Raw genomic sequence first — 56,232 nt, forward strand, 5'->3', positions numbered from 1 at the left:
TTTTTACTACATTTTCGTTTCAGCTTCGTTACAGAAGGCTGCCAATTTTGCAAATGATTGACGATCCGCAGTTTCGCGGAACGCCATATACAAAAACGGCGCCCGGAAAAGGCGCCGCATGCTTGTTGATCTTCCGTCCGCAACTCTCCGTTTTCCGGGTAGTCCGCAAAAACCGGGAAAATCAAAAAAGCGAATATTTTCAGGCGGTTTTGGCAGCGGGCTTACGCTTCAGCATCAGGGCTGCGGCCGCAACGGCCTTCAGTCCGAGCGGGCGGTAGTGGCTGTTGAGGTCGGGCTTCGCCTGCGGCTGTGCCTTCGTCTCGTTCGTCATTTCTCTCTCTCCACAATTCACGCCAATCGCCGTTGCGATGCGTGTGAGCCACTTCTTTCGCGGCTAATCTTGACGGATTCGAGGCGAAAAAAACGAAGCCGGCTTTTCAGGCTGCGACATTTTGCGTCACACCCTGCGCCGGCCTGTAGCGAGAAAAAATAAACCTGCGGTTTTAAATGCCGCGATCGAGGCCGTTGCCGCCGTTCGCGTCGTCATGCGCGTCTTCCTCGATTGTCAGCGTGCCGTAGCGGCGGTGCCAGAGGCGGGCGCTGATGGGGATGAAGACGAGATAGGCGGCGACGGTCAGAACCAGAACTTCCCAGGTGAAGCTCATCAACATCGCCACATAGAGCACGACGACGAGGATCATCGGCAGCACCAGATCGCGGCGGATGCGGCTGGTGCCCGATTTTCCCGACCAGACCGGCAGGCGGCTGATGAGGAGATAACCGATCAGGACCGTATAGGCGGCGGCGACATAGGCAAAGGGCTTGTCCGGCTCGACGCCGAGGAAGCCGAGATAGACAGGCAGAAGCACCAGCAGGGCGCCCATCGGGGCCGGCACGCCCACGAAAAATTCATTCTGCCAAGGCGCCTTTACCGGCCGCTCGATCATGACGTTGAAACGCGCCAGACGCAGGCCGGCGGCGATGACATAGATGAGGGCGGCGATCCAGCCGATGGAACGCGCCTGATCGAGAAGGTAGGCGTAGACCACGAGGGCAGGGGCGACACCAAAATTGACGATATCGGCCAGCGAATCCATCTGTTCGCCGAATTTCGACGTCGCTTTCATCATGCGGGCAATGCGCCCGTCTATGCCGTCGAGAAAGGCGGCCAGCAGTACCATGCCGACGGCCAGCTCGAAGCGGCCTTCAATGGCGAGACGCACGCCGCTGAGGCCCGCACAGATGGCCAGAACGGTGATGAGGTTAGGAACGACGAGGCGGAAGGGAATTTCCCTCAGCCGGGGTCCACGGCCGCTGTCGCTGCGGCCCTCGGGTTTGCCGTTCTGTTGCGGCTCGGCGATCGGCGTTTCCATGCGCATGCCCTTCCTGTTTCCGTCAGCCGCGGCGGCTGACGACCGGACCCTTGGCCGAGCCGAATTCGGCAAGCACGGTTTCACCGGCAATCGCCGTCTGGCCGACCGATACACGCGGCTCGAAACCTACGGGAAGGAAGATATCGAGTCGCGAACCGAAACGGATAAGACCGAAACGCTCACCGGCATCAACAGGTTCATTCGGCTTCACCCAGCAGACGATGCGGCGTGCAACCATGCCGGCGATCTGCACCACGCCGACCTTGCCGTGCGAAGTCTCGATGACGAGGCCGTTGCGTTCATTGTCTTCGGAAGCCTTGTCGACTTCGGCATTGAGGAAGAGGCCGGGACGGTAGGCGACATTGACGATGCGGCCGCGTACCGGCGCGCGATTCACATGGCAGTTGAACACGTTCATGAACACCGAGATGCGCACCAGCGGCTCCTTGCCGAGTTCCAGCTCCAGCGGCGGAACGACGCTCTGCACGGCGGAAACCTTGCCGTCGGCCGGGCTGATGATGAGGTCGTCATCCTGCGGCGTGACACGCTCGGGGTCGCGGAAGAAATAGGCGCACCAGGCCGTCAGGACGAGGCCGACCCAGAACAGCGGTTCGGCGATCCAGCCGAGCACCAGCGATGCGACGAAGAAGGCCGCCACGAAGACATAACCTTCCTTGTGGATCGGTACGATGGTGTTGCGAATGGTGTCGAACAGATTCATGAGATTCCTTGCTCCGGTTTTCGTCTGCCGCGTCTATATGTGGTCGTGATACGACACGCTCCACACGGCAATGCGACAAATTTTGCCTAGCTGGTTACAGCCAAACGCCCCGCGCGGCAATGGCGGGGTTCGTCCGTTGGCCCAGTTACCCCGGGTATAGCCATCAATGGGCGGGTTCGCCGCGGTCGATGACACCCAGATCGTCGGTTTCGCGAACATGGCGCAGCATTTCCTCCGCCCGGATCGCCTCGCGCTGGCGGCTCCACATCGAGGCATAGAGACCGTTCTGCGCCATCAGCGAGCTGTGGGTGCCGCGTTCGGCAATCAGCCCTTCCTTCAGCACGATGATCTCATCCGCGCCGATGACGGTGGAAAGCCGGTGGGCGATAACCAGCGTCGTGCGGTTCTTCGAGACGATATCTAGCGCGCTCTGGATTTCCTGTTCGGTGTGGGTGTCGAGCGCCGAGGTCGCCTCGTCGAGAATGAGGATCGGCGGGGCTTTAAGGATCGTGCGGGCAATCGCCACGCGCTGCTTTTCACCGCCTGAAAGCTTCAGACCGCGTTCTCCCACCATTGTCGCGTAGCCCTCCGGCAGTTTACCTATGAAGGCGCTGATCTGCGCCGCATCCGCCGCCGCCCTCAGTTCCTCGTCGGTTGCCGAGGGGCGACCGTAGCGGATGTTATAGGCAAGCGTGTCGTTGAAGAGCACGGTATCCTGCGGCACCATGCCGATCACCGAGCGCAGGCTCTTCTGCGTCACGTCGCGAATGTCCTGTCCGTCGACGGTGACGGAGCCCTCCTGAATATCGTAGAAGCGATAGAGCAGCCGCGAGATCGTCGATTTTCCCGCACCTGAAGGCCCGACGATCGCCACCGTCTTGCCCGCCGGCACGTCGAAGGAAACGCCCTTCAGGATCGGTCTTTCGGGGTCATAGGCGAAGTGCACATCGCGGAAGGAGATGGCACCTGGGCCGGCCGCGAGCGGTTCTGCATCCGGCCTGTCGGTCACTTCGGCTTCCACCTCCAGAAGGTCGAACATCTGCTCGATGTCGGTCAGGCCCTGGCGGATTTCGCGATAAACGAAACCGATGAAGTTGAGCGGCACCGAAAGCTGCAGCAGAAGCGCGTTGACGAAGACGAAATCGCCGATGGTCTGTTCGCCGCGCTGCACGGCAAGCGCAGACATCACCATCATAACGGTCGAGCCGATGCCGAAGATCACGCCCTGACCGAAGTTCAGCCAGCCGAGCGACGTCCAGATCGAGATCGCCGACTTCTCATAGCGCTCCATGGCGACATCGAAACGTCGCGCCTCCATCTCCTCATTGCCGAAATATTTGACCGTCTCGAAATTCAGGAGCGAGTCGATCGCCTTGGTGTTGGCGTCGGTGTCGCTGTCATTCATGGCGCGGCGAATGCCGATACGCCAGTTGCTGGCCCGCACGGTGAACCAGATATAGGCCCAGACGGTGATGACCGTGACCAGCACATAGGAAAAACCGTAGGAAGCCCAGAAGATGATCGCCGTCAGCAGGAATTCGATGAAGGTCGGCGCTGTGTTGAGGATGGTGAAACGGACAATGGTTTCAATGCCCTTGGTGCCACGCTCGATAACCCGCGAAAGCCCGCCGGTCTTGCGCTCCAGATGGAAACGCAAAGAAAGCCGGTGCATGTGCACGAAGGTTCTGTAGGCGAGCTGGCGCACCGCATGCTGGCCGACGCTCGCAAAGAGGGAATCGCGCAGCTGGTTGAGCCCGACCTGGATCAGCCGCGTCAGATTGTAGGCGATAACAAGTGCGACGGCGCCGAGCAGGAAGGCCGGGACCAGTCCTGCCATATCGAGCTTGCCATTCAGCGCATCCGTTGCCCATTTGAAGAAATAGGGAACGGCGATCAGCACCAGCTTGGCGACGATGAGGAATACGGTCGCCCAGACCACCCGCATCTTCAGGTCCCACCGACCCTCCGGCCACATATAGGGCCAGAGATTGATCAGCGTCTGGGTCGGATTGCTGGAATCCGCCGAAATTGTTTTTTTGGTCGTGGCCATCATTCTCTCCGGTCACTGCCGGAAGCCGACAGCAGGACGGCGGCTCTGGTCAAGCCGCCGCGCGTGTCACAGATAGGGTCGTCACGGGTTCACCGCAACGCTTCAAATGCTCAGGAACCGCTCTTCAGCCGCTTGCGGTGAAGTTCCTCCGCATTCGGCAGGGCTTCCTTTGGCACGCCGAAAATCTGGCCGGGCTCGATCAGGTCGGGGTTTTTGATCTGGTCCTCGTTGGCGAGATAGATGGTCGTATAACGCACGCCCTGTCCGTACGCGCGGCGCGAAATCTGCCACAGCGTATCGCCGCGGCGAATGATGACGCTGTTCTGGCTTTCGGCCAGCGGCGCCTGCTCGAAGGTCTGCGGGCCAGCAGGGGCCTGCGGTGCCGGTGCGGGCGGCGCGGTGATGTGCAGTTCGGAGAGCCGGCTTGCCAGCGAAGCGATGCCCTTGCCGATTGCCGCCACGTCGTTCGGCCATGCCTCGACCGATGTCAGCAGCTGGCGCGCCTTGGCGGTGATATCGCCCGCAAAGGCGGTGAAGGCAGGCTCGGTCGCGGCCGCTGTACGGAATTCCGAAAGCGATTTCAGGCCGATGACGACGGCGGAGCGGCCGGCAATGGCCTGGTCGAGCGCCGGCGTCGCCTGATCCCTGTAGAGATTGGAGAGAATGCCGAAGGCCTTGGCGACATCGGCGCGCAGCTTTTCCAAAGCGGCGCGGTCGCTTGCCGTGCTCTGGTTTTCAGCCGGTGCCGCGGTCGTGGTCGCCGAAGATGAGGTGGATGGCGCCTGCATGGCGACGGTTGCCTGATCGGTCTGCGGCCGCTCGAAGGGAACGCGCACGCGCACTTTCGCGGTGCCGTCGGCATTCAGTTCCTCGACGGTGATGATATGGCTGCCGACGGCAAGATCGACATCGCCTTCGATGACAAAATGACCGGAGGCTTCCGTCGTGATCTTGCCGATTTCCGTGTCGTCGACAAGCGCGCGCACCGTCGAACCGGCGGGCGCGGAACCCGCGACGAAAATCTTCGATCCTTCGAACTCGACGGCAGTGACCTGAACGCTCGACGTTAGCGGAGCCGCGGCGGACGGAGCTGTAGTACCGGCGAGCGGCGCGGCGGCGGTGTTGGCGCTGGTCTCAGATGTGGCCGCAGGCTGTTGCGATGGTGCGGCCTGCGGCTGAAGCGCCGGAGGTGCTGCCTCCGGCATGGCCAGCACGCGGCTCGCCTTGCCAGGCTTGGCAACCATGGCCAGAAGCTCGCCCGCCTTGCCATCAGGCACGGAAACGGTCGCCACTTCCTCGGACTGCGTCGCCTTGCCGTTGGCGTCGGTTGAACGCAGCACGAGCTCGTGATCGCCCGGGGGAAGGGGATTGTCGAAAACGGCAGCGAAATCGCCGGTGCCGTCAATGGTCGTCTGGGCGACCACCTTGCCGTTGCTGAGGATTTCGAGCTTTGCGCCGGGCTGCGCCTTGCCGGCGATCACGGCCGAACCATCGGGCTCGACGCGCAGCACGTCGAAAGTCGGCGCGCCGGAAGAAGACTGTGCCGCATCGGCGGGTGCCGCGGCCGGCTTTGCCGGTTCGGGCGCACCATCGTCGGTGCCGGCGAAGACGCCCGCCAGACGACGCACCTGTGCTGCCGCCGCCGCAGCATTGTCAGGCAGACCGCGCAGGAACGCCGTGGTGCGTTCGGCCGCAGTGCGGGCCGTGGTGATGAGCCGCGACGTCGTTTCATCCAGCGACTCGGGAATTTCGATATTCGTCAGTTCCTTGAGCGAGGTCTCGACCTTCTTGCGCGCCGCCGCGAAATCGGCGTCGGAGGGAACCTTGCTATCGGCGAAAAGAGTGGTCAGATCCTTGATCGACTGGGTTGCGGAAGCCGCCAGACGTCCCACCTTATCGGCGATGTTGGCCGTCTCCTCGGCCGCATCGGAGAGGATGTCGCCCGCCTTGTCACTGCCCATTTCAACGCTGTTCTTCACGGCGTTACCGGCCTCGTTGATGGCGTCGCCGATCGGTTTGCCGTCATTGGAAATCCGCGGCAGGACGAAAAAGATCATGAGCAGGGACGCAATGCCCAGCACGATCAGCGCCAGCAAACCGGCTTTATTGTTTTTCATCCTGGAATCTCCGGGTATTTCAAGCTTTTCACACGAGTTGAGATTGCTAGCGTCTTACCTTGCGACAGACAAGCGGCGAGTGGCCAAAAGGCCATATTTGCAAGGGATTTCCCAAATTTTCTTGACGTGCCGCATCGCACATAGTTCCTTCCCTTCATGACGGACAAAAATACACCGATTCGATCCATCTGCGTTTATTGCGGCTCCCAGCCCGGACGTGATCCGGCCCATATGGAAGCAGGCCGCGCGCTTGGGAAATCCATTGCCGAAAACGGCATTCGCCTCGTTTATGGCGGCGGCACCAAGGGCATCATGGGCGCGGTTGCCAGCGGCGTTCTTTCCAATGGCGGCGAAGTAACCGGCATCATACCGGAATTTCTGGTCGATATGGAGGCAACGCGCCATTCTCTCGGACAATTGAACGAGCTTGTCATCACCAAGGACATGCATGAGCGCAAGCATATGATGTTTGAGCGCTCGGATGCCTTCGTGACGCTGCCGGGCGGTGTCGGCACCCTGGAAGAGATCGTCGAGATCATGACCTGGGCGCAGCTTGGCCGTCACGCCAAGCCGATGGTTTTCGCCAATATCAACGGCTTCTGGAACCCGATGCTGGAGCTGGTGCAGCACATGCGCGACCAGGGCTTCATCCACCGCGCCCACCTTCTCAACCCGCTCGTTATCGACGAGGTGAAGGATATCGTGCCCGCCATCATCGACCGGGCGCTGGCGCAGCAGAACCCGGAAGGCGATCCCTCGGTGATTTCCCGCCTCTAGGCGTGACGATTGTTAACGGCCCCTTGGGGGTTCGTTACAATTTTAAATGTATATTAATACAGATTTAACGGCGGCATCGATCCGCCCGCTCTTTCCATGGCCCCGCGAATGATCTTGTGCCAGCCTCAATAGGGCGTTGGTTGTCGCGGAATTCGTTTTCGCCGCCATGAGGGTGGGTGTCATCAGGAAATGATTGCTTTTGTGGTGCGGCTCAAAAGCCGGGCGCATTTCATTATCAGGAGAAGTCCCGGAGAGGGCAGTGAGGCGATTCTCGGCTCCGCCGCCCGCCGCAGGGGCGATGCGCGAATGAGGCTCGGCATCCTGATTGCCGCCTTTGTCGTCATCTATGGCGTTGTCGCCGCGCGTCTCGTCCAATATGGACTTGCCGAACCGGTGGCGACCGCATGGATCAACACCGGCGTCAATGCCGTCGCTTCCCGGCCGGATATTGTCGATCGCAACGGCATGCTTTTGGCGACGGATCTCAATATGGTCTCGCTTTATGCGGATCCGCGCAGGATCGTCGATCCAGACGAGGTGGTGGAAAAACTCGCAACCGTTATTCCCAACATCGACTGGCGTGAAACGCACCGCAGATTGCGTTCGGATACCGGCTTCCAATGGCTGCGACGTCAGCTGACGCCCCGGCAGCAGGCGGATATTCTCAATCTCGGCATACCGGGCATTGGTTTCCGGCCGGAAAAGCGACGGTTTTATCCGGGTGGCCCCACCGCTTCACATATTATCGGCCACGTCAATGTCGACAATCAGGGGCTTGCCGGCATGGAGCGTTACCTCGACCAGCAGGGGCTTGCCGATCTGCGCGCGGTCGGTCTTGCCAGCGGCGCGCCGCTGGAGCCGGTGCGGCTCTCCATCGATCTCAGGGTACAGAACATCGTCCGCGAAGTGGTCGTGAAGGCGAAAAGCGCCTATCAGGCCGAAGCGGCGGGTTCGGTGATCCTCGATGTGGAGACGGGCGAAGTGCTGGCCATGGCCTCCGTGCCGGATTACGATCCGAACGAACCTTCCCGCACCCTTGCCGATGGCAGCATCGACAGGGAGTATGAAAAGGGCTGGTTCAACCGCATGAGCAACGCCACCTTCGAAATGGGCTCAACCTTCAAGAGTTTCACCCTCGCCATGGGGCTGGATGCGGGGGCGATCACACTCAATTCGGTGGTCGATGCGTCGCGGCCGATCCGCATGGGCGGCTTCACCATCAAGGATTTCAAGGGCCGGAACCGGCCGCTCTCCATTCCGGAGGTGTTTCAATATTCATCGAATATTGGCACAGCGGCGGTGGCCGACAAGGTCGGTGTCGAAGGCCATCAGCAATTCCTGACGAAACTCGGGCTTCTTACCAGAATGGACACGGAAATGCCCGGTGTGGCCACCCCCACCCAGCCGAGAAACTGGAAGAAGATCAATTCCGTCACCATCTCCTTCGGCCATGGCGTCGCCACCACCCCGTTGCAGACGGCGGTGGCTGCAGCAGCCCTCATCAATGGCGGAAGCCTGATTTCGCCGACCTTCCTGCCGCGTTCGAAAGAGGCTGCGGTATCGCTGGCGAGCACCGTCATCAAAGACAAGACCAGTGCGGATATGCGTTACCTGTTCAACTGGAACGGCATCAAGGGCTCCGGCCGTGGCGCGCAGGTGGAGGGATTTCACGTGGGCGGCAAGACCGGAACCGCCGACAAGGTGATCAATGGGCGTTACGCCAAGGATATCAATTTCAACGCCTTCGTGGCCGGTTTTCCCATGCACAAGCCGAAATATGTCGTGCTGACGATGATCGATGCTCCGAGGACTGGCGTGAACGGCGGCCGCACGGCGGCCTCGACAGCAGCCCCCATGACCCGCGAAATCATCGCCCAGACGGCAGGCCTTCTCGGCGTCAAGCCGCGTTTCGGGTATGATGCGAACCCGCAGCTGCTGGTGGATTATTGACCCCACCCCTCATTCCTGTGATGAGCACAGGAATGAGGGAAGCAGCCCGGATTACAGCTTGAGCCGCAGCAGGCTTGAGCCTGTATAGATCGCCAGCGCGACCCAGATCATCGCAAAGGCCGCCATCCGCACCATGTCGAAGGGTTCCTTGAAGACGAAGATGGCGATGAGGAAGATCATCGTCGGTGCGATATATTGCATGATGCCGATGGTCGACAGCCGCAGCAGTTTTGCGCCATTGCCATAGAGGATGAGCGGAACGGCGGTGATGACGCCGCTGGCTGCCAGAAGCCAGGTGTCGGCCGCATTGCCACCCATGAAATGCGCCTGTCCGCTGAACCCCAGCCAGGCCATGACCAGCACGGCAGGGATGGACAGCAGCATGACTTCAAGCAGGAAGCCCTGCGTTGCGCCGATGGGCAGCGTCTTGCGGAAGAAGGCGTAAAAACCCCAGGACACGGTGAGCGCAATGGAAACCCACGGCAGGCTGCCCGCATGCCAGGTGAGGATCGCGACTGCGAGCGCCACCAGAACGATGGCGGCGATCTGCGCCGGATAGAGTTTTTCCTTCAAAAGCACTGCCCCGAGGAAGATGCTGAACAGCGGATTGATGAAATAACCCAAAGCCGCATCGAGCGCGCGACCCGCACCGATCGCCCAGATATAGACACCCCAGTTGATGCTGATCAGAGCGGCCGTAAGGCTCGCCATGGCAAGCATTTTCGGGTTTTTCAGCGCCGCCCTGATTTCCGTCGTCCGCCCGATCGCTATGAGTACGGCAGCGGCGATCGGCACCGACCAGACGACGCGGTGAACGATGACCTCGATCGGCGAAATATGCGCAACCGCCTTCATGTAGAAGGGAAGGAACCCCCACAGCAGATATGCGGAAAGCGCGAAAGCAAAACCGCGCGCGCTATCGCCGCCCTCTTGGGCCGGGAGCGTTTTATCGAGTGCCATGGGAGTACCGCCAATTATTAGGGATGGCCCTTCATACCGGATCGGCGTGGTGCGAGCCAATTCATTTCCGTGAAGCGTCCATGAGAAAAACTGCATGAATAAAAGGCGGTTTGCCCTTGAAACGGGCTGCTGTCGCAATCTGCCGGATGATAGCCGCTGGAAAGCCCGCGTGAATCATTCTCTCATCCGGCCGGGCCAAAGCTCTGAAAAGACTGATTATTTCCCTGCAAAACGGTTGGTTGCGCGGATCAGCTGGTCAAGGATGCCGGGCTCGCTCATCGAGTGTCCGGCCGCCTCGATGATATGGAAATCCGCCTTCGGCCAGGCCTTGGCAAGCTGCCAGGCATATTTCAGCGGGCAGGGCATGTCGTAACGGCCATGCACGATGACACCCGGAATATCCCTGAGCTTGCCGGCATTGCGCAGCAATTGCTCTTCCTCCAGCCAGCAGCCGTTGACGAAGAAGTGGTTCTCGATGCGTGCGAAAGCGATGGCATATTTGTCCTCGCCGAAATCCTCGACCCGTTCCGGATCGGTGACCAGCGAGATGGTCGCGCCTTCCCACTGGCTCCATGCCCTGGCGCATTCCAGCTTCTTGGTTTCGTCCGCGCCGGTGAGATAACGATTATAGGCCTGCATCATCGCACCGCGTTCCGTTTCAGGGATTGGCGCGATGAAGTTTTCCCAGCGATCAGGGTACATTTCGGATACGCCGAACTGATAATACCAGTCCAGCTCCGGCTTGGTGACGGTGTAGATGCCGCGCAGAACCAGTTCGCTGACGCGGTCGGCATGGGTTTCGGCGTAAGCGAGCGCCAGCGTCGAGCCCCAGGAACCGCCGAAAACCAGCCATTTTTCAAAGCCGCACAGTGCGCGCAGTTTTTCCATGTCGGCGACCAGATGCCAGGTGGTGTTGGCTTCCAGTTCCGCATGCGGCGTGGAACGGCCGCAGCCGCGCTGATCGAACAGGATGACGTCGTAAAGTGCCGGATCAAAAACCCGGCGATGCGTCGGGTTCACCCCACCACCCGGACCGCCATGCAGGAAAACCGCCGGCTTTGCACCGCGTGTGCCCACCCTTTCCCAATAGATCGTGTGGCCGTCGCCGACATCGAGCATGCCGGTCTCGAAAGGTTCGATCTCGGGGTAAAAGCCGCACAATTCTTCGGTCATGTCTTAGTTTCCTTCGGGTGGCCATTTGGCCGTGTCGTGATCCGGATGCTGATAGGAGGTGATCTCCGCCTCGTCGACGCCCTGTTCCACTGCCGGCTTGCCGAAGAGCTGTTCGATCCACGGCATGCGCTTGTGGAAATTGACCTGCACCTGCGGTTCGATGCGCTCCGGCTCGTCAAAAGCGCCAATGGCGATCTCCACGCCGCCGGGATAATGATAGGTCAGCGGCGTGCCGCACTTGTTGCAGAAACCGCGATGGATTTTTGCCGAGGAGCGGAAGAGGGATGGCTGGCCGCGCGTCCAGGTCAGGTGCGCCTGATCGGCACTGACCAGCGCGCCGAAGAAATTGCCGAAATGTTTCTGGCACATGCGGCAATGGCAGATGGAAGCGCGGCCGAGCTTGCCCGCATGGAAACGCACGGCGCCGCACTGACAGCCGCCGGAAAATCCCGCTTCGCTCATTATCTGTTCTCCGGTGGCCAGTTTTCTGTGTCGTGGTCGGGGTGCTGATAGGAAACGAGATCGGCGAGATAGTCCACCTGCGTCAGGTCGTCCTCGGTGGCAACGGCAGGCAGTGTGTGAAGGCTGTCGACGAAATCGATCTTGCGTTCCACGCCCCACTGAATGGTCGGCGGCAGCGCGGCGGGATCATCGAAGGCCCCGGCCGCCACCGCTACGCCATCAGGCGCTTCATAGGTTAGCGGCGTACCGCATTCGGGGCAGAAACCGCGCTTGACGACACTGGAGGACTGGAAGCGTTTCGGCTCTCCCCGGGTCCATTCAAACTCCACGCCCCGCACCGAAACCAGCGGCGCGTAATAGGCACCAAAGGCCTTCTGGCACATGCGGCAATGGCATATGGAACTGTCTTTCAGCTCCCCGCTGGCGCGAAAACGGATCGCGCCGCACTGGCATCCGCCGGTATATGTTGTCATGGCCGGTCCTCCTTCACCGTTCGGATAATGTGGAGACAGACATTGTCGATGTCCTTCAGAATATCCTCGTTCCAGAAACGGAGGATTGTCCAGCCAAGTTCCTCAAACGTCCGTGTTCTCTGCTGGTCATAGGCCGCCGCAGCGTCTTCCGCATGTTGAAACCCATCTAACTCGACGATGATCTTATGCGACGGGCAAGCGAAATCAACGATATATCCGGAGACTGGCAGCTGGCGTCTGAAAGACAGGCCGTCAAGGCGGTGAGCGCGGACAGCGTTCCAGAACTTCAGTTCGGCGTCGGTCATAGTCTTTCGCACCTGCCGGGCATACGCGCGATGTTCTAGCTCGACCTTGGCATGGGGCACGGGAATGCTCGCAGCTTGATGGGGTGCCGCGAGATTGGAGTATGGTGTGGGCGAAAGCAAGGGCGTACCGTGGCGCTTAACCCCCCTCTGCCCTGCCGGGCATCTCCCCCTCAAGGGTGGAGATCAGCTAGAAGCACTACCGTTGCTCCACTCTCAAGCTTTGAGATGGGCGAGACCTCGCAGCAGGTCGATCTCCCCCCTTGAGGGGGAGATGCCCGGCAGGGCAGAGGGGGGTAGCCTCGAACGCGGAGCCTACCGCTTCAACTCCCACGTCGTCGTCCGTTCCCCGGTCTCCTTGTCCTTGCCATCCTTCAGCTGAATGCCCTTCTCGGAAAGCTCGTCACGCAAACGATCGGCCTCCGCAAAGTTCTTCGCCTTCAGCATTTCCAGACGCAGCTCAACCAGCGCATCGACGGCGGAAACGATGGCCTCGTCCATTTCCGTCTTCTTCGGCAGGACACCGAGCAGGGCAGCACTCGCCGCAAAGGCGGGCAGCCTGGATGGATCGGTATTGGCGGCATGCGCCAGCGCATGCAGGGCCTGAACGGCGGCAACCGTGTTGAGATCGTCGGCGAGCGCCTCGAGCACGGTTTCGTCCGGGGCGGCATCTGAGGCTTCCGCCGCCGGCCACTTGGCGAGCAGGCGTTCAGCCTCTTCCAGACGCTTCACCGAAAAATCGATCGGCTCGCGATAATGCGTCATCAGCATGGCAAGGCGCAGAACCTCGCCCGGCCATTGCCGACCGCCGAATTTGTCCGTGTGCAGCAATTCGTAGATCGTCACGAAGTTACCCTCGGACTTCGACATCTTGCGGCCTTCCACCTGCACGAAGCCGTTATGCATCCACACATTGGCCATGACATGCGTGCCATTGGCGCAGCGCGATTGCGCGATTTCGTTCTCATGATGCGGGAAGATGAGGTCGAGCCCGCCGCCGTGAATATCGAAGACCTCGCCGAGGTAGCGACCGGCCATGGCCGAGCATTCGATGTGCCAGCCGGGACGGCCACGGCCCCACGGGCTTTCCCAGCCCGGCTCATTATCTGACGACAGTTTCCAAAGCACGAAATCGCCGGGGGTCTTCTTGTGGGCTTCCACCGCCACGCGCGCACCGGCCTGCTGTTCGTCCAGCGGCCGCTTGGAAAGCTGGCCATAATCGGCCATCGAACGGGTGTCGAACAGCACTTCTCCGCCGGCCGTATAGGCATGGCCGCGGGCGATCAGCTTCTCGATGAGGTCGATCATTTCCGCGATGTAGTCGGTGGCGCGCGGTTCGACGGTCGGCGGAAGGCAGCCGAGCGTGGCCACATCCTCATGGAACTGGTCTGCGGTCTTTTTTGTCACCGCATGAATGGCGTCGTTCAGCGGCAGATGCGGATAGTCCCTCAGCGCCCGCGCGTTGATCTTGTCATCGAGATCGGTGATGTTGCGGGCATAGGTCACATGGTCTTCGCCAAAGACGTGGCGCAGCACCCGGTAGAGAACATCGAACACGATGACCGGGCGCGCATTGCCGATATGGGCAAAATCATAAACCGTCGGGCCGCAGACATACATGCGCACATTGTCAGCGTCGATCGGTTCAAATTCCGCTTTTTCGCGTGTGAGTGTATTGTGAAATTTCAGGCGCAAGGACATGCGGCAGTTCCCTAAAGGCAGAATATTATCCTGGCCGGAACGTTTATCTTTCTTGACCTTGCGGGAGACGAAAACGATCTGGCCGGTGGCGAACCAGCAAAAAAAATCTCAGCAGCAGGTGCAGATCATCGTTCTCATATCTTGCTTTATGGCGCGGCGGTGCGGCCCGGTCAAGAGCAACCGTGGTGACCAAATCGCCGCCCCGAGCGGAAAATATTCACTCCGGCTGGCGGTAGTCCACGAATTTTCCCTCGCGCACGAGGAAGAGTTTGCCTGTTTCGGTCAGATCGGGCGAGGCGAGCGGAAGAATGGCCGCGGCCACCTCTGATGGGTGCGGCACGGTTGTCGGATCTTCGCCGGGCATGGCCTGAGCGCGCATGGCGGTGCGGGTGGCGCCGGGATTGATGCTGTTGACGCGAAGCGCGCTCTTTTGCGTCTCCGCTGCCCAGGTGCGGGCCAGTGCTTCGACTGCCGCCTTGGAGGTGGAATAGACACCCCAGAAGGGGCGACAGCTATGGGCGGCGCCCGAAGACAGGATAAGTGCGCGGCCGGCATCCGACTTCAGAAGCAGCGGCTCGACCGAGCGGATCAGCCGCCAGGTGGCGGTAACGTTGATGTTCATGACCCTTTCGAAGACTTTCGCTTCGATATGGCCAACCGGCGAGATGACGCCGAGAACACCGGCATTGGCGACGAGAATATCAAGTTTGCCCCAGCGCTCGAAGATATTGGCGCCCAGCGCATCGATGGCTTTCATGTCGGAGAGATCGAAGGGAACGAGCGTCGCCGTACCGCCGACGGCCTTGATGGCGTCGTCCAGCTCCTCAAGGCCGCCCACCGTGCGGGCGCAGGCGATGACATGCGCGCCGGCCTTGGCAAGTTCCAGCGCCGTGAAATAGCCGATGCCGCGCGAAGCGCCGGTAACGAGAGCGATGCGGCCCTTGAGATCGATAGTCATGGTCTCCCCCGAAATGATTGCGCTTCCTTCTACGAAGCGCCGCTGGCCTTTCGCAAGCGATCATATCGTCGCATGCGCTTGCCTGAACAAAAGGCAAGAAAAAAGCGGCCCCGGAAGCCGGTGGCCGCTTGTTGATCTGGAAAATCAGCCGTTGCTGGCCAGCATGGAAATCTTGCTGCCCATGGCCTCGCCGTTCTGGTCGAGAAGGCGGGTCGGATAATCGCCTGTAAAATAATGGTCCGTGAACTGCGGACGCGCCGGGTTGCGGTTTTCGCCGCCAACGGCGCGGTAAAGACCATCGATCGACAGGAAGGCGAGCGAATCGGCGCCAATGAACTTCGCCATCGCTTCGACATCGGCATATTGGTTGGCCAGCAGCTTGTCGGCGTCAGGCGTGTCGATGCCGTAGAAATCCGGATGGAAGATCATCGGGCTGGCGACGCGGATATGCACTTCCTTGGCGCCGGCCTCGCGGATCATCTGCACGATCTTGACCGAGGTCGTGCCGCGCACGATGGAATCATCCACCAGCACCACGCGCTTGCCTTCAATCATCGCCCGGTTGGCGGAATGCTTGAGCTTGACGCCAAAAGCGCGAATCTGCTGCGTCGGCTCGATGAAGGTACGGCCGACATAGTGGTTGCGGATGATTCCGTATTCGAACGGAATACCGCTTTCCTGTGCAAAACCGAGCGCTGCCGGCGTGCCGCCATCGGGAACCGGAACCACAACGTCAGCTTCCAGCGGCGCTTCCTTGGCAAGGTTCATGCCCATGTTCTTGCGCGTCGTATAGACGTTGCGGCCGCCGACGACGGAATCGGGGCGGGCGAAATAGACATATTCGAACAGGCAGAGACGCTCCGGCTGCGGCTTCGAAGGCTTGCGCGCATCGATGGTGATCGAACCATCCGGCTGAATTTCACAGATGATGACTTCGCCGTTTTCGACGTCACGCACGAATTTCGCGCCGATGATATCGAGAGCGCAGGTCTCCGAGCAGAAGATCGGCTTGCCGTCCAGCTCACCCATGACGAGTGGGCGGATGCCGATCGGGTCGCGGGCTGCGATCAGCTTGGTGCGGGTCATCGCCAGCATCGAATAGCCGCCTTCCATCTGGCGGATGGCGTCGATGAAACGGTCGGCGGTGGAGCTGTGACGCGAACGGGCGATGAGGTGCAGCACGACTTCGGTATCCGATGTCGACTGACAGATGGCGCCGGTGGCGATGATCTGGCGGCGAAGCGTCAGGCCATTGGTGAAGTTGCCGTTATGGGCAATCGAAATGCCGCCTTCTTCCAGTTCGGCAAACAGCGGCTGCACGTTGCGCATCGCCACTTCGCCTGTCGTGGAATAGCGGGTGTGGCCAATCGCGATGGAGCCGGGCAGGCGGGCAAGGGTTGCTGGATCGGTATAATGATCGCCGACGAGGCCCATATGGCGTTCCTGATGGAAGCGCTTGCCATCGAAGGAGACGATGCCGGCTGCTTCCTGGCCGCGATGCTGAAGCGCATGCAGGCCGAGAGCGGTCAGCGCCGAGGCATCGGCATGGCCGAGAATGCCGAAAACGCCGCACTCTTCATGCAGCGTATCGCCGTCGATCTCTTCATTGAAAGTGGAATGCGAAAGCGGCTCAATCATCCGGCTTGCCCTTGCTCTCTACCGAGAAAAACGAAAGACCTCTCCGGTGAGCTTGTCTCCCGGTCGGCCAGTCTGTGTCGTGCTTGATATTTAGCACAAATAGCGCGCCTTGCATGCATTGCAAGGCGCGACACTGTGTCAATTATTCGTTGCCGGCGGATTTGTGGCCGGCACATCTTCCGCAGGCGCCTGCGTGGTCGTCGGTTCCTGTGGCTTTCCGAGGATGCGGGCGCGGATCTGCGGCTCGATATCGTCAGGCAGAACCGCCTCCAGCTTGCCGACCAGCCCGTCGAGGAAAGGCTTGGACTTCGCCTGCGTCACCCATTCCGGCTGCGTCTTCACATCCACCAGCCAGTTCCAGAAGGCGACCGCGACGACCAAAAGCAGAATGCCGCGCGCCGCGCCGAACAGGAAACCGAGCGTGCGATCCAGCGCGCCGATGCGGCTGTCGATGATGAAATCGGCAATGCGCGAGGTGATGAAGGAAATCACGATCAGCGAGACAAGGAAAACTACGCCAGCCGAGCCGGCAATGGCGATCTTGTCGTCATCGGTATAGTTGCGCGCATAGGGCAGCAGGACCGGATAAAGATAATAGGCGGCGGCGACCGAACCGGCCCAGCTCGCGATCGACAGAATCTCACGGGAAAAACCGCGTACCATCGCAAGAATGGCGGAGAAAAGAACAACGGCGATGACGATGCCGTCGAAAATTGTAATGGGCATATACCAACTCCGGAGGTGCGACGCCTTGTCAGACGCTGCCTTGCCAATTTTGCGATCCTCTTACACCACTGTTTCCCTTGGCGAAAGGATCAATATTCGTCGTCCTCAACCTGTTTGAACCGGTTGCCGGAGCCGGCGATGCGGGCCACGAGGTCCGGAAGGCTTTCGATTTCCGTCCAGCGCCCTTTGCCGCCTTTCGGCAATTCAGCCGAAGCAGAAGGCAGAAGTGCGGCGGAAAAGCCGAGTTTTTCAGCTTCTTTCAATCGCTGGCCCGTATGCGAGACAGGCCGCACCGCGCCCGACAGGCTGATTTCGCCGAAATAGACGCAATCGGCGGGCAGGGCAAGACCGGCAAGCGAGGAAACCAGCGCAGAGGCAATCGCCATATCGGCGGCCGGTTCGGAAATGCGGTAACCGCCGGCGACATTCAGATAGACGTCGTGCTGGCCGAGCTTCACGCCGCAATGGGCCTCCAGCACGGCAAGGATCATGGCAAGCCGCGAACTGTCCCAGCCGACCACGGCGCGGCGCGGCGTGCCGAGCGAGGTGGCGGCGACCAGCGCCTGCACTTCGACCAGGATAGGGCGTGTGCCCTCCATGCCGGCGAAGACGGCGGCGCCCGGCGATTTTTCGTTGCGCTCGCCGAGGAACAGTTCGGAAGGGTTGGAAACCTCGCGCAACCCCTTGTCCGACATTTCGAACACGCCGATCTCATCCGTCGGCCCGAAGCGGTTCTTGACGGTGCGCAGGATGCGGTAGTGGTGGCCGCGGTCGCCTTCGAAATAAAGCACGGCATCGACCATATGTTCGACCACGCGTGGACCGGCAATCTGGCCTTCCTTGGTGACATGGCCGACAAGCACCATGGTCGCGCCCGTCTGCTTGGCAAACCGGATCATCGCCTGCACGCCGGTGCGCACCTGCGTCACCGTGCCGGGGGCGGAATCAGCCGTGTCGCTCCAGAGCGTCTGGATGGAATCGATGATGATGAGATCGGGACGTTTGCCCTCGGAAACCGTCGCCAGAATATCCTCGACATTGGTTTCGGCGGCCAGCAGCACATCGGTCTCGGCCGCACCCAGACGCTGGGCGCGCAGGCGCACCTGCGCTACAGCTTCTTCGCCCGAGACATAGACGATGCGATGCCCGCGCCGCGAAAGGGCCGCTGCCGCCTGCATGAGCAGGGTCGATTTGCCGATGCCGGGATCGCCGCCGATCAACACCGCCGAACCGCGCACGAAACCGCCACCGGTCGCCCGGTCGAGTTCGCTGATGCCGGTCGGGATACGCGGCGCCTCCTCGATTTCACCTGATAGCGAGGTGAGGGTGACGGGGCGGCCCTTCTTCGGCGTCTTGCCCGGCCCGGAACCGATGCCGCCCATCGGATCTTCCTCGACGATGGTGTTCCATTCGCCGCAGCCTTCGCATTTTCCCGCCCAGCGGGTGTGAACCGTGCCGCAGTTCTGGCACACGAATTGGGTCTTGGCTTTGGCCATGTGATGTCAATTTTCTTCTTCTACGTCTTCAGCGCCAATGTGTTGATGGCCATGGACGATGCGTAATGTGCGCAGCTCGTTTTCTTTTACACGAAAATAGATGCAGCGATTTTTATGATTGACGGCGCGAAGGCCGCTACTGATCCAGTCACGGGAACCCCTGTGAGACCTAGCCGCGCCGTGTCCCGGATTTTCCGTTCGATGGCCGATACGAGCTGTTCGCCGGCGGCCGGATTTCTATCCTCCAGATATTTATAGATGTAGATAAGATCACGAATGGCGCGCGATGACAGCGAATAGGCGCGGGCCTTTGTCACTTTTCGTTTCTGGCGCGTTCGATGATGCAGGCGGTCAGATCATCATCCGTCGAAAAGGTCACGTAATCACCCCGTTCGAACTCTGCGTCAGCTTCGTGAATCATCTTCCGGAGCTCCGCGAGTCTTCCCTCGCCACTGCTCAGCAATTGCGGGCTCGCATGAATGACAGCATCCGCATCGCTATAGATGCCCGCCGCCACCTGCTCTTCGATGAACTTCTCGTCCTGCTCGCTCAAATGGATTTCGGGCATTTCGATCTCCTTTTGTTCTCTTGTAGCACAGGTCACTTCCGCTTTCCAAGAGCCAAGGTGCGGCCTAGTCGTCGGCCATCAGATATTGCCGCTCATAACGCAGGCCAAGCCCCGTCAGCATTTCGTAACCGATGGTGCCGGCCGCCCGTGCGGTCTCATCAACAGGCACATTGGGGCCGAAAAGCTCGATATAGTCGCCGGCACGGATGGCATTGGCCGGAGCATCCGTCACGTCGAAAATCGTGAGGTCCATGGTCACCCGGCCGGCAACGGGGACCTTGTGCCCGTTGACCACACCATAGGCGCCGCCATGGCCCATTTCGCGCAGCGGAATGCCGGAGCCGGAAAGCGAACGCTGGTATCCATCCGCATAACCGACAGATGCGATGGCAAGGCGGCTTGCCCGTTTCAGCAGGAAGGTGCCGCCATAACTCACGGTCTGGCCTTCGCCCGCTTCACGGATCTGGATGATCCGCGCTTCAGCCGTGGCGACGGGACGCATCGGGTTTGCCATGTCATTGACCGCTTCGCCGCCATAAAGGGCGATGCCGGGGCGGGTGAGGTCGAAATGATAGTCGGGGCCGAGAAATATCCCGGCGGAAGCCGAGAGACTTGATTCGATGCCTTCGAAAGCAGCGCTAACCTTCCGGAATGATTCGAGCTGGACCCTGTTCATCGGCGAGGAGGGCGTGTCGGCGCAGGCGAGGTGCGACAGCACCAGAACCGGGTCGAAACTCGCCGGCCGCGTCACGTCGTCGGCCAGAAACAAGGCGTCGTCGAGCGGCAGCCCCAGACGGTTGAAGCCGGTATCCACATGCAGCGCGCAGGGGTGGTCACCACGCTCGGCAACCGTCGCCATCCAGAAGGAAAGCTGCTCCTCGGAGGCCAGAACCGGTACCAGGTCATTGTCGAAAACCTGGCGTTCCTGGCCTTGCCATATGCCTGATAGCACGAAGATACGCGCTTCCGGGGCATAGGAACGCAGGGTCGCACCCTCGGCCACAGTCGCCACGAAGAAATCACGCGCGCCGGCATGGTAAAGCGTCGCGCCGCAATCCTCGATGCCGAGACCATAGGCATCGGCCTTGACGACAGCCGCCGTCCGCGCCCTGCCGGAACGCTTTTTCATGTCCCGCCAATTATCGGCGAGAGCGCCGAGATCGACGGTCAGCCTCAGCGGTGCGTGCTCGAAAGCATCGGTTTCGTTTTCGGGGAAGCTATCTTCGAAGTCGTCTGTCATGCCATGCGTCCGGTTGATCTTGAACCGGTTGGGACCCTAGCACTTTTGTTCAAGACGGTAAGGACGGAATGCTCTAAACTTCGCTCATGCACAATGTTTCGCAGGAACAGGCCCTTGATTTCATGCCCGTTGCCACGACGGAAACCACGCGTTTCTGGCGTGACCGGCGTTTTGGCGGCATGGAGTGCCTGAGCGCGACTTTTCTCACCCACGAATATTCGCCGCACGCGCATGACACGTTTTCCATAGGCGCGATTGAAAGCGGCTCGCAGATTTCCACCATTCAGGGCACCACCGAACAGACGGGGCCGGGGCATCTTTATCTCATCAATCCGGATGAGATTCACGATGGCGCACCGGGCGGCGGCGGTTATCGCTACCGGATGATCTATCCCGATACGGAACTGCTGCGCGACATCATCGAGGATGTCACGGGCAGGGTTTTCCACGGCACACCATCCTTCCCCAGATTTCTGCCGCGCGATCCGCAGATGGCGGCCGCCTTTCAGATGGCGCACCGGCGGCTGGAGGGGAAATCCGGTGCTCTTGAGGCGGATGAGGGCATGTTCTCGGTTCTGGCGGCCTTGTTCGGCAAGCACGGCAGCGCCATCATTCTGCCGGTCGAAACCCGAGAGAAAACGGCGGTTTACACTGCCCGCGATTATCTTTCTGACAATTACGAGACCGATATCAGCCTTGAGGAACTTGCCTCCATCGCCGGTCTCAGCCGCGCCCACCTCATCCGCGCTTTCAGGAAAGAGTTTCACATCACCCCGCATGCCTATCTGACGGATGTGCGCATCCGCAGGGCGCGCCGCCTTTTGCGCGCCGGTGAGATGCCGGCCGAGGTTGCGGCTTTGTGCGGTTTTGCCGATCAGGCGCATTTCACTCGGCATTTCAAGGCCCGCACCGGCGTCACGCCGGGGCAGTTCCGGGTCGCCTGAGTTTAAAGCATTTCCAGGAAAGTGGCCCCCGGTTTTCCGTTCGGAAATGCGACAAAACAAAAAGCGGAGTTTCAGCAGAAAACCGCATAACATCACTTTCGTTCAAGACCGCAGGATGTCGCAAGCGTAATCCCTCTCTTTCGAAAGGGAGAATGCGATGTCCATATCGGGAAGAAGCGGCGAGTTTGACGCGGGACTGAGGGCGGCTGCCCCATTGCTGGTCGCCATGGTGCCGATCGGCGTGGTGTTCGGTGCGGTCGCCATCGGCAAGGGCCTGTCGCCGCTCGAAGCGTCGCTGATGTCGCTGCTGGTCTTTGCCGGCGGTTCGCAATTCGTTGCGATGGATTTATGGACCCATCCGGCAAGCTGGAGCGCACTTGGTTTTGCGGCGCTGCTGGTCAATCTGCGCCATGTGCTGATGAGCGCTTCCATCGCCGGTAAGCTGGATGATTTCAGGGGCTGGCGGAAATATGCGGCCATGCTGGTGCTGACGGATGAATCCTGGGCGCTGTCGGAGTTCCGCGTCATTGCCGGTCGATTGACGGCAGCCTTCTTCACCGGGGCCGCCCTGTCGATCTATCTCGTCTGGAACCTTGCCACGCTCGCCGGTGCGCTGCTGGGTTCGGTTGTGGGAGACATGTCGGTCATCGGTCTGGATTTCGCCTTTCCGGCCGTTTTCATCGTGCTGCTCATGGGCTTCTGGAAAGGTAGGGAAACCGGCTTCGTGCTTGTGGCAAGTGCCTCCGCGGCCTGTCTCACCCATGCGCTTGTTCCCGGCGCCTGGTATATCGCCGCCGGCGCCCTGGCTGGACTTGCCGTTGCCGCCTTCGGCCACGAGGAACCGGCGGAGCAGCCGGCATGACGCTCGATCCGAATACGCTGCTGACAATCCTTGCCATGATGGCGGCAACCGTCGCCACGCGTCTTGGCGGCCTGCTGCTGGTCAGTCATTTTACCCTGACACCGCGTCTGAAAAAGGCGCTCGGCGTGGTCCCTCCCGCCGTCCTGATGGCCGTGGTCACCCCGACGGCGCTTGCGAGCGGTCTGGCGGAAACCATCGCCTGCGCAATAACCGCCGTCGCGGCGCTGCGCCTCAGCCTCCTGCCGGCCGCCGCGCTTGGTGTTGCGGCCGTGGCGCTGCTGCGCGGAATCGGATTGTGAGAAAATTCCACCAAGGCTCTGAAAAGACTCGGGCCTTGTTTCCGGAACGTGGGATATAGCCGAGACGGTAAACATACCCTCTCGGCTATTATGTCCGGATCAATGCTCTTCGTACTGGCTGAAGCTCGGATCGGCGAGATCGGTAAATCGCGTGAACTCGGACTGGAAGGCGAGCTTCACCGTGCCGGTCGGTCCGTGACGCTGCTTGGCGATGATGACGTCGGCCGTGCCTTTCACCTTGTCGAACAGGGCTTCCCATTCAGTATATTTGGGATCGGAAATATCGCGCGGCTCCATGTTCTTGACGTAATATTCCTCGCGGAACACGAACAGCACCACGTCGGCGTCCTGCTCGATGGAGCCGGATTCACGAAGGTCGGAGAGCTGCGGGCGCTTGTCTTCGCGGCTTTCCACCGCACGGGAGAGCTGTGACAGCGCGATGATCGGAACGTTGAGTTCCTTGCCCAGCGCCTTGAGGCCTGTGGTGATCTGGGTGATTTCCTGCACGCGGTTTTCGCCGCTCTTGCCGGAGCCGGTCATCAGCTGAACGTAGTCCACCACCAGAACATCAAGGCCGCGCTGGCGCTTCAGGCGGCGGGCGCGGGCGGAAAGCTGGGCAATCGAGATACCACCGGTCTGGTCGATATAAAGCGGCACTTTCTGCATCATCTGGGAGCAGGCGACGAGCTTTTCGAAGTCGGCCTCGGTAATGTCACCGCGACGGATTTTCGAGGAGGACACTTCGGTCTGCTCGGAAATGATACGCGTCGCCAGCTGTTCGGACGACATTTCGAGCGAGTAGAAGCCGACGACGCCACCGTTCTTGGCCTTGTACGACCCGTCCGGCTGCACTTCCTGCTCGTAAGATGCGGCGATGTTATAGGCGATGTTTGTCGCAAGCGAGGTCTTGCCCATACCCGGACGACCGGCAAGCACGATAAGGTCGGAACGCTGCAGGCCGCCCATGCGGGCATCGAGCGAGTGAATGCCGGTGGAGATGCCCGAGAGGTTACCGTCGCGCTCGAAGGCCGCGCCCGCCATGTCGATTGCCAGCGCCACGGCATCGTTGAACGACTGGAAGCCACCGTCGTAACGGCCGGTTTCCGCCAGTTCGAACAGGCGGCGTTCGGTATCTTCGATCTGCGCCTGCGGCGGCATGTCGAGCGGCGCGTCATAGGCGATGTTGACGACATCCTCGCCGATTTGAATCAGCGCACGGCGCAGCGCCAGATCATAGATCGCCCGGCCGTAATCTTCCGCGTTGATGATCGATACGGCTTCCGCTGCCAGACGTGCGAGATACTGCGCCACCGTCAGATCGCCGATCTTGTCGTCGGCGGGTAGGAAGGTCTTGATCGTCACCGGATTGGCGGTCTTGCCCATACGGATGATATCGCCCGCCACCTCGAAGATCTTGCGGTGCAGCGGCTCGTAAAGATGCACCGGCTTCAGGAAGTCCGACACGCGGTAATAGGCGTCGTTATTGACGAGGATGGCGCCGAGCAGCGCCTGTTCGGCCTCGATATTGTTCGGCGCTTCACGGTAATGCGGTTCCGCCGGTTGCGCGGGGGTGATCTTTCTCACAGCGTCGTTCATGGTTTGCGCGATCTCCCTTTGCCTTTGTCCTTAAACCTCGGGTTTGGCTTTCTGGGGCATGGCAGTCAATGATATTGTTGCAACACTCTATGGCAGGCTGACGTCCGCTCTACGAAGCTTGATCACATCTTCAGTTGTCCCCAGCAATCCACAGGCGGGTGGGGGACAAGGCGCCGGGTTCTTCCGGCAAGGTGATTCGCTGCCATGAGTTTATCGCATGGCAGACCCGTCGTGAAAGAAACTTGAAAATCGTCAGTCTTACGAATAAATAGGCAGAAAATAAGTAGTGTGCTAATTATAAGGCTTGCTGACATGTCTCGCGAGACCGACAAGGAACAGCTTCTCGATGAAGTCTCCGCTTTCACCCGGAAACTGCGCGCGTTTTTCGACGCGCGGGTGGGGGAGAGCGGGCTGACGCTTGCGCGGGCGCGAGCGCTTTTTGCGCTCTCGCGGCGTGGACCGCTGACGCAGACCGAGCTTGCCGAGGAAATGGAAATCGAGACGCCGACGCTGGTGCGGGTGCTTGATGGCATGGAGAAGCAGAACCTCATCGAGCGCCGCTCCGATGAAACCGACCGCCGCGCCAAACGCATCCACATGACGGTGGAGGGCGAAAAAACCTCCGAGACGGTGCAGGCAATGGCAAAGTCGCTGCGCTCCGAGATTGCCGCCGACATTTCCTCGCAGGAACTGGCGACGGCGCTTGATGTCATGCGCCGGCTTTCGGCCAATCTGCAAAATCTCGCGGCCGGGAGGGTGCAATCGTGAGCACACTCGTACCGCAAACCGCTGACAAGGCCGCTTCTCAGGATGCCGAAGCGACCGCCAAACCAGCCGACCTTCCGGAAGAGGCAGCGACGCCGATGAGTGCTTCGGGCACGGGCGAAGCCGTGCCGGAACCTGCCGCTGCCGCCGCGCCGCAGCCGGTTGAGCGGCCGCTCTGGTTGCGGCTGTGCTTCATTTTTGCGGGCCTCTCCTTCTTCATCACGCAAGGCCTGGGCATGAACCTCGTCATGGCCAATATCTACCAGCTGCAGGGCGAGTTTTCCGCCACGGTGGCTGAGGTCGCGTGGCTTTCCGCGGCCTATATGGCGCCTTACGCCACGTTTTCCATCGCGCTGTTCAAGGTCCGGGCGCAATATGGCCTGCGGCCCTTCGCCGAAGTCTCGATTATCGTGTTTGTCGTGGCCTCCTGTCTCAACCTCTTCGTGACCGACCTGCATTCGGCAATCGTCATCCGTTTTGTCAGCGGCATGGCCGCCGCGCCGATCTCGTCGCTCGGCTTTCTCTATATTCTGGAAGCCTTTCCGCCTGCGCGGAAATTCTCGCTTGGTTTCAGCATAGCGCTGACGGGCACGTTGCTGTCAGCGCCGCTCGCCCGCATCGTCTCGCCATCCCTGTTGGAAATCGACGGATGGAACGCGCTCTATTCCATGGAAGTGGGATTCGCGCTGATCGCTTTCGCCATGATCTATGTGCTGAAGGTCACCCCGCCGCCGCGCGCGAAAGTCATCGAGCGCATGGATATTCTGAGCTATCTCTTGTTTGCAGGCGGTCTCGGCTGTCTGGCGGTCATGCTCACCCTCGGCCGGTTCTACTGGTGGTTCGAAACATGGTGGCTGGGCGTCCTTCTGGCGACGTCGATCGCACTTCTGACGCTGATGGCCTTCATCGAATTGCCGCGCAAGAACCCGCTGCTCGACCTGCGCTGGATTTTCTCGAAAACCAACCTGCACATTATTGCGGTCCTGCTTGTCTACCGTGCGGTTTCCTCTGAGCAATCCTCAACGGCGGTCAGCTTTTACCAGCAGCTCGGCCTGCTGAACGACCAGACGACGACACTTTATGCGCTTGTGCTTTTGGCGACCGTTCTCGGCGGTGCGGCCTGCGCCTGGCTGATGCTGACGAAATACGTCGATACCGCCCATGTGATTGCGCTGGCGCTGATCGCCGCCGGTTCATTCATGGATAGCCAGTCCAACAATCTGACGCGGCCGGGTGAGATGTATCTCAGCCAGATGATGATCGCCTTTGGCGCGGCCATGTTCCTGCCACCCGTCATGGCCAAGGGTTTCGCCGCCGCGCTGGCCCGGGGTGCACCCTATCTGGTGAACTTCATCACCATCTTCCTGTTCACGCAGATCACGGGTTCGATGCTGATGACGGGCCTGCTTGGCAGTTTCGTAACGCTGCGGGAGAAGTTCCACTCCAATATTCTGGTGGAAAATATCCTGCTTACCAATCCCATGGTCGCCCAGCGTGTCTCACAGCTTTCCGGCGCTTACAGCCATGTCATCACCGATCCGGCATTGCTGAAGGCAGAGGGGCTATCACTGCTTGGCCAGCAGGTCAGCAGGGAAGCCTATGTGCTTGCTTATAATGACACGTTCCTGCTGATTTCAGTCGTTTCCGCGCTGGCGTTGGCCGCGCTTTTGATCCACCTTGCATGGCTGCGCATCCGTCCTTCCCTTTTCCGGGAAGACATCGATGCCGCACCGGCACCACAGTCTTGAACATTCCAAGAGTGACAAAATGCTGAAGAAGTTTTTTACCCCCGTTTCCATTCTCGTGCTGCTCGGCGGTCTCGCCGGCGTGGCGCTGGTGCTTTACGCCTGGCGGCTGCCGCCGTTCCTTTCCACCGTCGAAATGACCGACAACGCCTTCGTACGGGGTTATGTCACGACGATGAGCCCGCAGGTGAGCGGTTATGTCGTGGACGTGCCGGTGAAGGATTATCAGGAAGTCAGCCAGGGCGCGCTGCTCGCGAAGATCGATGACCGTATCTACCGCCAGAAGCAGGCGCAGGCGGAAGCAACGCTCGATACCCACAAGGCCGCACTCGACAATTCCCGACAGCAGGAAAATGCCGCCAACGCCAATATCCGCTCGAGTGAAGCGGCGGTCGACAGTGCCGAGGCGTCGCTGAAACAGGCGCAGCTCGCCTCCGACCGGCAGGATAATCTCATCAAGAGTGGCGCCGGCACCTCCAGCCTGCAAGAAGAAGCCCATGCCGGGCTTGAAAAGGCGAGGGCGTCGCTCTCCCAGGCCAAGGCGGCGCTTGAGGTTTCCCGGCAGGATCTGCAGACCATCATCGTCAACCGCAGCTCGCTGCAGGCGGCCGTCGCCAATGCCGAAGCCGCCGTCGAGCTCGCCCGGATCGATCTTGCCAATACCGAAATCCACGCTCCCGTGGATGGCAGGCTCGGCGAGGTCGGCGTGCGCACTGGTCAATATGTCACCGCCGGAACACAATTGATGGCCGTCGTGCCGCACGATGTCTGGGTCATCGCCAATTTCAAGGAAACCCAGCTCGCCGGCATGCAGGTGGGCCAGCCGGTGACGATCTCCGTGGATGCGTTGCATCGACGCAAGCTGACCGGCCATGTGGAACGGTTTTCGCCCGCGACGGGTTCGGAATTCGCCGTCATCAAGCCTGACAATGCGACGGGTAATTTCGTGAAGATCGCCCAGCGCCTCGGCGTACGGATCGCGATCGATGCGGATCAGCCGCTTGCGGCGGAGCTTTCGCCGGGCATGTCGGTGGTGGTGCATGTGGATAAGAGCAAGGCGCCTGAGGGCGCGGAGACGGCGGCGAAGTAGTTGGGCGTAGAGGCTGCGGATAGCGGGCACCCCCCTCTCTCCTGCCGGACATCTCCCGCTCAAGGGGGGAGATCAGCAAGAAGCTCTGCCGTTGCTTCATTCTCAAACGTTGAGATGGCCGTGACCTCGCCGCGGGTCGATCTCCCCCCTTGAGGGGGAGATGCCCGGCAGGGCAGAGGGGGGTATCTCTCCACACATTCCATGCAAACAAAAAACCCCGGATGTCGCCATCCGGGGTTTTCCTTTGACCTTTAAGCCAAATCTTATTCGTCGTCGCCGTCGCGATCAGCTTCGGGATCGAAGAAGTCTTCCGGACGCAGTGCATCTTCGTCAACGCCGTAGATGGCGTCAGCGGAGGTGAGGCTTTCGCCCTTGGCCTGACGCTCTGCTTCTTCAGCCGAACGGGCAACGTTCAGCTCAACCTGCAGCTCGACTTCGGCATGCAGGTGCAGGGTGACGTTGTGCAGGCCGATGGTCTTGATCGGCGTGTTCAGTTCAACCTGGTTGCGGCCGATGTTGAAGCCTTCGGCAGCCAGGATTTCAACGACGTCACGAGCAGCGACAGAGCCGTAGAGCTGGCCGGTTTCGCCAGCCGAACGGACGACGATGAAGGACTTGCCTTCGAGTGCTTCGGCAACCTTCTGGGCTTCCGACTTGCGCTCGAGGTTACGGGCTTCGAGCGTTGCGCGCTCGGTTTCGAAACGTGCCTTGTTGGTGGCGTTGGCGCGCAGCGCCTTGCCCTGCGGCAGCAGGAAGTTACGGGCGTAGCCGTCGCGGACCTTTACGGTTTCGCCCATCTGGCCGAGCTTATTGATGCGTTCGAGAAGAATGACGTCCATCTTCTTGATCCTTTCTATGGTTTGGTTTCGTTCGAATTGTCGGTTTTCCGCGCCGGTGTAAGAGAGATCGTGCTGCGCACGTCGCTCAGGCCGAACACGAGAATGATGAACAGCGGAAAGACAAAGACCGCCGAAAGATATGCGAGAATGAGAACCGGCAACCGCCAGTCCTTGCCGCGGGCGCGCTTGTGCAACGAGGCGTAACCCGCCATCAGGAAGCCCGCGCCGAAGGTGCCGCAGATGACTGCGCCGACCATGGCCGCGACGCCGCCGAGGAAGATGGCGACGATGCCGGCGAGGAAGATGAAGATGGCGTTGCGGTGCATGCGCAGCGCCGAAGCGATGTCCTCGCGCGGGCGCAGACCCTTGCCGAAGGTGCCGACCACTCGCGTCGCGAAATAATAGGCGGCAAACAGCAGGATGACCCAGAGACCGCCCTGAACGATCGGCAGCAGAAGTACAAACAGGGACTTCGTCCGCGCCAGTGCCTCGACATCGGGTTCGAACAACGGTTCGCGGTTCTGAACCGAGGTCATAATCATGTCGATCATACGCGTGACGAGATCGGGACCGTAACCGATCATCCAGCCGAGAATGACGACGGCGACGGAAACCAGAATGCACAGATGCAGGACGATGCCGGAAAGCGGATACCAGGCAAGCAGATCATCCGGACCGCCGAGTTCGGAGGCCGGACGCGCCAGATTGGCGAGATGCGAAAGCCAGCCCGCCGGGATCAGCGTGAAGATTGCGATGGTCAGCGCAAAAAGCGGCGACATGACCAGCGCGCCGATGATGGCCGTGGTGATGATCGCGATAATGGCGGCGCGGTTGCCCCAGCCCATGCCGGCGATGAAGATCGGCATGGCGGAACCGGCATAAAGCAGGAAGGACAGAGACGACTGTGCCGTTGCGCCAAGCGTCAGAAACGCGGCGCATATGCCGGCGAGAACGCCGGAGATCAGCACTGTCTGGTTCAACTTCTGCACTTCGCTGTCCTGCTGAAACTTAAGCAGTTAGAGGATCGCTCCTGAGAGCCTCATCCCCAACATGGGTTTTTCAGAGTATCGATCCGCGCCCAACGCGGAAGGATTATAATTTTCGACCCGCTGATCAAGAGTCAGCTGCTCGAGAAAAGCGAGGCCGCGATAAACCGCAGCCTCGCTTTAATTCATTACGCTACAACGTAGGGCAGCAGGCCGAGGAAGCGGGCGCGCTTGATCGCCTGGGCGAGTTCGCGCTGCTTCTTCTGGGAAACGGCCGTGATGCGGGACGGAACGATCTTGCCGCGCTCGGAAATGTAGCGCTGCAGGAGACGTACGTCCTTGTAGTCGATCTTCGGAGCGTTGGCGCCGGAGAAGGGGCACGTCTTGCGACGGCGGTGGAACGGGCGGCGTGCCTGGGAAGAGGATGCGTCAGCCATTGGTCAAAACTCCTTCTTATGCACGGTCTTCGCGCGGACGGCGCGGACGGTCTTCACGGTCGCCGAAGCCACCTTCGCGCGGTGCGCGGGGACCACGATCTTCACGCGGGCCACGGTCCGGACGGTCGCCGTCACGGCGCGGACGGTCGTCGCGATCACGCTTCTGCATCATCGCGGACGGGCCTTCTTCGTGGGCTTCGACGGCGATGGTCATGTAGCGAAGAACGTCTTCGTTGATGCGCATCTGGCGCTCGACTTCATGGATGGCGGCCGCCGGAGCGTCGATGTCCATGAGAGCGTAGTGAGCCTTGCGGTTCTTCTTGATGCGGTAGGTGAGGGACTTCAGACCCCAGTTCTCGATGCGTCCGACTTTGCCGCCGAACGATTCGATAACGCCCTTGTACTGCTCGACAAGTGCGTCGACCTGCTGGGCAGAAATATCCTGCCGGGCAAGGAAGATGTGTTCGTAAAGAGCCATTTAAGCTTTGCCTTTCTTGCGTTTCGTCCTTCACCCGGCAACGGCGCTAAGCCTCAACGACTGCTCTTGGGTAGGCGGTAAAGCCTTAAAGCAAGAAAAGCGTTGTTCGAGACGGTCGAGAGCGGAGACACGGGAGGCCGGAAAAACCTTATGGTTCCTGCTGTTCCGTTACCGGAACCAGCCCTCCGTTCAGCCACCAGCCAATTGGACCGGGTGTTGTGAACAGCGCGCTTATACGGATTTTTCCGCAGAAAACAACCCCGCACCGCAAAATCAGGCTATTCCTCTGGCTTTCTTCCATTTTCGCAGCCGTCCGCGGGCGTTAACGTAGGGCGAGGACGTGTTGAACTGGATCATACGGCCAAGCGACCATTTGCCGTACCAGCCGGGGGCGTAAAGCTGATGCGGATCATATGTGTTGATGGCGTCGATGATCCGTCTTTTCACACTGTCCAGTCGCTCCTGCCGTTCGGCGAAAGACAGGGAGACGTAGTCGCCATAGAATTTCTGCGCCAAGGCTCCCAGCGCATTCCACTTATAGCCTGTTTCGGGAAAATCCGGTTCACGACCTTCGGCACGAAGCGATATCCACTTCAGCACCAGCTCTCCCCAGCCAATCAGATAGGCGACGAGGTCGTTGACGCTCATCAGCGTACCGGCTGCATGGCCGTCCATGTCCCTCGTCCCGGCAAGGTCCACCGGGACTGTTTCCAATTCGCGCATCAGCTTTTCAAAACTGCTTTCGATTGCAGTTCGCAGTTCCGTTGCGCTTTCGGGGACGGCCATGGCAACCAGCTACCTTAGATCGCCATCGGATATTGCCGATGGATCGCAGCAATACCCGTCAGCACCTCTTCCGACAGCGTCACATCCGCCGCCGCGATATCCACCTTCAACTGCTCCATCGTCGTTGCGCCGATGATGGCCGAGGCCATGAAGGGGCGTGTCAGGCAGAAGGCGATTGCGAGTTGGGCCGGATCGATCCCATGCCCGGCGGCAAGCTTTAGATAGGCCTTGACCGGCGCTTCCTGCAGCGGCTGCAACCGGCCGCCGAGATCCTTGTTGATGGAGGCGCGTGATCCCGCCGGGCGCGCGCCGTTCTGGTATTTGCCGGTCAGCAGACCCGCCGCAAGCGGCGAATAGGCGAGCAGGCCGACATCTTCGTGATGGGCGACTTCCGCCATGTCGAGATCGAAGCTGCGGTACAGCAGGTTATATTCGTTCTGAATGGTGGCGACGCGCGGCAGGCCGTTCGCTTCCGCGATATCGATATATTTCTGCGTGCCCCAGGCGCTTTCGTTGGAGAGGCCAATGGCGCGGATCTTGCCGGCCTTCACCAGTTCTCCGAGCGTCTCCAGCTTTTCGGTGATTTCGGCAAGCGTGCGCTGCTTGTCCTGACCGGAGGCGTCGAAGCCCCAAGCGCCGCGGAAATGATAGGTGCCGCGATTCGGCCAGTGAACCTGGTAGAGGTCGATGTAGTCGGTCTTCAGCCGCTTGAGGCTGGTATCCACCGCCTCGCGGATGGCGGCGGCGTCGATATCGCGGCCGCCGCGAATATAATCTCGCCCGGAGCCGGCGACCTTGGTGGCGAGCAAGACCTGATCGCGCCTGCCGGTCTTTTCGAACCAGCTGCCGATATACTCCTCTGTCCGGCCCTGTGTTTCGGCGGAAACCGGGGTGGTGGGATAAAGCTCGGCCGTATCGAAGAAATTGACGCCGTTTTCGATGGCGTAGTCCATCTGCTGATGGGCTTCTGCTTCGGTGTTCTGCGTGCCCCACGTCATGGTGCCGAGGCAGATTTCGGACACGGAGATGCCCGTGCGTCCCAGTAGATTCTGTTTCATGGAGAGGTCCCGGTGCTTTGACGAGTTTTGGAAGGTGGGGTGAAAGTAATGGGGATTTGCCGCAGTGCAAGAAAAAATATGATGAAAAGAAAGGGGAAAACAGGTCGGCAAAATCCCTGACAAAGGCCTGCCATAGGGCTTCAAGCCTTGACTTCGCTAGCGGGAATGTGAATGGAAGTCCGAAAGAATAAAGGCAAGGCCAGACAAGAAGGACGACATCCCATGGGTATTGCATTCACATTTCCCGGTCAGGGAAGCCAGGCCGTCGGCATGGGCAAGGAGCTGGCGGATACCTATCCGGAAGCGCGCGCCGTGTTTCAGGAGGTCGACGAGGCGCTCGACCAGAAGCTTTCCGATATCATGTGGAACGGCCCGGAAGAGACGCTGACGCTGACGGCCAATGCCCAGCCGGCGCTGATGGCCGTGTCCATGGCGGTCATGCGGGTTCTCGAAGCGCGCGGCTTCAAACTGTCCGATACGGTTTCTTATGTAGCCGGCCATTCGCTCGGCGAATATTCGGCGCTCTGTGCCGCCGGCACCTTCTCGGTTGCCGATACCGCCCGTCTTCTGCGTATCCGCGGCAATGCCATGCAGGCCGCCGTGCCGGTCGGCGAGGGCGCGATGGCTGCGATCATCGGGCTGGAGCATGATGCGGTGTCCGCAATCTGCGAGGAAGCCGGCATCCTCGGTGTCTGCCAAATCGCTAATGACAATGGCGGTGGCCAGCTGGTTATTTCCGGCGGCAAGGCTGCCGTTGAAAAGGCGGCGGCAATCGCTTCCGAAAAGGGCGCCAAGCGCGCCATCATGCTGCCGGTCTCGGCACCCTTCCACTCCGCACTGATGGCGCCGGCGGCGGAAGCCATGCGCGAGGCGCTGGCCAAGGTCGAAAAACACAACCCGGTCGTGCCCGTTGTCGCCAATGTGCGCGCCACACCCGTTTCCGATGCCAATGAGATCGCCGCTTTGCTGGTCGAGCAGGTAACGGGCCAGGTGCGCTGGCGCGAGACGGTTGAGTGGTTCGCCGCCAACAATGTCACGCAGCTGTATGAGATCGGTTCCGGCAAGGTGCTGACGGGCCTTGCCCGCCGCATCGACAAGACGGTGAACGGCGTTGCCGTCAACGGCGCTGCCGATATCGACCAGCTTCTCGCCACTCTTATCGGCTGAGACGGGCTTCGCCCCGTAACGGCCTTTTGTTTTACGATAATTCCCGATGCAATTCCGTTAAAAGGCTTTGCGGAGTTGCTCTAAAGAAGGAACGGAACATGTTAGATCTGACAGGCCGCAAGGCTCTCGTAACCGGCGCGACCGGCGGCATCGGCGAAGAAATCGCCCGCCTTCTCCACAGCCAGGGCGCAACCGTCGGCCTGCACGGCACCCGCGTTGAAAAGCTTGAAGCGCTGGCCGCGGAACTTGGCGACCGCGTCAAGATTTTCCCGGCCAACCTTGCCGACCGCGCCGAGGTAAAGGCGCTCGGCGAAAAGGCCGAAGCCGAACTGGAGGGCGTGGATATCCTCGTCAACAATGCCGGCATCACCAAGGACGGCCTCTTCGTGCGCATGAGCGACGAGGACTGGGATAACGTAATCGAAGTGAACCTGACGGCGATGTTCCGCCTGACGCGCGAGCTGACACATCCGATGATGCGCCGCCGTTTCGGCCGCATCATCAACATCACCTCCATCGTCGGTGTCACCGGCAATCCTGGCCAGGCCAACTACTGCGCCTCCAAGGCCGGCATGATCGGTTTTTCGAAGTCGCTGGCGCAGGAAATCGCCACCCGCAACGTCACCGTCAACTGCGTGGCGCCCGGTTTCATCGAAAGCGCGATGACCGGCAAGCTGAACGACAAGCAGAAAGACGCCATTATGGGCGCCATTCCGATGAAGCGCATGGGAACCGGTGCGGAAGTCGCATCGGCCGTTCTTTACCTGGCTTCCAATGAGGCAGGTTACATGACCGGCCAGACCCTGCACGTCAATGGCGGCATGGCGATGATCTGACGGCGCCTGAGGCCGTCATGAAAAGGATTGCGGCGCTGTTTAAGCACCTTCTTGGGTAGCTGGCGCCGCAAGGCCCCGCCGACTGGTTTTCGGCGAAATAGCCTGTCATACGCTGTGCTTAGCGCGTTTTCAGGCTTTTCGACCGATTGAAACCATGTTAAGCGGGCCAAGACTGTGAACAGTCGTCCCGGAGAGACAGGAAGCCGTTGCGATTTTGCGTGACGATGTCTAGCTTGGACCGGGTTGAACGGGTTTGCCAGCAGTGCCGGATTTGAACGGCGCATGAGGGCTTCTAACAGGGCAGGGTGCCGTAAGGCATTCCCTTCAAAATAAAGGTCGAGGAAACCGACATGAGCGATATCGCAGAACGCGTAAAGAAAATTGTAATTGATCATCTTGGCGTTGACGCCGACAAGGTTGTTGAAGGCGCTAGCTTCATTGACGATCTGGGCGCTGATTCGCTCGATACCGTTGAACTGGTCATGGCTTTCGAAGAAGAATTCGGCGTCGAAATTCCCGACGACGCAGCTGACTCGATCCTGACTGTCGGCGACGCCGTAAAGTTCATCGAGAAGGCCCAGGCCTGATCGACCTTCATGGGGGAGGTGCAATATCCTCCCGTCCTTGGCCCGGCTCGTCCGGGCCAATGTTTTATAGGCAGACGGTACATGCCCCAGGCGGCGCGTGTTCCGGGTGATGCATGAGGTCACGGGCCGGAAACGGCGCCCGCAGCCATTATGCTGACATTTGAAATACTGCAACATCGAATGAACATCCCTGATGTCCGGCGTTGCATGAAGACCGATGATTTGGATAAGGGCGGAGCGTTGGCGATGAGGCGTGTCGTTATCACCGGTACCGGCATGGTATCTCCTCTTGGATGTGGGACGGAAGTGACCTGGGAACGGCTTTTGGCCGGCCATAACGGCGCCCGTCTCGTGACTGAATTCGAAGTCGAAGACCTTCCGGCAAAGATCGCCTGCCGTATTCCCGTAGGCGATGGTTCCAACGGCACCTTCAATGCCGATGACTGGATGGAACCCAAGGAACAGCGCAAGATCGATCCTTTCATCCTGTACGGCATGGCTGCCGCCGACATGGCGCTTGCCGACGCGGACTGGCACCCGGAAACGGACGAGGACCAGATCGCCACCGGCGTTATGATCGGCTCCGGCATCGGCGGCCTGGAAGGTATTGTCGAGGCGGGCTATACCCTGCGCGACAAGGGCCCGCGGCGCATTTCTCCCTTCTTCATTCCCGGCCGTCTGATCAATCTCGTATCCGGCCAGGTTTCCATCCGCCACAAGCTGCGCGGACCGAACCATGCGGTGGTGACGGCCTGCTCGACCGGTGCGCACGCCATTGGCGATGCCGCCCGTCTGATCGCACTCGGCGATGCCGACGTCATGGTCGCCGGTGGCGCTGAATCGCCGGTCTGCCGCATCGCGCTTGCCGGCTTCGCCGCCTGCAAGGCGCTTTCAACCCAGCATAATGACGATCCGCAGAAGGCCTCGCGCCCCTATGACCGTGACCGCGACGGTTTCGTCATGGGTGAAGGTGCGGGCATCGTCGTTCTGGAAGAGCTGGAACACGCCAAGGCGCGCGGCGCGAAGATTTATGCCGAAGTCGTCGGTTACGGCCTTTCCGGTGATGCCTATCACATCACCGCTCCGTCCGAGGATGGTGAAGGCGCCTATCGCTGCATGTCGATGGCGCTGAAGCGCGCCGGCCTGACGCCTGATGATATCGATTACATCAACGCCCATGGTACTTCCACCATGGCGGATACGATCGAGCTCGGCGCGGTCGAACGGCTCGTCGGCGAATCGGCCGCGAAGATTTCGATGTCTTCCACCAAGTCGGCCACCGGCCATCTTCTTGGTGCGGCGGGCGCTATCGAGGCAATCTTCGCCACGCTTGCGATCCGCGACAACATCGTTCCGCCGACGCTGAACCTCGACAATCCCGATGTCGAGACGAAGATCGACCTGGTGCCGCACAAGGCGCGCAAGCGGCAGGTCAACGTGGCGCTTTCGAACTCCTTCGGTTTCGGCGGTACCAACGCCTCCCTCGTGCTGCGTCGTTACGAAGCATAATCCCCGGCGGCGGCTCTGCCGCCGCGCTGGCGCCCTCCCACCGGGTGCTGACGAAGGCCGTTCTTTCCTTTGAAGAACGCATTGAGGCTTGCGAAAGTCATTCCGGTTTTCGCGCCGATATTGTAGTCGTTTATGAAGCGTTTGCCGGTTCGGGGTGATTTCCGGCCGCAGGCTGCTTCCTCCATCGGCTTTGTCCGAAACGATGTTCGTGAAGCGGAAAGATATGCTTCACGATATCTCCATGTGGTGCAGGAAGGCATTCCGAACCTGTTTTTGCCGCATTACCTGCGCAAAAAGCGCTGACAACGCCGAACTGAAAAGGACCGACGGTGAGCGACACGAACCAGAACAGCCAGGGACCATACGGACAGAACGGCGCGGGCGAAGGTAATCGCGGCCCGATCATTCCGAAATCCCCGACGGAAGCCTTGCGGCCGGAAAAAGTACCGGCGCCGCCCAAGCGCTCCCGTAAGGCCCATGGCCAGCTTGTAATCTTTCTGAATTTTCTGATGACGCTTGCAGTCGCGGTCTGTGTGCTGGCCATTGCCGCTTTCTATTACATGATCAATGCGTTCCAGGAGCCCGGTCCGCTTCAGACGAACACCCATTTCACGGTGCGCAATGGTGCCGGCATCATCGAGATCGCCAATAATCTCGAGCGCAACGACGTCGTCTCCAACGCCCGCGTCTTCCGTCTGATGACCGGCAGCTACCTGCAAAAGGACCAGACGCTGAAGGCTGGCGAATACGAGATCAAGGCCGGCGCGTCGATGAAGGACATCATGATGTTGCTGGAGTCCGGCAAGTCGATCCTTTATTCCGTGTCGCTGCCGGAAGGCCTGACCGTGAAGCAGATGTTCGCGCGCCTTGGAGCAGACGAAGTGCTGGACGGCGAATTGCCCTCGGCCCTGCCGCCGGAAGGCAGCTTGCGCCCCGATACCTATCGCTTTACCCGCGGCACCAAGCGCGAAGAAATCATCAACCAGATGAGTGCGGCGCAGGACAAGCTGATCGACATGATCTGGGAGCGGCGCGATCCTGACCTGCCGATCAAGACCATCGAGGAATTTGTGACGCTTGCCTCGATCGTCGAGAAGGAAACCGGCAAGGATGACGAGCGCGCCCATGTTGCTTCCGTTTTCTACAACCGCCTGAAGAAGGGCATGCGCCTGCAATCCGACCCGACGATCATCTACGGTCTGTTCGGTGGCGATGGCAAACCGTCCGATCGCCCGATTTACCAGTCTGACCTGCAGAAGCAGACGCCGTTCAACACCTATGTCATCAAGGGCCTGCCGCCGTCTCCTATCGCCAATCCGGGCCGGGCGGCGCTTGAGGCCGTTGCCAATCCCTGGCGCACGGATGACCTTTATTTCGTTGCCGATGGCACCGGCGGCCACGTCTTTGCCAAGACGCTGGAAGAGCACAACGCCAATGTGCGCCGCTGGCGCAAGATCGAGGCTGAGAAGGCTGCTTCCGGCGCCAATCCCGATGTTGTCGTGGATGGTCAGCCGGGTGGGGCCGAGGCGGAAAAACCCGCCAACAACTGATAATCTCGACCGGGCCCTGTGATCCACAGGGCCCGGTTTTGTACGGCATGACGGGGGGCTTCCAGATATGACATTGCAATCGATGACCGGCTTTGCGCGCAGCGAAGGAACCTCCGGCCGTTACCGCTGGGCGTGGGAATTGCGGTCCGTGAACGGCAAGGGGCTCGATGTACGCCTGCGTCTGCCGACCGGTCTTGAAGCGCTGGAAACCGCCTTGCGGGAAATCGCGGGCGAGCATCTTTCCCGCGGCAATATTCAGGCTGGGCTTACGCTCGCCATTGCGGAAAACCGGCTTGAGGCCGTGATCAACCGCGATGCGCTCGCTGCGGTTCTGGCACTTAAGAAGGAGCTTGGTGATGTCGTTGAAGACAAGCCGCTGAGCTTCGATACGTTGCTTACACTGCGGGGTCTCGTCGATTTTCGCGAGGCGGAAGACGATGCTGAAGCGCAGGCCACACGTAATAGCGATGTGCTGGCCGGTTTTGCGGTTGCCGTCGAGAAGCTGAAGGACATGCGCGAGCGGGAAGGGGCGTCGCTGTTCGCCATCCTGTCCGGCCATATCAACCGCATAGAGCAGCTTGTGGACATCATCGAGAATGATCCGTCCCGTCAGCCGGAACAGATCGCGGCAAGACTTGCCCAGCAGATCTCGCTCATCGGCGATGGCCTGCACGGGCTCGACCGCGACCGCCTGCATGCCGAGGCGGCGCTGATTGCCACCAAGGCGGATTTGCGCGAAGAGATCGACCGGTTGCACGCCCATGTTCAGGCTTCCCGGGAACTGCTGACCAATGGCGGGCCGGTAGGGCGCAAGCTCGATTTTCTTGCACAGGAATTTAACCGCGAGTCGAATACAATCTGTTCCAAATCGAATGCGAGTGCGGTAACCGCAGCAGGCATAGAGCTGAAAGTGGTGATCGACCAGTTTCGCGAACAGGTCCAAAATCTGGAGTAGACCCCATGGTCCCGGTGAATAATTCTCCCGTCACGATTGCCCGCCGAGGGCTGATGCTGGTGATTTCTTCGCCATCAGGCGCGGGCAAATCCACGATTGCCCGCAACCTGCTCGACAAGGACAAGAATATCGGCCTGTCCGTCAGCGTTACGACGCGCCCGCGCCGCCAGAGCGAGATTGACGGTATCCACTACCATTTCATTTCCAAGCGCGATTTCGAGCGTCTGCGGGACAGCGATGCGCTGCTGGAATGGGCGGAAGTTCACGGCAATTTCTACGGCACGCCGCGCGGGCCGGTGGAAGATGCCATGGCCGCCGGTCGCGATATGCTGTTCGATATCGACTGGCAGGGCGCCGAGCAGCTGCAGGACAAGATGAAAGCCGACGTCGTTTCGATCTTCATCCTGCCGCCGACCATGACCGAACTTCAATCGCGCCTGCATCGCCGCGCCGAAGACACCGAAGAGGTCATCAAGACCCGGCTCCTCAATTCCCGTGCCGAAATCGAGCACTGGCGCGATTATGACTATGTCATCCTCAATGACGACCTGCAGGCCGCCTTCGAGGCTGTCGAAGCAATCGTGAAGGCCGAACGCGTCCGCCGTGACCGCCGCCACGGCATGTTCGATTTCGTGCGGGCGCTGCTTGAGGAAGAACCGAAGCTTTAAGCGCTTCCGGTAAGCTAACTCATCCGCCGGGATGGGAAGAACCCATCGCCCGGGCAGTATGGGATAATTTGTTAGGCCTGTTCCAGTTAGCTGCGCCCAAAAGCAAGATCGAAGCCCGTCAGGTTTCTGATTGCAGCACCGATCACACCAAAAACCGCGTTCAGAACTGTCTGGACGGTCTCGTAAACGAGGAACTCAGAATAAAGCAGCACGCTGCTGAGGGCCAGTTCCTGTGTGTGCATGGCCATATCCGCGTGCTCTCTGGAAATCGTACCGTTCTTGAGGCCTGCCTGCGTTAGCCATGCCTTTTGCGCAATCGACTTAATATGAACGGCAATTTCATTTTTGACTTCATTGAAGTGCGAAATGAGAACCGCTGAAACCTGCTGCAGAATGCCCTTATAGAGTTCCGACGCATCTTTCGGTTCAAATTTATCCAGATCTAGTGCCTTTGCCATGTGAACCTCACTTCAACCGGGCTTCAAACAACTTCGGAACGCTACAGGCTTCCTTCGTGGCGAATGTGGACGCGGTCTCAACGTTAAAGGGTGCTTTTCGATGAGCAGCCAACTGTGTCATCAGCGCCTCCTGGCAGATCAGCAGTGCTTTGTGAATAATCTGGGCGGGTCTACCGGAAACGCGGTTGCGAAGGTAAGTTGCGCGGCCTTCGGCAATATAAATTGCCGAACGTACATTTGATACTGCGTCGACGTATATGCCTTCGACCTTGGAGAACGGTGTTTTATCTTCGTAAACAGCAGATACTGCGGCATCAATCTTATCGATATTGTTGTTTAGCGCCTCAACGTGCTTCATCAGCGCTTCATCGAAAGTAGGTGTCACGCTAACACATGAGGAAAGCGTGAATAGCGAGATGGCCAAAACATAACTTATCTTCACGCGATCCCCCTGATATTTGAAACTGTGAAGTGGAAAATGTACAATAGGAATGGATATATAATTTACAGTTGTATGTTTGGAGTCAAGCACTGGTTGTGATCGGGCTTGGTGATTGTGATCTGGATCATGTCACTCAAGGTGAAAAGCGGAAAATTTCCCAAATAGGCAGCGCTTTTCATAAGGTTTCTTCCGAACCAGCCACGTTAACAGAGGTGGTCGTGTCACCGGTTTCCCGTGGCGCGTGATCGTCGAAAATTCATCATCGGAAATTTATAGGTCGCGCCACAGATCAAGTTCTGTCGCGGACCTGAAGGGAACCCGTGTCGTCAAGCTTTCGTGTCTGGTCCAGCCTTAGAGGCAGTTCGCCAACGTCACGAATTCCTCCACCGACAGCGTTTCCGCTCGCCGCGTGGGATCGATGCCCGCTTTTTCCAGCAGGGTTTCACCGCCAAGGCTTTTCACGCTCTGACGCAGCATCTTGCGGCGCTGGCCGAAGGCGGCTTCCGTGACCTTTTCAAGCTTGGCAACATCGCAGGGCAATGGCTTGTCCTTCGGCAGCAGGTGCACGACGGTGGAGGTCACTTTTGGCGGCGGGCTGAAGGCCTGTGGCGGGACGTCGAAGGCCATTTCCGCGACCGTGCGCCAGCCGGCGAGAACGCCCAGACGCCCATAATGATTGTCGCCTTCTTCAGCCACGATGCGCTGGCCGACTTCCTTCTGGAACATCAGCGTCATGGAAAGCCAGAAGGGTGGCCATTGTTTCGGCAAAAGCCAGTTGACCAGCAATTGCGTGCCGACATTGTAGGGCAGGTTGGCGATGATGCGCACCGGTTCACCGGCGGGAACCAGAGCCTCGAAATCGGTCTGGAGGGCGTCGCCCTCGATGACCTCGAGCCGCCCGGGATAATGCGCCTCGATTTCTGCCAGCGCCGGCAGGCAGCGGCTGTCGCGTTCGATGGCGATGACCTTTTTCGCCCCGAGCGAGAGAATGGCGCGGGTGAGGCCGCCGGGACCGGGACCGACCTCGATCACCGTCACGCCGTCGAGCGGCCCTGCCGTTCTGGCAATCTTCTGGGTGAGGTTGAGGTCGAACAGGAAGTTCTGACCGAGCGATTTTTTCGCGTCGAGCCCGTGGCGCTGGATGACATCGCGCAGTGGCGGTAGTCCGTCGATGGCCGCCATTATGCGCCAACCCGGCTGCGGGTGGAAATCTCCGCCGCCATCTTCAGCGCCGCGACAAGGCTCGCTTCATTGGCAATGCCCTGGCCGGCAATGCCGAAGGCAGTGCCATGGTCCGGCGAGGTGCGGATGAAGGGTAACCCAAGCGTGACATTGACGGAATCGTCAAAGCCGAGCGCCTTGGCCGGGATCAGCGCCTGATCGTGATACATGCACACCGCCACGTCATACCGCTTGCGGGCAGCATCGTGGAACATGGTGTCGGCGGGCAGGGGGCCGAAGGCATCGATCCCGTCCTTCCGCAACCGCATTGTCGCCGGGTGAACGATATCGCGATCCTCGGTGCCGAGTGCGCCATCTTCACCCGCATGTGGGTTGAGGCCGGCAACCGCCAGACGCGGCGCCTCGATGCCGAATTTTTGCCGGAGATCGGCATCGATGATCCGGCAGGTCGTGATGATCAGTTCTTCCGTCAGGGCTGCCGGCACGTCTTTCACGGGGATGTGGATCGTCACCGGGACGACACGGACCTTGGGTCCGGCAATCATCATGACAGGCGTCACCTGTTCGCCGGTCTGGCGCAAGGCGAGATCGGCCAGAAACTCCGTATGACCGGGGAAGCCGAAGCCCGCCTCGTAAAGCACCGATTTCGCGATCGGATTGGTGACAACGGCCGCAGCCTTGCCCTCGACCGTCAGGGAAACGGCGGTCTCGATGGCCTTGATCGTGGCATGGGCCGCGCCGACATGCGGCTGGCCGGCCTGCACTTCGAAGCCGACAGGAAGCGGGAGGATGGGGAAAGCGCGTTCGAACAGGCCGACGGCATTCTCCGCATCGCAGGTCTCGATATTGACCGGAATGCCGATCAGCGCTGCACGGCTCGCCACCACATCGGGGTCGCCGATGAAGATGAAGGGCGGCACGCCGCTCTCCCGGCGCTTTGCCCAGGCGGTGATGGCGATGTCGGGGCCGATACCGGCTGGATCTCCCTGTGTCAGGGCAAGCGGCAGGGATGCATATGTCACGGAAAGACCCGGCTCTTGTATCAATATCAGGTGTTGACGATCTGCGCCTTCTTGCGCAGCTCATCCATATATTTCTTTTCGTTCGGGTTTTCGCCGTCCTTGGCCTTCATCAGGTCTTCGGACTTGAACACCATTTCCGCCGCATAGTCGTCGGAAACCTGACGCTGCTTGCAGATGGCCAGATATTCGACGCCCTTTTCGGTCACGCGCGTTCCGGTGGTGCCGCCTTCCTTGGTCTTTTCCACCAAAGCTTTCCAGTCTTCCGGAAGTTCTGGGGCCAGAATGCGGCCGAGGTCCTTGATCGCCACGTCGCGCATGGTCGCGGCAAAGCTCATGGCCTGGTCGCAGCCGGGGTAACGCTTGCGCGAGGCTTCAGCCTCGGCCTTGCGCTTGCCGGTAATGGCATTACGCTTCGATTCCGGGATGACGAAGATGACCTGCTGCAGGAAATATTCCGTGGTGACGGGCTTGTCGCCGCCGCGTTCCTTCAGGCGGGTCACGAGATCCTGCGTCGACATCTTGCCGCGGGCGCCATAACGGGCGTTGACAAGACGCGGCCAGCTCATCTGAATGGCGATGAAGGACTTGAAATGGTCGGCGCCGACACCCGCGTGCGACAGCACCTTCGTCAGTTGCTGCGGGGTCATCTTGTTGTTGCCGGCAAAGCGTGCGAAGGCCGCATCGACATCGTCGGTGCTGACCGACATTTTCACGCGGCCGATTTCCTCGCGCTTCAGCGCCTCATCGACAAGCTGCTCACGCGCTTTTTCATTGAGATTACCGGACTGGCGCTGCAGCTTCAGGAAGGCGACGCGCTTGGCGATATCGTCATTGGTGATGGGTGTCTTGTTGACGACAATCTTGACGGTGCTGTCGGCGAAGGCCTGGCCGGCATAGGGCACAATGGCCATGGGAACGGCGAATATCGCAAAGGCGAAAGCAGCGCCACGCAAAGCCGTCTTTCCGAAATTCATCATATCCTTCTCCCTTTCGTCGGGCAGGGTCCTGTTGCCCTGTCCCGCCAATCTGTTCTGCCTGATGAGGGGATTATTGAACTCTCCCGCTTTTCAGACCTGCACCTGTGCATCCGCACCGCGAATTTGCCACGTATATATCATCGCGATCCGCAAGACGGCAATGTGTCGGTTTGTTGAAAGAAAACCCGATAGGTTCCATGCGCGGCCGACATTGGCGTGTTGTTGCGGCGAAACCGTGGCTTTACTGGCCAAATGGTAAAAAGGCAGGCCACGATGCTGCGTAACCTGCCTCTAAACTCAGTAGTTGTTTGGCTTCCAGCCGATATCCATGTCGTTCCAGTCCTCGTTTGCTGAACCGATGCTGATATCGCCGAGCGTCCGGAAGGCCAGACGGGCATTGATCGACCAGTCATTGGCGGCCTGGCGGCTGGAATTGATATTGCCTTCGTCGGAATAGCTGACCGTCAAGATCGTGCATTCATCCTGATAGGCAATGCCGATACGGCGCTCGGCAGCAAATTTTCCGTTCAGATCGTAGTTGATCGAGCCAAACAGCGACCAATTGTCGTCCATACGCAGCGTACCGGAGGCCTGAATGATATCGCGGTCTTCGTTATAGCCATATTTCGGCTGCGCCTTGACCTGCGTATAGCTGAGCTTGCCGGTGAGGCGGCGGTCCGAATAGCTGATGCCGGTTTCCGACCGGTTGATGTCTAGATCGTCCTTGTCGAGACGCAGGCTCGACGACAGCGAAAGACCGATCGGCGCATCGAAAGCAGCCATGGCGACGTAATCCGAACGGTCGGATTCGAGGCCGGAATTGGCGCCTGCATTGACGAGATCGTAGGAGGCGAAGGAATTGTCGCCCGCCAGATGGAAAGACTGGCCGGCGATGGCACGAACGCCGTAGCCGTTGTCGAAGGTACCGTTATAGCGGAAGCCGATATTGGCGCGCGTGCCGCCTTCGATGCGGTCGAAGCCGGAGAATTTGTCGCGTTCGAACAGATTGGTCGCGTCGAATACGAATGCCTGTGCGTCCTCGTTTGGAAGGCGGCCGGCATATTGTTCGTTCGGGCGCACGAAAATCTGCGCAATGGGTTCAATCACGTGGCTGCTGTTGAGTGCCGTGAACAGCCAGGGATAACGCACTTCCAGGCCGCCGGTGACCATGCCGCGGAAAGCCGCACCGTCATTCATCATGCCCTCATAGGCATAGGAGGTGCCGCCCGAGGTGAAGGCCGCGGGAGACATATCCGTCCAGAGCGCGTCACCGCGTGCAGCGAGGATCGGCGTGATCTGCAGGCCGCTGTCCATCGTGAAGGTGCGTTTCCACTCGGCTTCGGTGGAAAGGCGCGTATAGTCGCCTTCAAGCCCGCTGAAGCGCGGATAGCCGCCAAGCGCGTAGGCATCCTGCTTCAGGCGCGTGATGCTCGTCAGGTTGGTGGTCAGCGAAAGCTCGCCGCCATAGATCGGATCCGGCACGAAATAACGATAGTCGACAACCGGATGGACGATGGCCTGCTTGCGTTCCTTGGATTCGGTATTGTCCGTGTCCTGAACGTTGAAATAATAACCACGGGCTTCGAAGCTGTTACGCTCGCTCGCGCCGGTCAGGTAGATCTGGTTGGTCTGAACGTCGTTTTTATAACCCTTCAGCCCATAGGTGCGCGAAAAGTTATTGTCGGTCTGCACCATGGCATCCCAGCCGAACGCCCAGCGCGGGTTGATCGAGAAATCACCCTTGCTTGCGATCATGCCACGATTGTCGTTGAGCGCATCGCTGGTGCCGGCCGTGAAGGTATCGGACTTCTGCTGGCTGATGCCGGCGATCGTGACCGTATGCATACCGGTTTCGAAGCGCTGGCGCAGTTCCGCCTGCAGCAGCAGACCCTGCGTCGTGTAATAGGTCGGCGTAACGGTCACGTCCGAGGTGTCGGACAGAACGTGGAAATAGGGGACGCCGATGCCGAAACCGAGATTGTCGGTAATGCTCATCTGCGGGAACAGGAAGCCCGATTTGCGCTTCACTGTATTGTCCGGAACCGTGAGGAACGGCAGATAGGCGATCGAATGGCCGAAAAGCTGCAGACGGGCCTTTTCCAGCCGGATCGTATGGGTCTTGCCGTCCTGAACGACGCGTTCCGCCTTGACCTGCCACAGAGGCGCCTTTTCGGGCCGCTCGGCGCAGGGCAGACACGCGGTGTAGACGCCGTTGTTGAGGACCATCAGGTCGCCTTCGAGACGCTCGGCGCTTTCACCCGCGATACGGGTATTGTCCGTGGTCTCGACGCGCAGGGCATTAACGAAGCCCTGACCGAAATCGTCGGTGACGTCCATCTCGTCGGCATAGATCTTGTTGCCGCCCGGCTCGATCAGCTCGATGTTGCCATGGGCAATCACGCGGCCGGTCTGCTGGTTATATTCCACTTGCTGGGCCACCATGCGGTAGCCCGAATATTTCATGCGAACGACGCCCTTCGCGATGACGCGCTGGGAATCGCGATTATAGGTCAGTTCATTTGCTGTAAGCAGGAGTTTCGAATCGTCTTGGCTTGCCGACGCAAGCAAACCATCCTGGCCGAAAGCGACCGGGCTGGATGCCAAATACGCGCACACAGCGGCACCTGTCAGAAGGGCCGTCCAAAGCCGCCTGATATTCCCGCGGTCATATACCGCCACTTAGCCGTCCTCCTGATGAAGCAGAATGGTTGCCCCCAAAGCCAACGCCACGACGACTGGAACCCAGACCGCGACGGTGGGAGGGACAACACCACCACTCCCGAATGCCCTTACGAGCACGGTTACTACATAAAGCACGAAGCCGGAAACGATTCCACCCAGAATCACGGAGCGCGACTGGGCGAAGCGGCTGAACTTTAATGAAACGGTCGCGGCGATCAAGGTCATCGCAACCAGAAGCAGGGGCGTCGATAGCAGGAAATGATACTGCGTCTCAAGCGCCTTTGAAGATAGTCCAAAGGACTTTGCAACTTCGATCTTGTGAGAAAGGTCAAAGAAAGCAACGGTTTCCGTCTGCGTCATGCGCTCCTGGACGAATTCCCGTCTCAGATTGGTACTGATCCGCGTGCTCTCTTGCCGAACTGGCACATGTCCTGCACGTGTTTCCGAAACGCCGTTAAGAAGCCAGTAACCATCTTCCAATTTAGCCGACTTCGCATCCTGCCGCGAGACGATGTTTCCGTCCTTGTCGAGGTGGATCAGAACCACATCGAGAAGCATCGTTCCGTTGTCCTCGAAGCTCTTGGCGCCGATGATCGTATCCTGGCCACCACTTGTCTGGCGCATCCACGGAATGATCTCCTGCTGACGGCCGCCGCCTGCTTCATTGCGCAGACCGGCTTCCATCGCCAGCGACTTGTTCTGGCCCCATGCCGCGATGGGGTTCAGAATGATGACGGACAGGATGCCGATGAAAACCGCGCCGAGCACGAAGGGAAGGATGAATTGCCAGGCGGAAATGCCGGCAGCGCGCGTCACCACCAGCTCGTAGCGCCGGTTGAGCGAGATCAGCGTCGTCATGCCGACGAAGAGGGCGATGAAGGGAACGGTCTGCTGCAGGATCAGCGGCAGGCGAAGCGCCGTCAGGCCAAGGGCGGCCGGAACGGAATAGCCGGGCAGGCCGGACATGCGCCGTGCCGTCTCGCTGAAATCGGCAAGGTAAATGATCGAGGACACGCCGAGCACGAACCAGATGGCGGTGATCAGATAGCGTTTCAGGAAATACCGGGAGAGCGTGTTGAAAATCATGCGTTGCCGCTCCCAGAGCTTTTCGCCATCCGGCTGGAGAAGAGACGGCGCAGACGACCCATCGCATCGGCGATGACCTTCGGCATTTTCGGCTTGCGACCGGTCAGCAGAATGAAGGCGGCAGCGGCGCCGCTGAGGCCCGGAACGGCATAGACCAGCGGAATGAAGGCCGCGCTCTGCTTGATCTGATTGGTGACATAAAAACCAAGCCACCGCAGTATGAAGGCCGTCACCAGTGCAGCGACCATCGGATGCATGCGCGCCTCGCGATGTGAACGGGCGTCAGCGGCGATGACCAGTGAAATCAGCGCGAAGGAGAAGGCAAACATCCAGTCCGACAGGCGCTTGTGCAACTCGCTGCGGAAATTCTCCGGCGAGCGCTTGTAGCTTGCATTGTTCTCGTCAGGCGAGAGAAGGAAACCGAGGCTGGCGTCTCCGGGAGAAAGCGACGGCTCCGAATCCTGCTTTTCCGACATGGTCGAAAGATCGAAGGCATAGGACAGGAACTTGACGATCGAGACCTTGCCGTCGGGCGTCTTCTGCTGCACTTCGCCGTCGCGCATGGTCAGCGAGGTGCCGCTTTCGTCGATCATGCCTTCCTTGGCATAATAGATGAGGTCGAAATTCGGATCGCGGCGGTCGGCGACGAACAGGCCCTTGAGAATACGGCCCTGCCGCTGCGCAATCTGCACATAGAGACCATCCTGAATGGTACGGAAGGTCTTTTCCTCGATCACCGAAGACAGAAGGTCGGCATAGGCGGCGGCCACCATCTGCCGGGCGGAGCTGCGGGCCGGCGGCTCGATGAAATTGGTGATGGTGAAGGAAAGGGCGCTCAGAACGGCGGCCAGAATGAGAACCGGGCGATACATCACCGAACGCGGCGATCCGGCCGCATCGATGATGGCAAGCTCGGAATCATTGTTCATCGTCGTGAAGATCTGGGTGATGCCGATGACAAGTGCGAAAGGCAGCACGACGGGAATGAGCGTCGGCAGGATCATCGTCGCGAGCGCCATGAAGGAACCCATCGACTGGCCCGTATCTGTCACGAGATTGATTCTCTGGAGAACCTGGATGGTCCAGATGATGGCCAGCACCGGCAGCAGCGCGACCAGAAACATCTGCGTTGTCCGCCGCAGGATATAGTTCTCAAGAAGCTTCATACGGCCCTGTTCGACATTGTTTTTTCGTGCGATCGCTCGCCGAATTTCCGCTTATCTAATCGCATCGTTTGCAATTGGCTATTCCGGCATGCTCACAAATATGTTTTGCGCGACGATTTTTCCGTCGCCTGTGTCTTTTTGTGGAACAAGCTGTCGGTTTCATGACGTGATTTCGCATTCCACAAAAATGCCTTTCCTTTAACGACCGTAGGCCTTTAAAGAATGCGGGGTTGCGCCCCGGGCCGAAAAGGCCATGATCATGCGCATCGTGCAAGTCGTCCAAGAAGAGCAGGAAAACATGTCCGCTAAATTCGATATTTCTTTCGCCAATTCCGCCTCGCTGGAAAATGCCCTGGCCGTTGTGCTGCAAGCCTCGGGTGAGGCGCAGGCCGTCGCCGGTGCTTCCGAGGCCGACCCGGGCGGCGTGATCGAGAGGGCGGCGAAGATTTCGGGCTTTTCCGCAAAGTCCATGACGACGCTCGACGTGATCGCGCCACAGGGTTCCGCCGCCGACCGGCTGCTCGTCATCGGGCTAGGCAAGCCGTCGAAGCTGATCGCCCATGACTGGCTGCGCGCCGGCGGCACCGCCGCCGCCAATTTCAAGAAGGCGGACAAGGTCGTCATCTATCTCGATGCGCCGGGCGTAGAGGCAGGCGGGCAGGCGGCTGCGGATTTCGCGCTTGGCGTTCTGCTGCGCGCTTACAGCTTCGATGCTTACAAGACCAAGAAAAAGTCCGATGACGAAAAGACGCCGAAGAAGGTCGGTATCGTCATCGTCACGGCTGCGTATCAGGAAGCGGAAAAGGCCTTTACCGTGTCCGAGGCGGTTGCGGGCGGCGTTACTCTGGCGCGCGATCTCGTCAATCTGCCGCCGAACGTTCTCGGCCCGGTCGAATTCGCCGAAAAGGCGGAGGAACTGCGCAAACTCGGCGTCGAGGTGGAAGTTCTCGGCGAGAAAGAGCTAAAGAAGCTTGGCATGAATGCGCTTCTCGGCGTCGCGCAGGGTTCAGCGCGTCCGCCACGGCTTGCGGTGATGCAGTGGAACGGCGGCAACAAGAAAGACGAGCCGATTGCCTTTGTCGGCAAGGGCGTCGTTTTCGATACTGGCGGCATTTCGCTGAAGCCCGGCCTCAATATGGAGGATATGAAGGGTGACATGGGCGGCGCTGCTGCCGTCACCGGCCTGATGCATGTGCTCGCAGCCCGCAAGGCCAAGGCAAATGTGATCGGCGTCATCGGTCTTGTCGAGAACATGCCGGACGGCAACGCCCAGCGCCCTGGCGATATCGTCACCTCCATGTCCGGCCAGACCATCGAGATCATCAATACCGATGCCGAAGGCCGGTTGGTTCTGGCCGATGCGCTCTGGTACACCAAGGATCGCTTCAACCCGAAATTCATGGTGAACCTCGCCACGCTGACGGGCGCCATCACGGTTGCGCTCGGCAATCTGCAGGCCGGCCTTTTCTCCAATGATGACGAGCTTTCAGCGCGTCTTGCGCAGGCGGGCGACGTGACAGCCGAAAAACTGTGGCGCATGCCGCTCGGCAAGGATTACGACAAGATCATCGATTCCAAATTCGCCGACATGAAGAACAGCTCGGGCCGCCTGGCGGGTTCCGTCACCGCCGCGCAGTTCCTCAAGCGTTTTGTGGGTGAAACATCCTGGGCGCATCTCGATATCGCCGGCACCGCAATGGGTTCGCCGCTGACCGAGATCAATCAGTCCTGGGGCTCGGGCTACGGCGTCAGGCTGCTGAACGAACTCGTTCGCGCCCATTACGAAGATTGAAACGAGTGGGGCGGCACGTCTGCGGATGACTGAAATTCTGTTTTACCATCTGACGGAATCGAAGCTGGAGGACGCGTTGCCGCCTTTGCTCGAGAAATCGCTGGAGCGCGGCTGGAAGGTCGCGATCCAGACGGCGGGCGAGGAGCGCCGTGATTTCCTCGACACACATCTGTGGACCTTTCGTGACGACAGCTTCCTGCCGCACGCCACCGATACTTCGCCCGCACCGCAAAGTCAGCCGATTCTCCTGACGGCGTCGGACGAAAATGCCAACGCGGCGAGTGTCCGCTTTGTCGTTGATGGCGCAGAGCCGCCAGCGGTGGAAGCCTATGAGCGTATCGTGTTCATGTTCGACGGATACGATGCCTACCAGCTTGAAATGGCGCGAAATCACTGGAAGAGGCTGAAAACAGAGGGGCATTCTCTGACTTACTGGCAGCAGTCCCCTGAAGGCCGCTGGCAGAAGAAGGCCTGATCGCACAGCAGGTTTGTAACCCCACGATTGGTTCCATACGCAAACAGACCGGCAAAATTTCGCATGTGGCGTCAATTGCCGGTTTTTGCATTATGCGCCGAAAGGAAAGCCGCGAAACAGACGCGGCTTTCATGGTGTGGTCTTTTCATCCGGTCAAAGGCGGGTGCCGCGGACGAAACAGCAGAGGGACATGAGCATGGGGCAGGCAATTTCACGACCGGACGGGGAAATGGAGCGTCTGGTCGCGGTGCGGTCGATCATGTCCTTCAAGAATGCCGACATGCCGGAACTGAAAGTGCTGTCGCAATTGGGGCAGGGCGTTTTCGGCGTGCCACGGGCGGCCGTCCACATCGTTGACGAGGATTGGCTTCATATCGCGGAACAGGCGGGTATGGAGCTTTCAGAATGCTCGCGTGACCTGTCGATCTGCAGCCGCGTCATCACCAAGAGGGATGTGGTGACCATCTCCGATCTGACCGAGCATCCGGATTTCCGTTTCATGCCCTATGTAAAGGGCGGTCCCGGGTTGCGTTCCTATGCCGGTGCGCCGATCGAGCTGGAGCCGGGCCTCGTCGTTGGCGCCTTCTGCCTGGTCGATACGGTACCGCGGAAATTCTCTCGTACGGAAATCGACAGCTTAAGACGTTTTGCATTGTTGGCCGCCGCGCTTCTGCGGCTCCAGAAAGCCAATTTCACCATGAGTCTTGCCGAACGCGAGCTGCGCGACGCGGCGATGACCGATCCGCTGACCGGTTTTTATAATCGCAAGGCTCTGGAGGCGATCGTCGATAGCCAGCTCGGCGCGGCCCTCGGTGCAAACGAGGCCTTCGGTGTCCTCTATCTCGATCTTGATGGTTTCAAGACCATCAACGATACGTTCGGCCACCCGGCGGGAGACCGAGTTCTGACCGAAGCTGCGGGGCGCATTCGCAAAACGGTCCGCAGCGAGGATATCGTCGTGCGTATGGGCGGCGACGAATTCGCGATTTTCATGCCCCGGCCGAGCGCCTCCGAGGTGCTGAACGGATTGGCGGACCAGTTGCTTGCCGCCTTCCGCAAACCTTTTGATGTCAATGGGAACGAGGTGGGCGCCCGCCTCAGCATAGGCGGCGCACTGGCCCCGCAGGCGGGAGCAGACCGCGCGACGCTGCTGCAGAGCGTCGACGAAGCGCTGTATCAGGCCAAAAAATCAGGGCGCGACCGTTTCGTCAGCCGCGCCCTCTAAGGCATTGTCCTTCGGGAAGCGTTTCCGCTTCTCAGTCGTAGAAGGAATCCACGAATTTGTGGCGGCCGAGCAGGAAGGCGTCGGCCACGTGGGTCAGTGGCGCGAGATCGACGTCGGAGCGGCCTGCCTTGATGATCTCGGAGAAACGCTCGTAAAGGGCCGGATATTCCCGCTCCGGCTCGGACAGTTTTTCTTCGCCGTTGATCGAGAGCTTCGCGCCCCCCTCCGAAAGCACCATTCGTCCCGCTGCCGTCTCGGCGACGATATCCCAGCTCTGCTTGCCGGTTTGGCGCCAGTCGAATTCCGCATGGACGGGCGTTTGCGTCACGTCGGAAAAATGCAGGTCGGCGGCGATCGGCGCGTCGCGGTTTTCCGGGAATTCGAGCGTCGCCTTGGTCAGGAACAGCGCGTGCGGCAGGATATGTGTGATGATCGAAAGCGCGTTGATGCCGGGATCGAACACGCCGAGACCGCCCGCCTGCCAAATCCAGGCCTGGTTGGGATGCCAGTGGCGCACATCCTCTTTCCAGATGACATGAACGCTGTCGATCTTCGTCGAGGCCAGAAACGCCTTCGCAGCCTCGACCGCCGGCGCATAACGCGAATGCCAGCTTGCAAACAGCGACAGGCCCTTTGAATCCGCAAGCCGCACGAGATCCTGCACTTCCGAAAGAGTGGCGCCGGGCGGCTTTTCGAGAAAGACGTGCTTGCCGGCATTCAGCGCCGCATAGGCGGCCTCGTAACGATATTGCGGCGGCATGCACAGCGATACCGCATCGATAGCAGGCACAGCCTCCAGCATGGCCTCGATGGTGCCATAGGAAGCGACGCCGTCCACCGTGCCATGACGGCTCGCGGTGCAGATCAATTCAAAATCCGGATTACCTGCGATGGCGGGAAGATGCTGGTCACGAACGATTTTGCCGACGCCGACGATGGCAAGCTTGGTGGCTGACATGAAGTGGAACCCGTGTGAGTGCTGCATGGGATAAAGTGTGATTTTTACAAGTTTTTAACAGAAACGCTCGAAGGAGCAAGGTGATCGTTTCCGTCCGGCGCGTCTTTTTTCAAGTTGTAACTTCATAACAATTTTTCGGTATGGGCATTCTTTTGTTGTGTAATATTTGAGATTAAAAAATATTATTTTGAGTTTTTAGTGTTATTTTTTTATCAGTCAGCGGTTTTAATGTTGATTTTTTCAGGTATATTCCATGGATGTTAGCGGTAATTTTATATTTCACTTGAATAGATTTTCTGAATAGCAGGTGTGTGTTGGTTTTACTTAGAGATGACCGTTTGTCTGGCTTCGTTCAGAAAGTCAACGAAAACAGCCGGCAATTCAATACATATGGATTGATTTTCGGCGTCACCCTCTACAATCTCTACGTGCTTGTGGACATAAGTCTGGTGCCGGAGATCATCTGGCTGGATCTTACAGTCCGCCTGTTTATCATCACGCCGCTTCTGTTTCTTTATTTTCCCGCGCGCTATTATGCGATCAGTGTGCGGCCGGATGCGGTGGTGCATGAGGTGCTTCACGGGCTGGGCTGCATGATGGTCGTCGCCTCGATCATGTTCATCTATGCCAATGCGCAGACGTCATCGGCCAGCGAATATTACATGGGGATCGTCACCGTCGTCCTCTATATGAATACGATACATCGCAAACCGTTTCCGCTTGCGGTCATGGGCACGGTCGGCTGCATGGCGGTTTTCATCATCGGCATGGAATATGTCACCGTGACGAGCGAGGTGGCCAAGCTCCCCGCGATCATGTGTTCCGTCGGAATCAGCGCCGTCTCACTGTTTGCGGCCTATCGTATCGAGCAGGTGGAAAGACGGGACTATCTGGCGTCGCTGCGCGAGAAGACGTTGCTGCAGCGGATTCAAAACGCAAATCACGAGCTTCAGCAGCTTTCCAATACCGACCAGCTCACCGGCATCCGCAATCGCCGCAGCTTTGACGAGGCGGCGAACGAGGCTTCGGGCGGCAACGGCAGGCCGCGGGCGCTCATCCTTCTCGATGTCGATTATTTCAAGAACTACAATGACTCAGAAGGCCATGTGGCCGGCGATGATTGCCTGCGCAGGATCGCCGGCAGGCTGCGCAGCGCCCTGCGCAGGGACGATGGCGACAGAAGTTTCGTCGCGCGTTATGGTGGCGAGGAATTTGTGGTTCTGCTCGACAATTGCGTTGTTTCCGCTGCACTCGCCATCGGTGAAAGACTGAGATTGGCTGTGATCGACGAGGCCATACCCCATCTCAACCGCCCCGACGGGCGGGAAATCGTCACCGTCAGCCTCGGCATTGCGGTTTCCGGTGACGGCAGGGAGATCATATACGAGATGGTCAACCGGGCCGACATGGCGCTTTACGAGGCGAAGCGCCAGGGCCGCGACCGGCTGGTGCTGGCCTCGGGGCATATGGGAACGATTGTCGGGCCAGCGGAACTTTACGGCGTCGAAGCCGCAATGTCGGCATAGGGCACTGAAGGCTAGGCGATGTGTTATAAGTTGTGTCCTGCGCGAAGCGGGATCTGTGAAGGCCATGTGCCGGAAATCCGGCCCCAGAACACATAATAACCGGGGAATGCAGATGATGGAATTGATCGCCTCACAAGCGGCAGCATCCGCTGCCGAACTTCCATTCCTCCTGCTTCAGGCGGCCGCCGTCGTTGGCATGGTGTCCGTGTTGATCCTCCTGCGGCGAAATATCGCCCTCGAGGACCCCCGCTATAAAATCTATTATGGCATCGTGTTCGGAATGACGGGCTTTCTGCTGACGCTGCTGGTTTCCGAATTCATCAAGCTGCCTTCCAAACCTTATATCCGCTCCGACCTGCTGTTTCTCGCCGGGGTGCTCGGCTCCTGGCAGGGCGGACTGATCAGCCTCTTCCTCGTGGCGGCCGGGCGTTTTGTGTTCGGTGGTCCCGTGCTGTTTTTTGCGGCCCTGCAGGACATGGTCGTCATTTCGGCCTGCGGCATCATCATGTATGGCTGGATGCGCAAGCGCCGTCTCGCCGACCTTGGAATTCGGGATATCCTCACCGTCTTTGCGGTCAGGTTCATTGCCGTGCTGCTTGCCATCGCGGCCTCATTCGCGCTTGGTCTGGTCGATCAGGCGCTGTTTTTGAGTGCAGTCGGCCGCCGAACCCTCGGCGCGGTCGCCGTCGGTCTGCCGATGATCGTCTGCCTGTTCATCCTTCTGCGCAGCGAGGCGCGGGCGCGGGACGAGGCAAAGAAGCGCGACGTTGCGGCGCGGACCGATTCATTGACCGGCCTGCCCAACAGGCGTGCCCTCAAAGACCACATAGAAACAACGATGCGGCAGGAGCCGGCCGTTCCGCATGCTCTCATTCTCATCGAAATTATCAATATTGCCGATGTCGCCGCCTGCGAGGGCGAGGACTGGAGCGATCTTTTCTGGCCCAGGCTGGCGCGGGAAATCTGCGATACCGAAGACGGTCTGCTGTGCAGGTCCAGCACGCCCTGCAGCTTCATGTTCGGCGATACGACACTTGCAGTCGTCATGCAGGGGGTTTCGCTGGAGAAGTCGGAAAGTGCGAAACTCATGATGCATCTGCATGATGGGTTGAGCACGTTTTGCCGCTCGGCGGAGGCGGGGCCGGTTCCGCATCTCAAAATCGGTGCGGCAAATCTGGACCAGCTTTCCCGGCAAAATGTCGCCTCCTTCCTCAGGCACCTCAGTCTGGCGCTGAAGGGAAGCGATCATCCGGTGCAGATTTTCCCTTTCTCCTTTGCCGAGAAAGCGACACGGGACGAGGCGGTGCGGCAGATGCTGGTCAACTGGGTTAAATCCGGCAGACCGCCCATTTGTTATCAGCCGAAATTCGAAATGCGTGATCGCCGCATGATCGGCGCT

54 protein-coding genes (1 of these 54 only partly in view) are annotated in these 56,232 nt (G+C 59.6%); 20 read left to right on the plus strand and 34 right to left on the minus strand.

Annotated features, from left to right (window positions below; translation table 11 throughout):
• Nucleotides 1-199: 199 nt before the first annotated feature.
• The 5 genes from MRBLRC7O_RS03570 to MRBLRC7O_RS03590 form a co-directional block, all read right to left on the minus strand.
• A complete protein-coding gene (locus MRBLRC7O_RS03570) occupies nt 200-331 on the minus strand; it encodes a hypothetical protein (RefSeq protein WP_003496883.1) in 132 nt (43 codons plus the stop codon).
• Between the two features lie 172 nt (nt 332-503).
• Complete coding sequence (gene pssA / locus MRBLRC7O_RS03575; protein WP_060726401.1) at nt 504-1,373, minus strand: CDP-diacylglycerol--serine O-phosphatidyltransferase; 870 nt, start codon at nt 1,371-1,373, stop codon at nt 504-506.
• A gap of 22 nt (nt 1,374-1,395) precedes the next feature.
• On the minus strand, nt 1,396-2,094 hold the full coding sequence (locus MRBLRC7O_RS03580) for a phosphatidylserine decarboxylase (RefSeq protein WP_003502001.1): 699 nt from the start codon (nt 2,092-2,094) through the stop codon (nt 1,396-1,398).
• Nucleotides 2,095-2,257: 163 nt separating this feature from the next.
• The gene (locus MRBLRC7O_RS03585) at nt 2,258-4,144 is read right to left on the minus strand and encodes an ABCB family ABC transporter ATP-binding protein/permease (protein WP_080866044.1); all 1,887 of its coding nucleotides are present in this window, start codon (nt 4,142-4,144) and stop codon (nt 2,258-2,260) included.
• Between the two features lie 110 nt (nt 4,145-4,254).
• Nucleotides 4,255-6,261 carry a LysM peptidoglycan-binding domain-containing protein gene (locus MRBLRC7O_RS03590; protein ID WP_080866045.1) on the minus strand — a complete coding sequence of 669 codons (2,007 nt, stop codon included), beginning with the start codon at nt 6,259-6,261 and terminating at the stop codon, nt 4,255-4,257.
• A gap of 156 nt (nt 6,262-6,417) precedes the next feature.
• On the opposite strand from MRBLRC7O_RS03590, the gene MRBLRC7O_RS03595 reads away from it, so the two are divergent.
• Together MRBLRC7O_RS03595 and MRBLRC7O_RS03600 are read left to right on the plus strand one after the other, a co-directional pair.
• Entirely contained in the window at nt 6,418-7,038 is a 621-nt protein-coding gene (locus MRBLRC7O_RS03595; protein ID WP_003502006.1) for an LOG family protein, read from the plus strand.
• A 189-nt stretch (nt 7,039-7,227) separates the two neighbouring features.
• Nucleotides 7,228-8,988, plus strand: coding sequence for a peptidoglycan D,D-transpeptidase FtsI family protein (locus tag MRBLRC7O_RS03600; RefSeq protein WP_035212350.1), 1,761 nt, complete (start codon nt 7,228-7,230; stop codon nt 8,986-8,988).
• 51 nt (nt 8,989-9,039) lie between these two features.
• On the opposite strand, the gene rarD is transcribed toward MRBLRC7O_RS03600, so the two are convergent.
• The 12 genes from rarD to alr all read right to left on the minus strand — a co-directional run bounded on the left by rarD (nt 9,040) and on the right by alr (nt 20,685).
• Complete coding sequence (gene rarD, locus MRBLRC7O_RS03605; protein ID WP_367727296.1) at nt 9,040-9,948, minus strand: EamA family transporter RarD; 909 nt, start codon at nt 9,946-9,948, stop codon at nt 9,040-9,042.
• 216 nt (nt 9,949-10,164) lie between these two features.
• The gene (gene pip, locus MRBLRC7O_RS03610) at nt 10,165-11,121 is read right to left on the minus strand and encodes a prolyl aminopeptidase (protein WP_020810189.1); all 957 of its coding nucleotides are present in this window, start codon (nt 11,119-11,121) and stop codon (nt 10,165-10,167) included.
• Nucleotides 11,122-11,124: 3 nt separating this feature from the next.
• A complete protein-coding gene (locus MRBLRC7O_RS03615; RefSeq protein WP_003502014.1) occupies nt 11,125-11,583 on the minus strand; it encodes a GFA family protein in 459 nt (152 codons plus the stop codon).
• Entirely contained in the window at nt 11,583-12,056 is a 474-nt protein-coding gene (locus MRBLRC7O_RS03620; protein ID WP_003502018.1) for a GFA family protein, read from the minus strand. The genes MRBLRC7O_RS03615 and MRBLRC7O_RS03620 overlap by 1 nt, the downstream gene beginning before the upstream one ends.
• On the minus strand, nt 12,053-12,361 hold the full coding sequence (locus tag MRBLRC7O_RS03625; protein ID WP_003502020.1) for an endonuclease domain-containing protein: 309 nt from the start codon (nt 12,359-12,361) through the stop codon (nt 12,053-12,055). Before MRBLRC7O_RS03625 ends, MRBLRC7O_RS03620 begins: the two co-directional genes overlap by 4 nt.
• Nucleotides 12,362-12,673: 312 nt before the next feature.
• Nucleotides 12,674-14,059 carry a cysteine--tRNA ligase gene (gene cysS, locus MRBLRC7O_RS03630; protein WP_080866047.1) on the minus strand — a complete coding sequence of 462 codons (1,386 nt, stop codon included), beginning with the start codon at nt 14,057-14,059 and terminating at the stop codon, nt 12,674-12,676.
• A gap of 217 nt (nt 14,060-14,276) precedes the next feature.
• Nucleotides 14,277-15,017, minus strand: coding sequence for an SDR family NAD(P)-dependent oxidoreductase (locus tag MRBLRC7O_RS03635; protein WP_003502023.1), 741 nt, complete (start codon nt 15,015-15,017; stop codon nt 14,277-14,279).
• A gap of 144 nt (nt 15,018-15,161) precedes the next feature.
• Nucleotides 15,162-16,655 carry an amidophosphoribosyltransferase gene (purF, locus tag MRBLRC7O_RS03640; protein ID WP_080866048.1) on the minus strand — a complete coding sequence of 498 codons (1,494 nt, stop codon included), beginning with the start codon at nt 16,653-16,655 and terminating at the stop codon, nt 15,162-15,164.
• Between the two features lie 138 nt (nt 16,656-16,793).
• Nucleotides 16,794-17,381, minus strand: a complete 588-nt coding sequence (locus MRBLRC7O_RS03645) for a CvpA family protein (protein WP_003502039.1) — start codon at nt 17,379-17,381, stop codon at nt 16,794-16,796.
• 89 nt (nt 17,382-17,470) lie between these two features.
• Nucleotides 17,471-18,877: a DNA repair protein RadA gene (gene radA / locus MRBLRC7O_RS03650; protein ID WP_003502040.1), complete on the minus strand. Its 1,407-nt coding sequence runs from the start codon at nt 18,875-18,877 to the stop codon at nt 17,471-17,473.
• A 313-nt stretch (nt 18,878-19,190) separates the two neighbouring features.
• A complete protein-coding gene (locus MRBLRC7O_RS03655; protein ID WP_080866049.1) occupies nt 19,191-19,445 on the minus strand; it encodes a type II toxin-antitoxin system ParD family antitoxin in 255 nt (84 codons plus the stop codon).
• Between the two features lie 64 nt (nt 19,446-19,509).
• Nucleotides 19,510-20,685: an alanine racemase gene (gene alr, locus MRBLRC7O_RS03660; protein ID WP_080866050.1), complete on the minus strand. Its 1,176-nt coding sequence runs from the start codon at nt 20,683-20,685 to the stop codon at nt 19,510-19,512.
• An 86-nt stretch (nt 20,686-20,771) separates the two neighbouring features.
• Between alr and MRBLRC7O_RS03665 the strand changes: the two genes are divergently transcribed.
• From MRBLRC7O_RS03665 to MRBLRC7O_RS03675, 3 genes are all read left to right on the plus strand, one after another.
• The gene (locus tag MRBLRC7O_RS03665) at nt 20,772-21,629 is read left to right on the plus strand and encodes an AraC family transcriptional regulator (protein WP_162686139.1); all 858 of its coding nucleotides are present in this window, start codon (nt 20,772-20,774) and stop codon (nt 21,627-21,629) included.
• 157 nt (nt 21,630-21,786) lie between these two features.
• A complete protein-coding gene (locus MRBLRC7O_RS03670; RefSeq protein ID WP_080866051.1) occupies nt 21,787-22,491 on the plus strand; it encodes an AzlC family ABC transporter permease in 705 nt (234 codons plus the stop codon).
• A complete protein-coding gene (locus tag MRBLRC7O_RS03675) occupies nt 22,488-22,790 on the plus strand; it encodes an AzlD family protein (RefSeq protein WP_003502051.1) in 303 nt (100 codons plus the stop codon). The genes MRBLRC7O_RS03670 and MRBLRC7O_RS03675 overlap by 4 nt, the downstream gene beginning before the upstream one ends.
• Before the next feature lie 99 nt (nt 22,791-22,889).
• Here the strand turns inward: MRBLRC7O_RS03675 and MRBLRC7O_RS03680 are convergent, their stop codons facing one another.
• The gene (locus tag MRBLRC7O_RS03680; RefSeq protein WP_003502052.1) at nt 22,890-24,386 is read right to left on the minus strand and encodes a replicative DNA helicase; all 1,497 of its coding nucleotides are present in this window, start codon (nt 24,384-24,386) and stop codon (nt 22,890-22,892) included.
• A 312-nt stretch (nt 24,387-24,698) separates the two neighbouring features.
• On the opposite strand from MRBLRC7O_RS03680, the gene MRBLRC7O_RS03685 reads away from it, so the two are divergent.
• From MRBLRC7O_RS03685 to MRBLRC7O_RS03695, 3 genes are read left to right on the plus strand one after another with little or no spacing between them, the layout of a single operon-like run.
• Nucleotides 24,699-25,154 carry a MarR family winged helix-turn-helix transcriptional regulator gene (locus MRBLRC7O_RS03685; RefSeq protein ID WP_003502054.1) on the plus strand — a complete coding sequence of 152 codons (456 nt, stop codon included), beginning with the start codon at nt 24,699-24,701 and terminating at the stop codon, nt 25,152-25,154.
• Complete coding sequence (locus MRBLRC7O_RS03690; RefSeq protein ID WP_162690766.1) at nt 25,151-26,899, plus strand: MFS transporter; 1,749 nt, start codon at nt 25,151-25,153, stop codon at nt 26,897-26,899. Before MRBLRC7O_RS03685 ends, MRBLRC7O_RS03690 begins: the two co-directional genes overlap by 4 nt.
• A 19-nt stretch (nt 26,900-26,918) precedes the next feature.
• Complete coding sequence (locus tag MRBLRC7O_RS03695; RefSeq protein ID WP_031234094.1) at nt 26,919-27,986, plus strand: HlyD family secretion protein; 1,068 nt, start codon at nt 26,919-26,921, stop codon at nt 27,984-27,986.
• Nucleotides 27,987-28,249: 263 nt separating this feature from the next.
• On the opposite strand, the gene rplI is transcribed toward MRBLRC7O_RS03695, so the two are convergent.
• From rplI to MRBLRC7O_RS03725, 6 genes are all read right to left on the minus strand, one after another.
• Nucleotides 28,250-28,825 (minus strand): 50S ribosomal protein L9, encoded by a 576-nt coding sequence (gene rplI / locus MRBLRC7O_RS03700; protein ID WP_003502059.1) that lies wholly within the window; start codon nt 28,823-28,825, stop codon nt 28,250-28,252.
• Nucleotides 28,826-28,839: 14 nt separating this feature from the next.
• Nucleotides 28,840-29,814: a hypothetical protein gene (locus MRBLRC7O_RS03705; RefSeq protein ID WP_003502061.1), complete on the minus strand. Its 975-nt coding sequence runs from the start codon at nt 29,812-29,814 to the stop codon at nt 28,840-28,842.
• Between the two features lie 185 nt (nt 29,815-29,999).
• On the minus strand, nt 30,000-30,248 hold the full coding sequence (gene rpsR, locus MRBLRC7O_RS03710; RefSeq protein ID WP_003502063.1) for a 30S ribosomal protein S18: 249 nt from the start codon (nt 30,246-30,248) through the stop codon (nt 30,000-30,002).
• Nucleotides 30,249-30,264: 16 nt separating this feature from the next.
• Nucleotides 30,265-30,726, minus strand: a complete 462-nt coding sequence (gene rpsF / locus MRBLRC7O_RS03715; protein WP_003520723.1) for a 30S ribosomal protein S6 — start codon at nt 30,724-30,726, stop codon at nt 30,265-30,267.
• A 273-nt stretch (nt 30,727-30,999) separates the two neighbouring features.
• Complete coding sequence (locus MRBLRC7O_RS03720; protein ID WP_003502066.1) at nt 31,000-31,512, minus strand: ClbS/DfsB family four-helix bundle protein; 513 nt, start codon at nt 31,510-31,512, stop codon at nt 31,000-31,002.
• A gap of 14 nt (nt 31,513-31,526) precedes the next feature.
• A complete protein-coding gene (locus tag MRBLRC7O_RS03725) occupies nt 31,527-32,570 on the minus strand; it encodes an aldo/keto reductase (protein ID WP_367727299.1) in 1,044 nt (347 codons plus the stop codon).
• Between the two features lie 222 nt (nt 32,571-32,792).
• Between MRBLRC7O_RS03725 and fabD the strand changes: the two genes are divergently transcribed.
• From fabD to fabF, 4 genes are all read left to right on the plus strand, one after another.
• Nucleotides 32,793-33,737, plus strand: a complete 945-nt coding sequence (gene fabD / locus MRBLRC7O_RS03730; protein WP_003502070.1) for an ACP S-malonyltransferase — start codon at nt 32,793-32,795, stop codon at nt 33,735-33,737.
• 98 nt (nt 33,738-33,835) lie between these two features.
• Nucleotides 33,836-34,573 (plus strand): 3-oxoacyl-[acyl-carrier-protein] reductase, encoded by a 738-nt coding sequence (fabG, locus tag MRBLRC7O_RS03735; protein WP_003502072.1) that lies wholly within the window; start codon nt 33,836-33,838, stop codon nt 34,571-34,573.
• Nucleotides 34,574-34,923: 350 nt separating this feature from the next.
• On the plus strand, nt 34,924-35,160 hold the full coding sequence (locus MRBLRC7O_RS03740; RefSeq protein ID WP_003502080.1) for an acyl carrier protein: 237 nt from the start codon (nt 34,924-34,926) through the stop codon (nt 35,158-35,160).
• A gap of 246 nt (nt 35,161-35,406) precedes the next feature.
• On the plus strand, nt 35,407-36,669 hold the full coding sequence (gene fabF / locus MRBLRC7O_RS03745) for a beta-ketoacyl-ACP synthase II (RefSeq protein ID WP_003502082.1): 1,263 nt from the start codon (nt 35,407-35,409) through the stop codon (nt 36,667-36,669).
• Here the strand turns inward: fabF and MRBLRC7O_RS03750 are convergent.
• Nucleotides 36,657-36,854 (minus strand): hypothetical protein, encoded by a 198-nt coding sequence (locus MRBLRC7O_RS03750; RefSeq protein ID WP_162266776.1) that lies wholly within the window; start codon nt 36,852-36,854, stop codon nt 36,657-36,659. The genes fabF and MRBLRC7O_RS03750 overlap by 13 nt on opposite strands.
• A 144-nt stretch (nt 36,855-36,998) precedes the next feature.
• On the opposite strand from MRBLRC7O_RS03750, the gene mltG reads away from it, so the two are divergent.
• From mltG to gmk, 3 genes are all read left to right on the plus strand, one after another.
• Entirely contained in the window at nt 36,999-38,219 is a 1,221-nt protein-coding gene (gene mltG / locus MRBLRC7O_RS03755; RefSeq protein ID WP_003502086.1) for an endolytic transglycosylase MltG, read from the plus strand.
• A gap of 67 nt (nt 38,220-38,286) precedes the next feature.
• Nucleotides 38,287-39,174 carry a YicC/YloC family endoribonuclease gene (locus tag MRBLRC7O_RS03760; protein ID WP_020810362.1) on the plus strand — a complete coding sequence of 296 codons (888 nt, stop codon included), beginning with the start codon at nt 38,287-38,289 and terminating at the stop codon, nt 39,172-39,174.
• 5 nt (nt 39,175-39,179) lie between these two features.
• The gene (gene gmk / locus MRBLRC7O_RS03765) at nt 39,180-39,842 is read left to right on the plus strand and encodes a guanylate kinase (protein ID WP_003502089.1); all 663 of its coding nucleotides are present in this window, start codon (nt 39,180-39,182) and stop codon (nt 39,840-39,842) included.
• A gap of 86 nt (nt 39,843-39,928) precedes the next feature.
• On the opposite strand, the gene MRBLRC7O_RS03770 is transcribed toward gmk, so the two are convergent.
• The 8 genes from MRBLRC7O_RS03770 to MRBLRC7O_RS03805 form a co-directional block, all read right to left on the minus strand.
• The gene (locus MRBLRC7O_RS03770; protein WP_060724031.1) at nt 39,929-40,300 is read right to left on the minus strand and encodes a hypothetical protein; all 372 of its coding nucleotides are present in this window, start codon (nt 40,298-40,300) and stop codon (nt 39,929-39,931) included.
• A 7-nt stretch (nt 40,301-40,307) separates the two neighbouring features.
• On the minus strand, nt 40,308-40,742 hold the full coding sequence (locus tag MRBLRC7O_RS03775) for a hypothetical protein (RefSeq protein ID WP_233284488.1): 435 nt from the start codon (nt 40,740-40,742) through the stop codon (nt 40,308-40,310).
• A gap of 351 nt (nt 40,743-41,093) precedes the next feature.
• A complete protein-coding gene (gene rsmA / locus MRBLRC7O_RS03780) occupies nt 41,094-41,924 on the minus strand; it encodes a 16S rRNA (adenine(1518)-N(6)/adenine(1519)-N(6))-dimethyltransferase RsmA (protein WP_080866054.1) in 831 nt (276 codons plus the stop codon).
• Nucleotides 41,924-42,946, minus strand: coding sequence for a 4-hydroxythreonine-4-phosphate dehydrogenase PdxA (pdxA, locus tag MRBLRC7O_RS03785; RefSeq protein ID WP_080866564.1), 1,023 nt, complete (start codon nt 42,944-42,946; stop codon nt 41,924-41,926). Before pdxA ends, rsmA begins: the two co-directional genes overlap by 1 nt.
• Before the next feature lie 26 nt (nt 42,947-42,972).
• Nucleotides 42,973-43,923 (minus strand): SurA N-terminal domain-containing protein, encoded by a 951-nt coding sequence (locus MRBLRC7O_RS03790; RefSeq protein WP_367727302.1) that lies wholly within the window; start codon nt 43,921-43,923, stop codon nt 42,973-42,975.
• A gap of 297 nt (nt 43,924-44,220) precedes the next feature.
• The gene (locus MRBLRC7O_RS03795; protein ID WP_060726131.1) at nt 44,221-46,602 is read right to left on the minus strand and encodes an LPS-assembly protein LptD; all 2,382 of its coding nucleotides are present in this window, start codon (nt 46,600-46,602) and stop codon (nt 44,221-44,223) included.
• Nucleotides 46,603-47,691 carry an LPS export ABC transporter permease LptG gene (gene lptG / locus MRBLRC7O_RS03800; RefSeq protein ID WP_003502097.1) on the minus strand — a complete coding sequence of 363 codons (1,089 nt, stop codon included), beginning with the start codon at nt 47,689-47,691 and terminating at the stop codon, nt 46,603-46,605.
• Nucleotides 47,688-48,857: an LptF/LptG family permease gene (locus tag MRBLRC7O_RS03805; RefSeq protein ID WP_003502098.1), complete on the minus strand. Its 1,170-nt coding sequence runs from the start codon at nt 48,855-48,857 to the stop codon at nt 47,688-47,690. Before MRBLRC7O_RS03805 ends, lptG begins: the two co-directional genes overlap by 4 nt.
• A 298-nt stretch (nt 48,858-49,155) precedes the next feature.
• Between MRBLRC7O_RS03805 and MRBLRC7O_RS03810 the strand changes: the two genes are divergently transcribed.
• The 3 genes from MRBLRC7O_RS03810 to MRBLRC7O_RS03820 all read left to right on the plus strand — a co-directional run bounded on the left by MRBLRC7O_RS03810 (nt 49,156) and on the right by MRBLRC7O_RS03820 (nt 52,349).
• Nucleotides 49,156-50,649 carry a leucyl aminopeptidase gene (locus MRBLRC7O_RS03810; protein ID WP_003502100.1) on the plus strand — a complete coding sequence of 498 codons (1,494 nt, stop codon included), beginning with the start codon at nt 49,156-49,158 and terminating at the stop codon, nt 50,647-50,649.
• A 25-nt stretch (nt 50,650-50,674) separates the two neighbouring features.
• Entirely contained in the window at nt 50,675-51,124 is a 450-nt protein-coding gene (locus MRBLRC7O_RS03815; RefSeq protein WP_003502102.1) for a DNA polymerase III subunit chi, read from the plus strand.
• 196 nt (nt 51,125-51,320) lie between these two features.
• On the plus strand, nt 51,321-52,349 hold the full coding sequence (locus MRBLRC7O_RS03820; protein ID WP_080866565.1) for a sensor domain-containing diguanylate cyclase: 1,029 nt from the start codon (nt 51,321-51,323) through the stop codon (nt 52,347-52,349).
• 31 nt (nt 52,350-52,380) lie between these two features.
• Here MRBLRC7O_RS03820 and MRBLRC7O_RS03825 read toward each other — a convergent pair whose 3' ends face one another.
• Nucleotides 52,381-53,307, minus strand: coding sequence for a Gfo/Idh/MocA family protein (locus MRBLRC7O_RS03825; RefSeq protein ID WP_003502104.1), 927 nt, complete (start codon nt 53,305-53,307; stop codon nt 52,381-52,383).
• 338 nt (nt 53,308-53,645) lie between these two features.
• Between MRBLRC7O_RS03825 and MRBLRC7O_RS03830 the strand changes: the two genes are divergently transcribed.
• Nucleotides 53,646-54,833 carry a GGDEF domain-containing protein gene (locus MRBLRC7O_RS03830; RefSeq protein WP_003502105.1) on the plus strand — a complete coding sequence of 396 codons (1,188 nt, stop codon included), beginning with the start codon at nt 53,646-53,648 and terminating at the stop codon, nt 54,831-54,833.
• A 112-nt stretch (nt 54,834-54,945) separates the two neighbouring features.
• A protein-coding gene (locus MRBLRC7O_RS03835; protein ID WP_031234577.1) for an EAL domain-containing protein crosses the window boundary here: on the plus strand, nt 54,946-56,232 show its 5' portion. Its footprint extends 654 nt past the window's final position; 1,287 of the gene's 1,941 nt are visible here — the first part of the coding sequence; its start codon is at nt 54,946-54,948; its stop codon lies beyond the right edge, outside the window.

It is taken from the genome of Agrobacterium radiobacter, assembly GCF_040801995.1.
GTDB lineage: Bacteria > Pseudomonadota > Alphaproteobacteria > Rhizobiales > Rhizobiaceae > Agrobacterium > Agrobacterium radiobacter.

What these genes read in the sequence shown, in the direction of transcription:
- MRBLRC7O_RS03570 (WP_003496883.1), bottom strand. Translation starts at nt 331, where the DNA reads ATGACGAACGAGACGAAGGCACAGCCGCAGGCGAAGCCCGACCTCAAC.
- pssA (WP_060726401.1), bottom strand. Translation starts at nt 1,373, where the DNA reads ATGGAAACGCCGATCGCCGAGCCGCAACAGAACGGCAAACCCGAGGGC.
- MRBLRC7O_RS03580 (WP_003502001.1), bottom strand. Translation starts at nt 2,094, where the DNA reads ATGAATCTGTTCGACACCATTCGCAACACCATCGTACCGATCCACAAG.
- MRBLRC7O_RS03585 (WP_080866044.1), bottom strand. Translation starts at nt 4,144, where the DNA reads ATGGCCACGACCAAAAAAACAATTTCGGCGGATTCCAGCAATCCGACC.
- MRBLRC7O_RS03590 (WP_080866045.1), bottom strand. Translation starts at nt 6,261, where the DNA reads ATGAAAAACAATAAAGCCGGTTTGCTGGCGCTGATCGTGCTGGGCATT.
- MRBLRC7O_RS03595 (WP_003502006.1), top strand. Translation starts at nt 6,418, where the DNA reads ATGACGGACAAAAATACACCGATTCGATCCATCTGCGTTTATTGCGGC.
- MRBLRC7O_RS03600 (WP_035212350.1), top strand. Translation starts at nt 7,228, where the DNA reads ATGATTGCTTTTGTGGTGCGGCTCAAAAGCCGGGCGCATTTCATTATC.
- rarD (WP_367727296.1), bottom strand. Translation starts at nt 9,948, where the DNA reads ATGGCACTCGATAAAACGCTCCCGGCCCAAGAGGGCGGCGATAGCGCG.
- pip (WP_020810189.1), bottom strand. Translation starts at nt 11,121, where the DNA reads ATGACCGAAGAATTGTGCGGCTTTTACCCCGAGATCGAACCTTTCGAG.
- MRBLRC7O_RS03615 (WP_003502014.1), bottom strand. Translation starts at nt 11,583, where the DNA reads ATGAGCGAAGCGGGATTTTCCGGCGGCTGTCAGTGCGGCGCCGTGCGT.
- MRBLRC7O_RS03620 (WP_003502018.1), bottom strand. Translation starts at nt 12,056, where the DNA reads ATGACAACATATACCGGCGGATGCCAGTGCGGCGCGATCCGTTTTCGC.
- MRBLRC7O_RS03625 (WP_003502020.1), bottom strand. Translation starts at nt 12,361, where the DNA reads ATGACCGACGCCGAACTGAAGTTCTGGAACGCTGTCCGCGCTCACCGC.
- cysS (WP_080866047.1), bottom strand. Translation starts at nt 14,059, where the DNA reads ATGTCCTTGCGCCTGAAATTTCACAATACACTCACACGCGAAAAAGCG.
- MRBLRC7O_RS03635 (WP_003502023.1), bottom strand. Translation starts at nt 15,017, where the DNA reads ATGACTATCGATCTCAAGGGCCGCATCGCTCTCGTTACCGGCGCTTCG.
- purF (WP_080866048.1), bottom strand. Translation starts at nt 16,655, where the DNA reads ATGATTGAGCCGCTTTCGCATTCCACTTTCAATGAAGAGATCGACGGC.
- MRBLRC7O_RS03645 (WP_003502039.1), bottom strand. Translation starts at nt 17,381, where the DNA reads ATGCCCATTACAATTTTCGACGGCATCGTCATCGCCGTTGTTCTTTTC.
- radA (WP_003502040.1), bottom strand. Translation starts at nt 18,877, where the DNA reads ATGGCCAAAGCCAAGACCCAATTCGTGTGCCAGAACTGCGGCACGGTT.
- MRBLRC7O_RS03655 (WP_080866049.1), bottom strand. Translation starts at nt 19,445, where the DNA reads ATGCCCGAAATCCATTTGAGCGAGCAGGACGAGAAGTTCATCGAAGAG.
- alr (WP_080866050.1), bottom strand. Translation starts at nt 20,685, where the DNA reads ATGACAGACGACTTCGAAGATAGCTTCCCCGAAAACGAAACCGATGCT.
- MRBLRC7O_RS03665 (WP_162686139.1), top strand. Translation starts at nt 20,772, where the DNA reads ATGCACAATGTTTCGCAGGAACAGGCCCTTGATTTCATGCCCGTTGCC.
- MRBLRC7O_RS03670 (WP_080866051.1), top strand. Translation starts at nt 21,787, where the DNA reads ATGTCCATATCGGGAAGAAGCGGCGAGTTTGACGCGGGACTGAGGGCG.
- MRBLRC7O_RS03675 (WP_003502051.1), top strand. Translation starts at nt 22,488, where the DNA reads ATGACGCTCGATCCGAATACGCTGCTGACAATCCTTGCCATGATGGCG.
- MRBLRC7O_RS03680 (WP_003502052.1), bottom strand. Translation starts at nt 24,386, where the DNA reads ATGAACGACGCTGTGAGAAAGATCACCCCCGCGCAACCGGCGGAACCG.
- MRBLRC7O_RS03685 (WP_003502054.1), top strand. Translation starts at nt 24,699, where the DNA reads ATGTCTCGCGAGACCGACAAGGAACAGCTTCTCGATGAAGTCTCCGCT.
- MRBLRC7O_RS03695 (WP_031234094.1), top strand. Translation starts at nt 26,919, where the DNA reads ATGCTGAAGAAGTTTTTTACCCCCGTTTCCATTCTCGTGCTGCTCGGC.
- rplI (WP_003502059.1), bottom strand. Translation starts at nt 28,825, where the DNA reads ATGGACGTCATTCTTCTCGAACGCATCAATAAGCTCGGCCAGATGGGC.
- rpsR (WP_003502063.1), bottom strand. Translation starts at nt 30,248, where the DNA reads ATGGCTGACGCATCCTCTTCCCAGGCACGCCGCCCGTTCCACCGCCGT.
- rpsF (WP_003520723.1), bottom strand. Translation starts at nt 30,726, where the DNA reads ATGGCTCTTTACGAACACATCTTCCTTGCCCGGCAGGATATTTCTGCC.
- MRBLRC7O_RS03720 (WP_003502066.1), bottom strand. Translation starts at nt 31,512, where the DNA reads ATGGCCGTCCCCGAAAGCGCAACGGAACTGCGAACTGCAATCGAAAGC.
- MRBLRC7O_RS03725 (WP_367727299.1), bottom strand. Translation starts at nt 32,570, where the DNA reads ATGAAACAGAATCTACTGGGACGCACGGGCATCTCCGTGTCCGAAATC.
- fabD (WP_003502070.1), top strand. Translation starts at nt 32,793, where the DNA reads ATGGGTATTGCATTCACATTTCCCGGTCAGGGAAGCCAGGCCGTCGGC.
- fabG (WP_003502072.1), top strand. Translation starts at nt 33,836, where the DNA reads ATGTTAGATCTGACAGGCCGCAAGGCTCTCGTAACCGGCGCGACCGGC.
- MRBLRC7O_RS03740 (WP_003502080.1), top strand. Translation starts at nt 34,924, where the DNA reads ATGAGCGATATCGCAGAACGCGTAAAGAAAATTGTAATTGATCATCTT.
- fabF (WP_003502082.1), top strand. Translation starts at nt 35,407, where the DNA reads ATGAGGCGTGTCGTTATCACCGGTACCGGCATGGTATCTCCTCTTGGA.
- MRBLRC7O_RS03750 (WP_162266776.1), bottom strand. Translation starts at nt 36,854, where the DNA reads ATGGAGGAAGCAGCCTGCGGCCGGAAATCACCCCGAACCGGCAAACGC.
- MRBLRC7O_RS03760 (WP_020810362.1), top strand. Translation starts at nt 38,287, where the DNA reads ATGACATTGCAATCGATGACCGGCTTTGCGCGCAGCGAAGGAACCTCC.
- gmk (WP_003502089.1), top strand. Translation starts at nt 39,180, where the DNA reads ATGGTCCCGGTGAATAATTCTCCCGTCACGATTGCCCGCCGAGGGCTG.
- MRBLRC7O_RS03770 (WP_060724031.1), bottom strand. Translation starts at nt 40,300, where the DNA reads ATGGCAAAGGCACTAGATCTGGATAAATTTGAACCGAAAGATGCGTCG.
- rsmA (WP_080866054.1), bottom strand. Translation starts at nt 41,924, where the DNA reads ATGGCGGCCATCGACGGACTACCGCCACTGCGCGATGTCATCCAGCGC.
- MRBLRC7O_RS03790 (WP_367727302.1), bottom strand. Translation starts at nt 43,923, where the DNA reads ATGATGAATTTCGGAAAGACGGCTTTGCGTGGCGCTGCTTTCGCCTTT.
- lptG (WP_003502097.1), bottom strand. Translation starts at nt 47,691, where the DNA reads ATGATTTTCAACACGCTCTCCCGGTATTTCCTGAAACGCTATCTGATC.
- MRBLRC7O_RS03805 (WP_003502098.1), bottom strand. Translation starts at nt 48,857, where the DNA reads ATGAAGCTTCTTGAGAACTATATCCTGCGGCGGACAACGCAGATGTTT.
- MRBLRC7O_RS03810 (WP_003502100.1), top strand. Translation starts at nt 49,156, where the DNA reads ATGTCCGCTAAATTCGATATTTCTTTCGCCAATTCCGCCTCGCTGGAA.
- MRBLRC7O_RS03815 (WP_003502102.1), top strand. Translation starts at nt 50,675, where the DNA reads ATGACTGAAATTCTGTTTTACCATCTGACGGAATCGAAGCTGGAGGAC.
- MRBLRC7O_RS03820 (WP_080866565.1), top strand. Translation starts at nt 51,321, where the DNA reads ATGGGGCAGGCAATTTCACGACCGGACGGGGAAATGGAGCGTCTGGTC.
- MRBLRC7O_RS03825 (WP_003502104.1), bottom strand. Translation starts at nt 53,307, where the DNA reads ATGTCAGCCACCAAGCTTGCCATCGTCGGCGTCGGCAAAATCGTTCGT.